58 protein-coding genes and 1 pseudogene (1 of these 59 cut by a window edge) are annotated in these 56,515 nt (G+C 60.2%); 24 read left to right on the top strand and 35 right to left on the bottom strand.

Features of this window, described 5'->3' with window-relative positions; all coding sequences use genetic code 11:
* The 6 genes in view from ACXAF5_RS20010 to ACXAF5_RS19985 are tightly spaced (at most 22 nt apart) and all read right to left on the bottom strand, a layout consistent with a single transcriptional unit that may run on beyond the window.
* Positions 1 to 931, bottom strand: the 5' portion of a protein-coding gene (locus ACXAF5_RS20010) for a M23 family metallopeptidase (protein ID WP_007803467.1). It extends 443 nt beyond the left edge of the window; only the first 931 of its 1,374 coding nucleotides appear in the window; its start codon is at positions 929 to 931; the stop codon falls past the left edge of the window.
* Entirely contained in the window at positions 928 to 1,554 is a 627-nt protein-coding gene (locus ACXAF5_RS20005) for an SCO family protein (RefSeq protein WP_007803468.1), read from the bottom strand. Before ACXAF5_RS20005 ends, ACXAF5_RS20010 begins: the two co-directional genes overlap by 4 nt.
* Positions 1,554 to 2,024 carry a copper chaperone PCu(A)C gene (locus tag ACXAF5_RS20000; protein ID WP_008327335.1) on the bottom strand — a complete coding sequence of 157 codons (471 nt, stop codon included), beginning with the start codon at positions 2,022 to 2,024 and terminating at the stop codon, positions 1,554 to 1,556. The genes ACXAF5_RS20005 and ACXAF5_RS20000 overlap by 1 nt, the downstream gene beginning before the upstream one ends.
* A gap of 22 nt (positions 2,025 to 2,046) precedes the next feature.
* A complete protein-coding gene (locus tag ACXAF5_RS19995; protein ID WP_007803472.1) occupies positions 2,047 to 2,706 on the bottom strand; it encodes a DsbA family protein in 660 nt (219 codons plus the stop codon).
* Positions 2,703 to 3,125, bottom strand: coding sequence for a disulfide bond formation protein B (locus tag ACXAF5_RS19990; protein WP_007803474.1), 423 nt, complete (start codon positions 3,123 to 3,125; stop codon positions 2,703 to 2,705). The genes ACXAF5_RS19995 and ACXAF5_RS19990 overlap by 4 nt, the downstream gene beginning before the upstream one ends.
* A 5-nt stretch (positions 3,126 to 3,130) precedes the next feature.
* Positions 3,131 to 3,697: an SCO family protein gene (locus ACXAF5_RS19985; RefSeq protein ID WP_007803475.1), complete on the bottom strand. Its 567-nt coding sequence runs from the start codon at positions 3,695 to 3,697 to the stop codon at positions 3,131 to 3,133.
* A 213-nt stretch (positions 3,698 to 3,910) separates the two neighbouring features.
* Between ACXAF5_RS19985 and ACXAF5_RS19980 the strand changes: the two genes are divergently transcribed.
* The 6 genes from ACXAF5_RS19980 to ACXAF5_RS19955 all read left to right on the top strand — a co-directional run bounded on the left by ACXAF5_RS19980 (position 3,911) and on the right by ACXAF5_RS19955 (position 7,962).
* A complete protein-coding gene (locus tag ACXAF5_RS19980) occupies positions 3,911 to 4,339 on the top strand; it encodes a MerR family transcriptional regulator (RefSeq protein ID WP_007803476.1) in 429 nt (142 codons plus the stop codon).
* A gap of 82 nt (positions 4,340 to 4,421) precedes the next feature.
* A complete protein-coding gene (locus ACXAF5_RS19975; protein WP_008327361.1) occupies positions 4,422 to 5,042 on the top strand; it encodes a cation efflux transmembrane domain-containing protein in 621 nt (206 codons plus the stop codon).
* 69 nt (positions 5,043 to 5,111) lie between these two features.
* The gene (locus tag ACXAF5_RS19970) at positions 5,112 to 5,675 is read left to right on the top strand and encodes a transglutaminase-like domain-containing protein (protein WP_007803479.1); all 564 of its coding nucleotides are present in this window, start codon (positions 5,112 to 5,114) and stop codon (positions 5,673 to 5,675) included.
* On the top strand, positions 5,665 to 6,630 hold the full coding sequence (locus ACXAF5_RS19965; protein WP_008327363.1) for a cation diffusion facilitator family transporter: 966 nt from the start codon (positions 5,665 to 5,667) through the stop codon (positions 6,628 to 6,630). Before ACXAF5_RS19970 ends, ACXAF5_RS19965 begins: the two co-directional genes overlap by 11 nt.
* Positions 6,602 to 6,913: a SpoIIAA family protein gene (locus ACXAF5_RS19960; protein WP_007803481.1), complete on the top strand. Its 312-nt coding sequence runs from the start codon at positions 6,602 to 6,604 to the stop codon at positions 6,911 to 6,913. Before ACXAF5_RS19965 ends, ACXAF5_RS19960 begins: the two co-directional genes overlap by 29 nt.
* Positions 6,914 to 7,266: 353 nt before the next feature.
* The gene (locus ACXAF5_RS19955) at positions 7,267 to 7,962 is read left to right on the top strand and encodes a hypothetical protein (RefSeq protein ID WP_173674657.1); all 696 of its coding nucleotides are present in this window, start codon (positions 7,267 to 7,269) and stop codon (positions 7,960 to 7,962) included.
* Between the two features lie 517 nt (positions 7,963 to 8,479).
* On the opposite strand, the gene ACXAF5_RS19950 is transcribed toward ACXAF5_RS19955, so the two are convergent.
* Both ACXAF5_RS19950 and ACXAF5_RS19945 read right to left on the bottom strand, forming a co-directional pair.
* Positions 8,480 to 8,737 (bottom strand): helix-turn-helix domain-containing protein, encoded by a 258-nt coding sequence (locus ACXAF5_RS19950; protein ID WP_017470289.1) that lies wholly within the window; start codon positions 8,735 to 8,737, stop codon positions 8,480 to 8,482.
* A 124-nt stretch (positions 8,738 to 8,861) separates the two neighbouring features.
* Positions 8,862 to 9,113, bottom strand: a complete 252-nt coding sequence (locus tag ACXAF5_RS19945) for a hypothetical protein (RefSeq protein WP_008327366.1) — start codon at positions 9,111 to 9,113, stop codon at positions 8,862 to 8,864.
* Positions 9,114 to 9,323: 210 nt separating this feature from the next.
* Between ACXAF5_RS19945 and ACXAF5_RS19940 the strand changes: the two genes are divergently transcribed.
* The 17 genes from ACXAF5_RS19940 (at position 9,324) to ACXAF5_RS19860 (ending at position 22,437) form a co-directional block, all read left to right on the top strand.
* A complete protein-coding gene (locus ACXAF5_RS19940) occupies positions 9,324 to 9,692 on the top strand; it encodes a hypothetical protein (RefSeq protein ID WP_008327368.1) in 369 nt (122 codons plus the stop codon).
* A gap of 43 nt (positions 9,693 to 9,735) precedes the next feature.
* Positions 9,736 to 10,350: a lytic transglycosylase domain-containing protein gene (locus ACXAF5_RS19935; protein WP_008327370.1), complete on the top strand. Its 615-nt coding sequence runs from the start codon at positions 9,736 to 9,738 to the stop codon at positions 10,348 to 10,350.
* Entirely contained in the window at positions 10,347 to 10,640 is a 294-nt protein-coding gene (locus ACXAF5_RS19930) for a TrbC/VirB2 family protein (RefSeq protein ID WP_008327371.1), read from the top strand. The genes ACXAF5_RS19935 and ACXAF5_RS19930 overlap by 4 nt, the downstream gene beginning before the upstream one ends.
* Positions 10,633 to 10,911, top strand: a complete 279-nt coding sequence (locus ACXAF5_RS19925; RefSeq protein WP_008327373.1) for a VirB3 family type IV secretion system protein — start codon at positions 10,633 to 10,635, stop codon at positions 10,909 to 10,911. Before ACXAF5_RS19930 ends, ACXAF5_RS19925 begins: the two co-directional genes overlap by 8 nt.
* The gene (locus ACXAF5_RS19920) at positions 10,901 to 13,276 is read left to right on the top strand and encodes a VirB4 family type IV secretion/conjugal transfer ATPase (RefSeq protein ID WP_474947974.1); all 2,376 of its coding nucleotides are present in this window, start codon (positions 10,901 to 10,903) and stop codon (positions 13,274 to 13,276) included. Before ACXAF5_RS19925 ends, ACXAF5_RS19920 begins: the two co-directional genes overlap by 11 nt.
* Positions 13,273 to 13,440, top strand: coding sequence for a hypothetical protein (locus ACXAF5_RS19915; RefSeq protein ID WP_008327378.1), 168 nt, complete (start codon positions 13,273 to 13,275; stop codon positions 13,438 to 13,440). The genes ACXAF5_RS19920 and ACXAF5_RS19915 overlap by 4 nt, the downstream gene beginning before the upstream one ends.
* The gene (locus ACXAF5_RS19910) at positions 13,430 to 14,584 is read left to right on the top strand and encodes a lytic transglycosylase domain-containing protein (RefSeq protein ID WP_187432410.1); all 1,155 of its coding nucleotides are present in this window, start codon (positions 13,430 to 13,432) and stop codon (positions 14,582 to 14,584) included. Before ACXAF5_RS19915 ends, ACXAF5_RS19910 begins: the two co-directional genes overlap by 11 nt.
* The gene (locus tag ACXAF5_RS19905) at positions 14,584 to 15,393 is read left to right on the top strand and encodes a type IV secretion system protein (protein ID WP_040884167.1); all 810 of its coding nucleotides are present in this window, start codon (positions 14,584 to 14,586) and stop codon (positions 15,391 to 15,393) included. The genes ACXAF5_RS19910 and ACXAF5_RS19905 overlap by 1 nt, the downstream gene beginning before the upstream one ends.
* A 15-nt stretch (positions 15,394 to 15,408) precedes the next feature.
* On the top strand, positions 15,409 to 16,062 hold the full coding sequence (locus tag ACXAF5_RS19900) for a VirB8 family type IV secretion system protein (protein ID WP_339718524.1): 654 nt from the start codon (positions 15,409 to 15,411) through the stop codon (positions 16,060 to 16,062).
* Positions 16,063 to 16,064: 2 nt separating this feature from the next.
* Complete coding sequence (locus tag ACXAF5_RS19895) at positions 16,065 to 16,760, top strand: TrbG/VirB9 family P-type conjugative transfer protein (protein ID WP_040884169.1); 696 nt, start codon at positions 16,065 to 16,067, stop codon at positions 16,758 to 16,760.
* Positions 16,757 to 18,136 (top strand): TraB/TrbI/VirB10 family type IV secretion system protein, encoded by a 1,380-nt coding sequence (locus ACXAF5_RS19890; protein WP_008327387.1) that lies wholly within the window; start codon positions 16,757 to 16,759, stop codon positions 18,134 to 18,136. Before ACXAF5_RS19895 ends, ACXAF5_RS19890 begins: the two co-directional genes overlap by 4 nt.
* Before the next feature lie 4 nt (positions 18,137 to 18,140).
* The gene (locus ACXAF5_RS19885; protein ID WP_008327389.1) at positions 18,141 to 19,127 is read left to right on the top strand and encodes an ATPase, T2SS/T4P/T4SS family; all 987 of its coding nucleotides are present in this window, start codon (positions 18,141 to 18,143) and stop codon (positions 19,125 to 19,127) included.
* On the top strand, positions 19,124 to 19,312 hold the full coding sequence (locus ACXAF5_RS19880) for a hypothetical protein (RefSeq protein WP_008327391.1): 189 nt from the start codon (positions 19,124 to 19,126) through the stop codon (positions 19,310 to 19,312). Before ACXAF5_RS19885 ends, ACXAF5_RS19880 begins: the two co-directional genes overlap by 4 nt.
* A complete protein-coding gene (locus ACXAF5_RS19875) occupies positions 19,309 to 19,713 on the top strand; it encodes a hypothetical protein (protein ID WP_008327393.1) in 405 nt (134 codons plus the stop codon). The genes ACXAF5_RS19880 and ACXAF5_RS19875 overlap by 4 nt, the downstream gene beginning before the upstream one ends.
* A gap of 6 nt (positions 19,714 to 19,719) precedes the next feature.
* Positions 19,720 to 20,799 (top strand): TrbL/VirB6 family protein, encoded by a 1,080-nt coding sequence (locus tag ACXAF5_RS19870; RefSeq protein WP_474947973.1) that lies wholly within the window; start codon positions 19,720 to 19,722, stop codon positions 20,797 to 20,799.
* Between the two features lie 130 nt (positions 20,800 to 20,929).
* Positions 20,930 to 21,286, top strand: a complete 357-nt coding sequence (locus tag ACXAF5_RS19865) for a hypothetical protein (RefSeq protein ID WP_008327401.1) — start codon at positions 20,930 to 20,932, stop codon at positions 21,284 to 21,286.
* 29 nt (positions 21,287 to 21,315) lie between these two features.
* Positions 21,316 to 22,437: a DUF3800 domain-containing protein gene (locus tag ACXAF5_RS19860; RefSeq protein WP_040884141.1), complete on the top strand. Its 1,122-nt coding sequence runs from the start codon at positions 21,316 to 21,318 to the stop codon at positions 22,435 to 22,437.
* 55 nt (positions 22,438 to 22,492) lie between these two features.
* On the opposite strand, the gene ACXAF5_RS19855 is transcribed toward ACXAF5_RS19860, so the two are convergent.
* From ACXAF5_RS19855 to ACXAF5_RS19740, 24 genes and pseudogenes are all read right to left on the bottom strand, one after another.
* Complete coding sequence (locus ACXAF5_RS19855; protein ID WP_083783314.1) at positions 22,493 to 23,995, bottom strand: argonaute/piwi family protein; 1,503 nt, start codon at positions 23,993 to 23,995, stop codon at positions 22,493 to 22,495.
* Positions 23,985 to 26,774, bottom strand: a complete 2,790-nt coding sequence (locus ACXAF5_RS19850; protein WP_050771919.1) for an SIR2 family protein — start codon at positions 26,772 to 26,774, stop codon at positions 23,985 to 23,987. Before ACXAF5_RS19850 ends, ACXAF5_RS19855 begins: the two co-directional genes overlap by 11 nt.
* Before the next feature lie 244 nt (positions 26,775 to 27,018).
* The gene (locus tag ACXAF5_RS19845) at positions 27,019 to 29,019 is read right to left on the bottom strand and encodes a type IV secretory system conjugative DNA transfer family protein (RefSeq protein WP_474947972.1); all 2,001 of its coding nucleotides are present in this window, start codon (positions 29,017 to 29,019) and stop codon (positions 27,019 to 27,021) included.
* Between the two features lie 8 nt (positions 29,020 to 29,027).
* Positions 29,028 to 31,361: a relaxase/mobilization nuclease domain-containing protein gene (locus ACXAF5_RS19840; RefSeq protein WP_474947971.1), complete on the bottom strand. Its 2,334-nt coding sequence runs from the start codon at positions 31,359 to 31,361 to the stop codon at positions 29,028 to 29,030.
* Positions 31,348 to 31,929, bottom strand: a complete 582-nt coding sequence (locus tag ACXAF5_RS19835; RefSeq protein ID WP_008327410.1) for a transposase — start codon at positions 31,927 to 31,929, stop codon at positions 31,348 to 31,350. The genes ACXAF5_RS19840 and ACXAF5_RS19835 overlap by 14 nt, the downstream gene beginning before the upstream one ends.
* Before the next feature lie 563 nt (positions 31,930 to 32,492).
* Positions 32,493 to 32,699, bottom strand: a complete 207-nt coding sequence (locus ACXAF5_RS19830; protein ID WP_008327411.1) for a hypothetical protein — start codon at positions 32,697 to 32,699, stop codon at positions 32,493 to 32,495.
* A gap of 359 nt (positions 32,700 to 33,058) precedes the next feature.
* Positions 33,059 to 33,784 carry an SH3 domain-containing protein gene (locus ACXAF5_RS19825; RefSeq protein WP_083783315.1) on the bottom strand — a complete coding sequence of 242 codons (726 nt, stop codon included), beginning with the start codon at positions 33,782 to 33,784 and terminating at the stop codon, positions 33,059 to 33,061.
* Between the two features lie 583 nt (positions 33,785 to 34,367).
* Entirely contained in the window at positions 34,368 to 35,297 is a 930-nt protein-coding gene (locus ACXAF5_RS19820) for a DUF2493 domain-containing protein (RefSeq protein ID WP_008327413.1), read from the bottom strand.
* 527 nt (positions 35,298 to 35,824) lie between these two features.
* On the bottom strand, positions 35,825 to 36,739 hold the full coding sequence (locus tag ACXAF5_RS19815; protein WP_474947970.1) for a NotI family restriction endonuclease: 915 nt from the start codon (positions 36,737 to 36,739) through the stop codon (positions 35,825 to 35,827).
* Between the two features lie 4 nt (positions 36,740 to 36,743).
* Entirely contained in the window at positions 36,744 to 37,955 is a 1,212-nt protein-coding gene (locus ACXAF5_RS19810) for a DNA cytosine methyltransferase (RefSeq protein ID WP_110553818.1), read from the bottom strand.
* A gap of 311 nt (positions 37,956 to 38,266) precedes the next feature.
* Positions 38,267 to 38,995, bottom strand: a complete 729-nt coding sequence (locus ACXAF5_RS19805; protein ID WP_474947969.1) for a DUF736 family protein — start codon at positions 38,993 to 38,995, stop codon at positions 38,267 to 38,269.
* Between the two features lie 125 nt (positions 38,996 to 39,120).
* A pseudogene (locus ACXAF5_RS19800) lies at positions 39,121 to 39,426 on the bottom strand (hypothetical protein).
* Between the two features lie 100 nt (positions 39,427 to 39,526).
* Positions 39,527 to 39,988: a DUF6915 family protein gene (locus ACXAF5_RS19795; protein WP_474947968.1), complete on the bottom strand. Its 462-nt coding sequence runs from the start codon at positions 39,986 to 39,988 to the stop codon at positions 39,527 to 39,529.
* Between the two features lies 1 nt (position 39,989).
* Positions 39,990 to 40,376 (bottom strand): DUF6878 family protein, encoded by a 387-nt coding sequence (locus ACXAF5_RS19790; RefSeq protein ID WP_474947967.1) that lies wholly within the window; start codon positions 40,374 to 40,376, stop codon positions 39,990 to 39,992.
* Positions 40,377 to 40,497: 121 nt separating this feature from the next.
* Positions 40,498 to 44,760: a strawberry notch-like NTP hydrolase domain-containing protein gene (locus ACXAF5_RS19785; protein ID WP_474947966.1), complete on the bottom strand. Its 4,263-nt coding sequence runs from the start codon at positions 44,758 to 44,760 to the stop codon at positions 40,498 to 40,500.
* Between the two features lie 106 nt (positions 44,761 to 44,866).
* Positions 44,867 to 45,142 carry a type II toxin-antitoxin system RelE/ParE family toxin gene (locus ACXAF5_RS19780; protein ID WP_065331750.1) on the bottom strand — a complete coding sequence of 92 codons (276 nt, stop codon included), beginning with the start codon at positions 45,140 to 45,142 and terminating at the stop codon, positions 44,867 to 44,869.
* The gene (locus ACXAF5_RS19775; protein ID WP_044353023.1) at positions 45,129 to 45,428 is read right to left on the bottom strand and encodes a type II toxin-antitoxin system RelB/DinJ family antitoxin; all 300 of its coding nucleotides are present in this window, start codon (positions 45,426 to 45,428) and stop codon (positions 45,129 to 45,131) included. Before ACXAF5_RS19775 ends, ACXAF5_RS19780 begins: the two co-directional genes overlap by 14 nt.
* Positions 45,429 to 45,532: 104 nt before the next feature.
* Positions 45,533 to 46,189, bottom strand: coding sequence for a DUF6927 domain-containing protein (locus tag ACXAF5_RS19770; RefSeq protein ID WP_474947965.1), 657 nt, complete (start codon positions 46,187 to 46,189; stop codon positions 45,533 to 45,535).
* The gene (locus tag ACXAF5_RS19765; protein WP_474947964.1) at positions 46,189 to 46,881 is read right to left on the bottom strand and encodes a regulator; all 693 of its coding nucleotides are present in this window, start codon (positions 46,879 to 46,881) and stop codon (positions 46,189 to 46,191) included. The genes ACXAF5_RS19770 and ACXAF5_RS19765 overlap by 1 nt, the downstream gene beginning before the upstream one ends.
* Positions 46,882 to 46,955: 74 nt before the next feature.
* Entirely contained in the window at positions 46,956 to 48,938 is a 1,983-nt protein-coding gene (locus ACXAF5_RS19760; RefSeq protein WP_474947963.1) for a ParB/RepB/Spo0J family partition protein, read from the bottom strand.
* Between the two features lie 150 nt (positions 48,939 to 49,088).
* On the bottom strand, positions 49,089 to 49,478 hold the full coding sequence (locus ACXAF5_RS19755) for a DUF3768 domain-containing protein (RefSeq protein WP_474947962.1): 390 nt from the start codon (positions 49,476 to 49,478) through the stop codon (positions 49,089 to 49,091).
* Between the two features lie 88 nt (positions 49,479 to 49,566).
* Positions 49,567 to 49,776 (bottom strand): DUF6330 family protein, encoded by a 210-nt coding sequence (locus ACXAF5_RS19750; RefSeq protein WP_474947961.1) that lies wholly within the window; start codon positions 49,774 to 49,776, stop codon positions 49,567 to 49,569.
* 23 nt (positions 49,777 to 49,799) lie between these two features.
* Complete coding sequence (locus tag ACXAF5_RS19745) at positions 49,800 to 50,738, bottom strand: ArdC family protein (protein ID WP_474947960.1); 939 nt, start codon at positions 50,736 to 50,738, stop codon at positions 49,800 to 49,802.
* A gap of 40 nt (positions 50,739 to 50,778) precedes the next feature.
* Complete coding sequence (locus ACXAF5_RS19740) at positions 50,779 to 51,264, bottom strand: hypothetical protein (RefSeq protein ID WP_474947959.1); 486 nt, start codon at positions 51,262 to 51,264, stop codon at positions 50,779 to 50,781.
* 301 nt (positions 51,265 to 51,565) lie between these two features.
* Here ACXAF5_RS19740 and ACXAF5_RS19735 point away from each other — a divergent pair, with 301 nt between their 5' ends.
* The gene (locus ACXAF5_RS19735; protein ID WP_474947958.1) at positions 51,566 to 52,768 is read left to right on the top strand and encodes a Fic family protein; all 1,203 of its coding nucleotides are present in this window, start codon (positions 51,566 to 51,568) and stop codon (positions 52,766 to 52,768) included.
* 133 nt (positions 52,769 to 52,901) lie between these two features.
* Here ACXAF5_RS19735 and repC read toward each other — a convergent pair whose 3' ends face one another.
* From repC to repA, 3 genes are all read right to left on the bottom strand, one after another.
* Complete coding sequence (gene repC, locus ACXAF5_RS19730; RefSeq protein ID WP_415922842.1) at positions 52,902 to 54,137, bottom strand: plasmid replication protein RepC; 1,236 nt, start codon at positions 54,135 to 54,137, stop codon at positions 52,902 to 52,904.
* Between the two features lie 177 nt (positions 54,138 to 54,314).
* Entirely contained in the window at positions 54,315 to 55,331 is a 1,017-nt protein-coding gene (gene repB / locus ACXAF5_RS19725) for a plasmid partitioning protein RepB (RefSeq protein ID WP_474947957.1), read from the bottom strand.
* Positions 55,328 to 56,515, bottom strand: a complete 1,188-nt coding sequence (gene repA / locus ACXAF5_RS19720) for a plasmid partitioning protein RepA (RefSeq protein ID WP_474947956.1) — start codon at positions 56,513 to 56,515, stop codon at positions 55,328 to 55,330. Before repA ends, repB begins: the two co-directional genes overlap by 4 nt.

The raw sequence follows: 56,515 nt of genomic DNA, 5'->3' as shown, positions 1-56,515 counted from the left end.
CGTAGACCGGATGGGTGCGGCGCCCGAACACAGAACTCAGCCGTGCACCTTCGACCGGTTGCGCAAACACGCGCAGGACTTCTCCGTCGACATAGATCGTCGCTTGGCCGCTGCCGTCGTTCGGCCAGACGATTTCATAGACCGAGCCATCGATATCCAGTGCGGCAAAGGCAAGCTCGGGCTGACCAATCCTCTTGTTCCCGTCTCGGGCCTCGCGCCAAAGGAGGCGCATCGTCTCGCCACCCGCAAGATCACGACGGAAATCCACGGTGCCGCCCAGCATCTGCGCCAGGTCCACCGCAAAACGGGCGGGGATGTCTGCCGTGTTCAGGGCGGCGAAAATCGAGCTCTCGATCACCGCCTCGCCGGCGAAAGTCACCAATTCGGGATCCGGGTCCAACACGCGGGCGGCAAGCTGTTCGCCGAAGACCGCCTCTATCCGGACACCGTCTTCGACGGCGAGCTCTACACGACGCGGGTTGTCGTCCGTTGTGGAAACCACCGTAATGATGTGACCCGGACGCAGACGGCGCAGATCGTATTCCGTGCCAATCGCCAAGGCGATTTCGGCGCGATCCGAAGCATCCAGCCCCGCATCGGAAAGGACCGCATCAAGCGTCTCGCCGGACGCAATCTCCCGCGACCAGGTGACCAGCGGGGGCTCGATAGATGGCAAGGAGGTATCAGCGGGGGAAACGGTCAGGAGCGGCCGGGGTCTGAACTCGAATGCGATATCCGCCTGGGCGAGTGTAGGGCGGACCGAATTGGTTTCGGTAATCCGAGGCGGCGCAAGCGGATTGGGAGTCCAGAGGGTCGCTTCAGCAATCGCAGGGGGCACCGGTTCTTTGGACAGAACGCCAGAGATGGCGATGGCGGTCACCGAAAATGCGCCTGCGACCGCAACGGCCGCCAAGACAGTTCTTATCTTCATGTTGCCCCCTCTACGTCTTCTGTCAGTGCGCGCTGGATCTTCGGCACCGCGAATTCTCTTTGCTCGTGATAGTCGATCATGGTGACGAGCTCACCCTCGGCATCGAACAGGAATACGCTTGCCGTATGGTTCATCGTATAGCCGCCGCCCTCAGTCGGGACGCGCTCAAATGAGGCACGAAACCCTTCTGCAGCGCGGGCAATTTGGTCTTCCGGCCCCGTCCAGCCACGAATGACCGGATGAAAATAGCCGACATATTCGGCCATGGCCTCGACCGTGTCCCGCTCCGGGTCGACCGTGATGAAGACCACGTTCATCTCTGATGCTTCGTCGCCCAGTTCCTCAAGCCAGCCGGAAATATCCGATAGGGTCGTCGGGCAGACGTCCGGGCAGTAGGTGAACCCGAAAAACACCATTGTGGGACGACCGATCAGGTTGCCAGGCCCTACCTCATTTTCCTCGTGGTCGGTCAGCCGGAACTCCATCGCCGATAGGGGCAGGGGCCGCTGCCCTTTTGGTTCAGGCGCACCGGGCCCGTCCACCCGCCACCAGCCCACGAAGAGCGTCAGGCCAAGAACGCCGGCACCGGCTGCGCCGTATAGAAGGAGCTGCCGACGTTGCATCAGCCCTCCGGTCCACGCGCGGCGATTCCGAGGATTGGGACCTCGACCGTCACCTTGCCGCCATCCGAGAAGGTCAGTGTCAGCGGGAAATTCTCGCCTTCGGTCATCGGCTCTTGCAGCTTCATGAGCATGGCGTGCAACCCGCCCGGCTCCAATGCCACGCTTTGGCCGGGCTCAATCGTGATCTCGCCTGCAGGCGCCATGGAACTGACGCCATCGGAGTTGGTTTTCGACTCATGGATCTCGGGCATCATTGCCAGCGGTGTCGCAAGTCCGGTCAGCGTAACGGCGTCTTCACCCGTGTTGCGCACGGTCATATAGGCGGCACCTGGCCTGTTGACGCCGATCGAGGCGCGGGACCACGCATTCTCGACCACGACATCCTCCGAACCGGCCAGTGCGGGGGCCGACAGCCCTGCAACCGTCAAAAGCACGGCCAATGCATTGGTATATCTCAACTTCTTCACCACTCGTTTCTCCTGCCTCCGCAAATCAGCTTTGGCTTGCCGCAACTTCCACTGCCACCAGCCTCTGCAATTCGGCCTCACCGAACGGATCGAGAGGCTTGCCGTTCACGAAGAACGTGGGCGTTTGGCGGACCCCGACTGTCTCGACATCGGCGCGGTCCTGGTTGAGCACCGCCACAACACCGGGGGCCAGCATCTGTGTCCGGGCAGCTTCGACATCCAGACCTCCGCTTGCTGCAATCTCAAGGATCAATCCGGGTGCCGGGGTCCCGTGAGACGCCCATCTGGGCTGCTCTCGCAAGACTGCCTCGAGCACAGGTTCAAACACGTCCTGCATGCGCGCCGCCTCGAGCACACGGATCGCTTCTACCGACGCCTCGCCGTGAAAAGGCGTATAGCGGATTACAACGCGCACCGCGTCTCCGTGCTCCGCCATGATATCCTCGACGACCGGATAGAAAGCGCGGCATGCCTCGCAGGCCGGGTCGAAGAATTCAACGATGGTTACGGGCGCATCCTCGGGCCCGAGGATCGGGGAATAGGGTCGGATCAGCGCGTCGGCCATTTCAGGGTCGATGGGATCGGACGCGGCAATCGGGTCGGGGCGGGTGGCATACCAGGCGGCACCGCCGAAACCGGCGACCCCGAGCGCGAGAACGGACAGGATGAGGCCGCGTCGTTTCATTTTTGTGTTTCCTTCAGTGAGAGAGCCGACAGCAGACCGATCATCGCGAAGGCGACGAGCGCCATCAAAGGAATCGGAATGCCGAAGACCAGTTGATTGTCGTCGGTACAGGATGGGCCGGTCGCCGTGCAGGGCTGGATACGCTCGGGGATAACGCCGACATAGAGGCCCAAGTGCCAAAGCGCGACGGCGGCACCGCCCAAAGCCAGCGCGATCCCGTAGCGACCCACGCGCCGATCCTGCCACCACAGCCCAAGCCCGAGGATGATGGCCAAGGGGAACATGAAGGCACGCTGGAACCAGCAGAGCACGCAAGGTGTCTGCCCCAGAACCTCGCCGATGAAGAGCACGGCAAGCGACGCGGTGAGCGCGATGATCCAGGCCAGGCCAAGGGCCGTCTCTCCGGAAAGTCGGGTCATGACGATCAGATCCTCTGTCTCAGATCGGCGAGGATCTCTTCGGCGGGCGTGCCGTAGGGCCAGGAGTCCGCGAAGCCTGCTTGCGTGTCGAAAAGGAAAAGATGCGACGTGTGACCCATCGTGTATCCGCCCGGCGCAGTCGCCTGCTCGATCCGCTCAAAGAATATCGGAAAGGTTTCGGATGTCGCGGCGATCTGCTCCGGTGTACCGGTCAGCCCGATGATCCCTGCGTCGAACAGGGGCACATACTCGGCAAGTGCAGTCGGCGTATCCCGCTCCGGATCAATCGTTATGAAAATCGGCTGAACCATTGCTGCCTCATCGCCCAGGCCCTCCATCACGGCCGCGACTTCGGACAGTGTTGTCGGACATACGTCGGGGCAATTGGTGAAGCCAAAGAAGACCAGCATCCAGCGCCCTGCGAAATCTTCGTCCGTTTGGACCATGCCGCGATGATCGGTCAGTTCGAAATCAGCAAGAAACGGTGGTTCACTCTCGGTGCGGGCAAGATCGGCACGGTAGTCGGACCATAGCAACAGCCAGATGAAAACGAACGCCGCCGCGCCCGCCAACACCCACAATACCTTCTGAAGACCTGAAAGCCTCACGCCGCTCCGCCCGAACCTGATTCTATATTTTGTGTGCGTTTACATCCTCTAGCTACTGTAGGTTCAAGCGTGATTGTCATCGATCGGCCAACAATCACCGATCTGTGAAACTCGGGTGAAGCTTGTGATGCGCACCGCATAAAGCTACACCCACTGTAGGTAATGTGGGGAGCGGAAATGCTGACGATTGGGACGCTGGCGAAGAAGACCGGAACAAAGGTGCAGACCATCCGGTATTACGAGCAGATCGGACTTATGCCTGAGCCCGGCAGGACCGAGGGGGGCCAACGACGCTATGGCGACGCCGAACTCGACCGCTTGTCATTCGTCCGGCACGCACGGCAACTGGGGTTCTCGTTGGACGCGATCCGTGAGCTCCTCGATCTCAGCGATCATCCGGGAAAGTCCTGCGCTGAGGCGGATGCAATAGCCCGTCGGCAACTCAAACAGGTCGAGCAACGATTGGCGCGGCTCGAGGCGCTGCGGACGGAATTGAAGCGGATGGTGCATGAGTGCAGCGGCGGACAGACTTCTGATTGCCGTGTGCTCGAGGTACTGCGCGACCATTCCGAATGCCTGACCGACCATGAAGAGATCGGCGCCTGAGCAATTTCGACGACCTTTGATCGGAACGCAAAAAGCCCGGTGTTAGTTACTCATTGGCAATTCACTAATTTGGATACCCGGCATGGCGGAGCAGAGAAACGCAACGGAAAGACGCACACTCTGGATCGTGCTGGGTCTCAACATCGGGCTGGCAGTCGCTTTCTTCGCCTCGGGCGCATTCGGCGAGTCAAGCGCGCTTATCGCCAATGGCCTCGACAATCTGTCGGACAGTTTCGTCTACGCGATCAGCCTCTTCGCGCTGTCCCGCTCCGCCAAGTGGAAGCGCGGAGCGGCGAACGTTTCGGGCGGCCTGCTGATCCTCTTCGCCCTTGGAATCCTGTATGACGCGTGGCGCCGCTACGTCGGCGGATCGGATCCTCTTGGCACGATCATGATTGTCATGGCGCTGGTAGCGGCGGCCATCAACGCACTTTGCGTCTGGCTGCTGGCACGGCTTCGCGATCCAGACGTAAACATCCGAGCGGCGAATACGTTCAGCTGGAACGACTTCGCGGCCAATCTCGGAATCGTCGTCGCAGGCGGGCTCGTAGCCTGGCTCGGAACGAATTGGCCGGACCTTGTCGTGGGCGTGATTGTCGCCGGCATCGCGGCCTGGGGTGGCGTCGGAATCCTGAGAGACGCGCATGGTGAACACCACAAGGCGGTGCACAATGACGATCAGGTAACCAAGGACTCGGCCTGAAATCGGGGCTTGAAGCTACAGTGACTGTAGCAACTACATATTCTCGTGAACGATTCGAGGAGGTATCCCGTGAACCCCGCCGACCCTCATTTGGCCAAAACCCGGCTGCTGGATTTTGACGCGACCTCAATTGCAAAACTGATCGAGGAGCGCGGCTGGGCAGACCTTCCCAGCGACGACCGAATTGGGGCCATCTACGATTTCGTCAGGAACGAGATTACCTTCGGCTACAACCGCGCCGACGACATTCCGGCGTCCGAGGTCCTCGCAGATGGCCACGGGCAGTGCAACACCAAGGGCACGCTCCTCATGGCCCTGCTGCGTGGCGTGGGAGTTCGCTGCCGACTGCACGGGTTCACAATCCACAAGGCGCTTCAGAGAGGCGTCGTTCCGGAACTCGTCTATCCCCTCGCGCCGTCCGAAATCCTCCACTCCTGGGTAGAGGTGGACTTGGGCGACGGATGGGTCAATCACCGCCAGAACTTCGGATTTGTGCGCGACTTGCTCTATCGCCACGTCATCCGTCACTGGATGAATGCCAGGGTTCGCCGCATCCGCCGCGGAATCTTGCCGCCGGTCCCCGGATTCGATCGGCCGAACCACCGCCATGAGGAGACGAACCGTGCCGCATGATCACGGCCACGCCCACATCGATCCTCAATCCGGTGATCGTCGCGTCTCCATCGCCATCTGGGCCAACGGCCTCCTGACGGTCGCGCAGATCGTCGGCGGGATCCTTTCCGGCAGCCTCGCGCTGATCGCGGATGCCCTCCACAATTTCTCGGACATGGCGTCGCTGGTGATCGCCTTCTTCGCGCGTAAGATCGCTCGCCGCCCGGCGGACAAGCGCATGACCTTCGGCTATGGGCGGGTAGAAATCGTCGCAGCGCTCATCAACTACACGACACTTATCCTGATCGGCTTCTACCTGATCTACGAGGGTGGCATGCGCATGATCGACCCACCAGAGGTACAGGGCTGGACGGTGGTGATCCTGGGCGGTGTGGCACTGGTCGTCGACACGTTGACGGCGCTGCTCACCTATTCGATGCAGAAAGGCAGCGTGAACATCCGTGCGCTCTTCCTGCACAACCTATCGGACGCTTTGGCCTCCGTGGCGGTCATCATCGGCGGCTCGCTCATCCTCCTCTACAACATGCGGTGGGTCGACCCGGCGATCACCATCGGCATCGCTCACTACATCCTCTACCTCGCATTTACCGAGATCGGCGGTCCGATTCGGACGCTGATGCTCGGCAGTCCACCGGATATCGATAATGAAACCGTCGTTCAGGCGATGCGGGGTGTGGATGGTGTCGCGGACGTTCATCACGTGCATCTGTGGCAGATGCAGGAGCACGAGGCGGCTCTGGACTGCCACGTCGTGCTGACAGCGGACGGCTGGGGTCAAATCGAAAAGATCAAGGCCGCGATCAAGGACCGGCTGAAGGACGATTTCAGCATCGGTCATTCGAGTCTGGAATTTGAGCACGAAGACCGCGCACACGAAAACGCTGACCTTTACGGTCACGGCAAACCGGAAAAAGAGGAGGAAAACCATGTTCACCGAGACACTGACAGCTCATGACGACACGATTGGCCTCGCCTGCGAGGGCAAGCTCAGCGAAAGCGACCTGAAACGGATGCACGCCCTGCTTCATGAGCGCCTGCAAGAGACAAGTAAGCCCGGCCTGGTTCTCGATCTCACGAGGTTCGAAGGCTACGATGGGCCGTCCGCTCTGCTCGAAGATCTGAAAATCGACACAGCCCATAGGAATGACTTCCGCCGCGTCGCTGTGGTGGGCGAAGGGGCTTTGTTGGAGTGGGGAACCAGGTTCGCCGACGTGCTGACCACGGCAGAACTCCGTTAGTTCGACCCGGCGGAAATGAAGGCGGCAATCGCCTGGGCAAGTGAAAGGTAGAGTAGCTTTCAATCAGATGCCTTCGCAGAAGACAGCATCTGTTCGAAACCATAAACAAAAGAACTACAGCAGTTGCGAGACCCAAGAGCAATCCGAAAGTTCTGAACATGGTCGCTCCTTTCGCAAAGGAGTAACTTTGGTACGGTGGCACTGCCCTTGCCGGGGCATTATCAAATCGTAATGTTTTAGCGGCTCAGGGCGCCAGTTGGTTAACATAAACTTCATTATGCGACTTTATACTTAGCGTTGCGATAGTATATTATTGTATGTATGCTGAACTCCTATCACGGAGGCTCCACAGCATGCGCCATTTACTCAAGAAGCTCCTCCCCTCGGTCGCAGTCGCTTTGACCGTGACAGGTTCTTCGCTGCCAATACCCGCCCGCGCGCAGACATACCCGATCGATTGCGCGATCCTCTTGTGCCTGTCTGGCGGCTGGCCTGCTTCCGTCCCTTGCGCCCGAGCCCGCGCCGAATTTATCCGGCGGATTACACCTTGGCCGGTCGAACCACCGCTGCAAATCTGGCGCTGTCCCATGGGCGCCTCCTACGAGAACGATCGGTTACAAAACAACGCTGGCGGCATCTTTGAAGCCTTGTACCGAACCGACAGCCGTCGACCGCTTCAATCCTTGCCAGTAGATAATCTCGTTCCCACCGACCTCGCCCTGCGGCTCGTTCAGGACCGCGCGGACATCGATATCAGCGGGCCAGAGTTCAATTTCGTGCGGTCCATCCGCGTCTTCGATGTACGGTATGCACGACAGCACGAGTCCGGGCGCGATGGGGATTGTAACCGAAGCGCGACCGTGGTCCTCGGCACCTACGGGACCCAAGGCGATTTCTCATGGCAGCGATCTTCGATAACTGCCCTGCCCGAGGCCCATGTGGGACTTGAACGTTGGGGCGAGCATTGCCCTGGCATTTATCACCGATCCGTCTTCGTCGATTGGCGTGACTATGACGGCAACTACGGGTTCGAGCAGGTGAACTACTGACCTGCCGCTACGTAGATTTGTCATGGAAGACGGCTTCTTTGGCTTGCACGACCGCACCGCATACGCTTCGCGGTCCACATGCTGTTTGGCGTTTAGGCAAACACCGCGGGTTCGCTCTGTTCACCCGTCGTCGCTTCTTCCGATCCTCGTCAGCGCATCGAAGTCGATTTCTTGCTTCTGTTCGTCACTTATATCCGGCCGGGTTTCCGATACCGGCTGGGGCCCTTGGACGTCCCACATCACCGCATGTGAGCCTGTCCTCCAGCGATAAACCCAACCAACAACACTGCACCCATCGGTCCCGATCAGATTGGCGATCGCGACGCCCTCACCCTTATCTTCGTTCACTGTTTACTGGCTTCCTGCACTGCGGCGCTGCGAATTGCGGCGTGGGGTTGCAGAGCGTTCACTACGACCGCGCGCCGGGCTTCTTTGATGTTGGCTAACTGGTCCTCGATGAGGAAATGATCATCAGACCGGGAAAGTGGGTTCCCGTGTTCTCAACAATTCATTGGCTTCAAATCCTGTGGTCGGGCTCCGTGGCGGCTTCAACGATCGCCAGAACCTCGAACGGGTCAAAGCCGATGGCGCGCGCCAAGACGACCAGCTCGACAACGTCGACCCGGCGCTGGCCGCTCTCAAGGCGGGCAATAAGGGACTGGTGGCATCTGAGCCTGTCTGCCAGGTCTTTCTGACCAAGGCCCGCTTTGACACGGGCGTCGACCAACGCCTGACAGAGTGCCACTTGTCCCTTGCTTCTGATTGTCTTTGCCACGCGTCACATACCTTTTGTGACGTCGCTAGCGGATGAAATCTGTTATCTAAAAAGTAGATATATGAGGGTGTTATCGGCGTCTGGTTTCCATGGGCTGCAAGTCTGATGCTCCCGAGGTTGCCCATCAATCCCCTACCAATTGCAGGAACCGGCCATATTCCTCGCTGACTTCGCGCGCTTCCTCGAAGGCGCGGGCCCGTTCACCGTCGAGGCAACGGAAGTAGCTCTGGATATCCTGAATGTAATCTTCGAAGTCGCCGCGGATGATATCCGCATAGTCCCGCGCGGCCTGCGAATCGCTTGGCAGGAAAGGACGGGATGGCGCAAAGCAGGATTCCGCCAAAACCGGCCCAGGAACGCAGATCAGAAGGGCCATAGCTTGCAATGGGAGCAGGCATGTCAACCTTGGGTTTCTCAAACCTGTTATCTCCTTGATCGCGGACACTGGCCGTGACTAGTGTTTGCGTAACCAAACTACAGCCAAAGCACGATATTACATCTTGCGGTTGATAATATACTATCGTAACTCTGGGCTTCAAGTAGGAATGCCTGGGGTCGCGCCATTGGAGAAAGCGTGAGCCGGGCCATGAACTGGGACATCGAAGCACCAAATGTGGTTACGGAAGCCAGGTTCCGCGAACTCGTGGAAAGCGGCTATAGCGCAGAAATCCTGTGCCAAGAGTCGGCACACAAGAAAGGCCCCAGCTATTACGGGGTCTGGATCATGCGTGTTGTCTCTGATGACGGGGTGGAAAAGCTCCTCGTCACCGCCCGCACGCGGACGACCTACAACGATATCAAGATCCGCGAGTTCAAGACGATCTCCGGCGTGGTGTCTTTCTTCATTGGCCTTGGTTTTGCGCATGTCGACCTGCCGCTTGAGGCGGGGACAAGCCGTACGCACAAATTTGCGCCGCCAGACAAAGCCCCATCAGACAAGGGCGCTGGCAGCTAACCTCGTCTGTCTCTGGCTGGTCGCAGCACCTGCCTCAGCGCAAATGGTCCTGGTCATGGAGAGCGACGGCTCCCTGACCCCGTCCCGCTCTCAGAGCAGCTTTGCTCGAAACTACAATGAAGGGATTGGTCAGAGTTCGGCCTCCGATGGGATCGCGATCTTCGGCGAGGTAGAGGCCGAGCAAGAGGGCGTCCAAGTCGCGGCCCTTGCCCGCCCGACTCCCCTGCCCCGCGCCGATGTCCTCTCCGGGATTCAGACCACGGCCTTGCGCTATGCCGGCCATCCCGGCCTGCGTCGCGCGGGGCTTTCCGTGACGGATTGGCTGGCTCTCTATAGGGCCAATATCGAGGTTGAGAGCGCCTACCGCCAGGATACGATTTCAAGTGCAGGTGCCATTGGCCTTGGTCAATTGATGCCAGCGACGGCGCGTAATCTGGGCGTCGACCCGCGTGATCCGCTGCAGAACCTCGACGGCTCCGCCCGCTACCTCGCGATGATGCTGGATACGTTCGGCGATCCGCGCCTTGCCCTCGCAGCATACAACGCCGGACCCGATGCGGTCCGCCAGTATGGCGGCATTCCCCCCTACCGAGAAACCCAGAACCACGTGGCCCGCGTCATGGCCGTCGTAGCCCGATTGGAAGGATCAAATTCATGAGACAGATTTCAAGCCTATTCGTCGCCTCGCTGGCGCTCTTCCTGGTCATTGCCGAACCCGCCCTTGCGCAAAGCATCGACCTCTCGCCGATCCAGAGCCTGTTGCAGGGGATCGTTGATGCGTTGACCGGCCCGCTTGGTGTTGTGATCGCGACGCTCGCCGTGCTGGGCGTCTTCCTCAGCTGGTTCTTCAACATTATCGATCTGCGCCAGGCACTCTGGGTTCTCGTCGGCATCGCAGGCGTCGCCGCTGCCCCCACCATCGTTGCCGCGGTTTTCGCCGGTGGCTGAGCGCTCGCCTCTCTTTCTCGGCCTCGTGCGCCCGCCGAAGCTTCTGGGCCTGCCGATCATGTACGCGATGGTCTGGCTCTTCGGCTCGGTTCTGCTCTTCGTATGGGTCCAGCACATCGCGGTGCTTGGCGTGGCCGCCCTGCTGTACCCGGTGCTTTGGAAGGCAGCGGATTGGGATCCACGCTTCATCGACGTGATGATGACGGCCCTGCAGGAGACACCGCCCACGCGCAACAGGTCCATCCATGGCGGGGACAGCTATGCCCCGTGATGACGCCCGTGGTGCTGCGCTCGATGCCCGCACAATGACGCCAGACTGGTATGCGCGCGAGACCCGCCTCGCGCATATGCTGCCCTATGTAAGCCTCGTCGACGACCAGACCGTGCGGACCCGGGTGAACGAACTCTTCCGCTGCATTCGGCTCGAGGGGATCAACAGCTACACGACCGACGATGCCTATCTCGACAAGGTGACGGCGCTTTTTGCCCGCATCGTCGCGCAGCTCGGGCCGGAATTCAGCTATTACGTCCACAAGGTCTCCAAGGCCATCAAACCTGATCTCGACCCGATCCGTGAGGACAGCTTCGCAGGCGAGGTGGACCGGCGCTGGCGCGCAAAACTCGAGACCAGCGGGCTGCGCGACAAGACGCTGACGCTCACCGTCATTCACCGTCCGCCCCCGAAAAGCCTCCTGCCGTTCCTGAGCCGCAGCGCGCCGGACCGACTGAAGGAGGAGACCCGCAAACGCCTGCAGCGCCTCGGTGAGGCCGTGAACGTCTTCCTCTCGGGGCTTACCGAGCTCAAGCCGCGCCTGCTGTCAGCAGGATCGGGAGAGTTGGTGGGATTTTTGGGCGCGCTGAACACGGGCACCGAGCTGCCGCTCTACCCGGCCAACACCTACGGCTTTCTGTCCTTCAACGTCGCCAATACCCGCGTGACGTTTCACGGCGACCATTTCGAGCTCTCCGAGGGCGTCGTGGGCCACCGCTACGGCAAGAGCTTCACCATCGGAGAATACTCGGAAGGCACCTCCTGCACCATGTTCGACATGCTGAACCTGCCAGTCGACATGATCGTGACGCACTCCTTCACGCCGATCAATTCGAACCTCATGGCGGGCCGCATCAAGCGGCAAAAGCGCCAGATGCAGGCGAGCCAGGACGCCGCCCTATCGCTTATGGAAGCGCTCGACATCGCCGCCGATGATCTGGAGGCCAAACGCCAGAGCTTCGGTGAGCACCACATGGTCGTGACGATCTTCTGCGAAACGCTCGAAGAGCTGCAGACGCTCAGCGCCGAGATCGTGAATGCCGCCGCGACCGAGGGCGTGAAAATGATCGGCGAGCGGGTCGCCGCAAAGGCCCATTACCTCAGCCAGCACCCCGGCAACCAGCCCAAGCGTGTCCGCGCGAGCGCCGTCACCAATCGCAACTTCGCGGATTTTGCGGCCTTCCACCGGACGCAGCTCGGCAAACCCGCAGCACTTACCCCTTGGGGCCGGGTCGTCACTTATTTGCCCACGCCGGAGCAGAGCGCCTACCGGTTTTACTACCACGAGCAGGGCAGCCCGGACAAAGAACCGACCAGCGGGCATACCCTGATCATGGGTCGGCCCGGGTCGGGCAAATCGGTGCTGTCCGCCTTTCTGATGACGCAAGCCCGTCGCGCAGGCGCGCGGATCTTCGTCTTCGATTACCGTCTTGGTATGGAGATGGCGGTCCGCGCCAATGGCGGGCGCTACGCGTCCCTGAACGCCGGTCAGCCCACGGGCCTCAACCCGCTCTGGACCGAGACCGATGCGCGCGGCACCGCCTGGCTCTCGGACTGGCTTGCCACCCTGCTCTACCGCGCCGACAAGCCGCTCACTCCTGCCCAGACCAATCGCATCCAGGAAGTCGTGCGCCAGAACGCGCAGGCCACAAACCCGGCCCTGCGGAACTGGCGGGATTTCGCATCGCTTTTTGTGTCCACCGACGATGGCGGCGATCTGCACCAGCGCCTGCTCGAATGGACCGAGGACGGCCGCTATGGCTGGATCTTCGGGCAGAGCCTCGAGGACACGTTCTCGCTCAAGGGCGATGTGGTGGGCTTCGATCTGACCGGCATTCTCGACAGCGAGGCCGACAAGGAACGGATGGCGGTCCTGTCCTATCTCTTCCGCCGGGTCGAGCGCGAAATCGAGGACCGCCGCCCCACCATCATCGTGATCGACGAGGCCTGGAAGGCCCTCGATAACGCGTATTTCGCCGAGCGGCTGTCGAACTGGCTGGTGACAGCGCGCAAACAGAACACGGTCGCGGTGATGATGACGCAATACGCAAGCCAGCTCGAGCGCACCCGGACCGGCAAGACCATCATCGAGGCGGTGCCGACGCAGATCCTGCTCCCCAATATCCGCGCGCAGCCAGCGGACTACGCCATGCTGAACCTCACGGAGAAGGAGCTCGATGTCCTTCTCAACACGGGCAGCAACAACCGCTTGGCGCTGATCCGCGACGATCAGGGCTCGATCGTCGTCGATGCCGATCTGAGCGCGCTTGGACCCAATCTCACCATCCTTGGCGGCATGGAAAAGGGCGAAGCGCTTGTCGGCGCCGATTACCGCGACCGCCCTGATTTCTGGAGGCTTTCATGACCCGTATTTTGATGTTCGTTGCCGCGCTCGGTGCGTTGGCCTCCTGTGCCCAGTACCAGGAACCGCAGGCCAATTGCTTCACCTTCCTCGCCTCCACGACAGCCATCTCGCCTGATTGCACCTTCACGCCCCTTGGCGCACCGGAGGGCGACATTGAAGTCTAGCCTGCCTCATATCCTGGCCCTTTGCCTGCTGCCCGGTCTCGCTTTGTCTCAAGGCGTGCCGACCAATGACAGTGGGCTGACCGCGCGTGACATCGTCGAGACTGGCGATCGCGAGGCTGACTTGGCCGTTCAGGCCGACAAGCTTGCCGTGCGCGAACTCATTGCCGAGATCGAACGGGAGCAGCTGGAAACCCTGCAACGCATCCTCGATGCCCAGACCAGCTTCGGCGGTCAGGGCTTGCCGGCTATGGTCTCGGGGCTGGAAAGCGGCAGCGGGGATCCGGCCCGGTCAGTCGAGGCGGTCTATGGCAATGCCGACATCGACCCCAATCCCGGCGGTGCGCAGATGTTCGGGGATGCGGCGGAAAACATCGAGCAGCTCATTATCCGCGTGGCTCAGGAGACCAGCGGCTTTGCCGGCGTTGGCCGCGCGGGCCTCTCCCCGGTCCAATGGCGCGCACTCCTACAGGCGCTGATCTGGCAGGAAAGCCGTTTCACCATCGGTGCACGCTCTCCCGTCGGCGCCTTTGGCCTCACCCAGATCATGCCCGGTACCGCCAGCGATCTGGGCATCAATCCGGAATACTATGACAGCCCTTACCTGCAGGTGCATGGCGGTGCACGCTATCTCGCGACACAGCTCAACACCTTCGACGGCAATATCATCAATGCGCTCGCGGCCTATAACGCGGGACCCGGCCGGGTTTTCGAGTATGGCGGCGTGCCACCCTTTCGCGAGACCCAGCACTACGTCCAGGTGATCCCCGAACGCTATAACCTCTATTTGACCCGTATCGGCGGGATCGAAGCGCTTGGCACGATCGACCCCGCGCTTCTGGCCAATGCCAACCTCTCGCTCACTGGGCACGGCGCGACCTTTTATGGCAGCAACTCACCCGCCGCGATCAGGCAAGCCGCCCTACGTATTGCGGATATCGTCGAACGGATTTCCGAGACCGAGGATGTGCAGGAGAGCGTTGCGCTCAACACTTATGCCCGCGCCGAACTCGTGCGTCTCGTGGCCGCCCGCATCCGGCTTCAGGCCGCCCGCACCCGCGTGCTCTCCGCCGAAGAGCTGGCCCAGGCCAGCGCCCGCATGGCCGAAGGCGCGTTCATGGATTTTACGATCAGGGAGATTGAATGATGGGACATCTGCTCTTGAGGACAGCTTTGGCCACGACACTTGGGGTTGGTCTGCATCTTGGCGCCCTATCCCCCGTCCTCGCGCAAGGCGTGCCCGTCGTCGATACCCAGAACATCGCGCAAAACATCCAGCAGCTGCGGCAGATGATCGAGGACGAGATCTTGCAAAACGAGCAGCTGACGCAGCTCCGCGAACAGCTCGGCCTTCTCACGGACCAACTCGCGGAGCTGCAAAGAACCTACGAGGCCCTCACCCGCCTCGCCGAACTGCCGGAGATCATCCGGACGGAAATGGAAGACGAGTTGAATGGTCTGCTCGACCAGGAGTTCGGCGACATCCTCGCCACGATTGAGGCGATCAAGACTGGGGATTTCTCCGGCCTGTCCGGTTCTGGCGCAGGCGAGATCGAAACACAGATGGACCGGGTGCTGGCCGATCTCGGATTTGACGATGACACCCTCTCGGAAATGGCCACCAGCGGCAATCCCGGGGCCAACCGCGTGGCGACGCAGGCCACCACCGGTGCCCTTGTCTCGGCCGCCGCCCAGAACAGCTATGAGGATGCCGGCCAATCGCTCGAGCGGGTGGACCGCCTTGTCGGGCTCATCGACGACATGGATGAGCTGAAGGAAAGCGTCGATCTCAACACCCGCGTCACGGCGGAACTGGCCATCGCGCTGGTCGCCATGTGGCAGCTCGAAGCGGTGCAGACCGTGGGCGACGGCACAGGCGGCGTGATCGATGCCGCCACCATCGCCGAAGAGCAGCGCTTCATGGACTTTACGCTGCCGGACCTGCGCGCAGACTGATTTGAGGCATGACGCGTGGCGAGTGAACAGGAAATCATCGAAGAAGAGCTGGTCTATGGTGCTCTGCGCCGTGAACGCCTCTGGCAGCGCCTTGGGCTCATCGGGCTCATCTTCGGCATTCTCGGATGCCTGAGCGCGGCGGCTGTCGCGATCCTCGATGTCGATCCGCCGCCTGTGGTCGTGCCCTATGATCCCGCCACCGGCTTTGCCCTGCCCGAGGCTTCGGTGGGCGCGACGTCTGTCACAGCCAACCAGGCTATCATCGAGGCAGAAGTCTTCCGCTATGTGACCGACCGGGAGGTCTACAACCAGCTCGACAACGACCTGCGCATACGCAGCGTTCTGCGCCGCTCGGACGGGGCCGCCGAGAGCGGGCTGCGCCAAATCTGGAACAGCGCCAACGAGAATTACCCGCCGACCGTCTATGGCCCCAATGCCCGGCTCGACGTGGAAATCCTCAGCATCAACCGGATCGGCACCAACCGCGCCACGGTCCGCCTGCGCAAGCGCCTGACGTCTATCAATGGCGTTCAGACAGGCCTCTTCACTGCCACGCTTCTCTTCGAGTTCCGCCCCGAGACCCGCCGCTCCATCGATGAGGTCTGGACCAACCCCTTCGGCTTCACGGTCCTCGAATATTCCGTCCGCTCCGACAGATTGGAGAATTGAATTTGTTCCCTGCTCGACTTTTCATATTGCTGATTGCCCTGTTGCCCGGCCTTGCTTTCGCCGAAGCCATCCCGCGTGGCGGGCCCAATGACAATCGGGTGCGGCTGGCAACATATCAAGAAGGTCAGGTCTACCGCCTCAGCGTGTCGCTCACCCATGTGACCACGGTCGAGTTCGGGGAAGGCGAGAGCATCCGCTCGATCATCGCAGGCGACACGGAGGGCTTCGAGATCGACGGCGTGCCGGGCGGCCAAGCCTTCGCGATCAAGCCCGTCGCGCGCGGGGTGCATACCAATGTGACCGTCTATACCAACCGCCGCAGCTACTACTTCAACGTCCAGGAGACCCGCAGCCCGACCTTCTACGTGGTCCAGTTCCGCTACCCCGAAGACAATGCACGGCCCGCGCGGGCCATCGCGGCACAAGCGCCGAACTACAACTACGGGGCCAGCGCGCGGACCGAGTTCACCCCCACCCGTGTCTGGGATGACGGGACGTTTACGTATTTCGAATTCCCGCGGAACGCGCCGGTGCCCGCGATCTTCCGCTACGGCAATGGCCGAGAACGGACGGTCAACACGCAAGCCACCGAGGACGGCGTGATCCGGGTTTCCGGGGTGAACAGGCAATGGGTGCTGCGGATCGGAGACGAGGTGGTCTGTATCGAGGCCACACCACCTGCGGGAGTGGGATCATGAGCGATACCGAAAACGCGGACCTTGAGAAACGTCTCGCCGCCCTTGAGCAGGGCAAAGGCGCGAGCTCACCCCCTGCCCCGCGACGCTCGCCGCTGCTGGCTTTGGTCGTTGTCCTCGTGATCGGTGCCGGCGGTGCATTGCTCTATCTCCTGTCCCAACCCGAAGAAGAGGAGGCCCTGCCCACGGCCACGCCGGACGTATTTCAAAACGAAGGCGACGGGTTTGGCGCCATCGAAACCCTCCCCCCACCCGAGCCCGAGGTGGTGTTGGCAGCACCCGAACCGGTGGAACCCAACGCCGAGCTTCTGGCGCAGCTCGCCGCCCTTCAGGCCCAGATCGAGGAGTTGCGCAATGCGCCCGAACCCGTCGTCGAGGAAGATACCGCTGCCGCCGAAGCCATCGATGCGCTGACAACCCAAATCGCGGCGCTGCAAGCCGCGTCAGAGGCCGCGCAACAGCAATTTCGCGATGAGCTCACGGCGCGTGATCGCGAACTTGAGCAACTCCGCATGGACCTCGAACTTGCGCAGCTTGAGGCCAACCGGCCCCTTCCCGCGCCCATCGGCCCCACCGAGGACGAATTGCGCGCGCGGGAAGAAGAGCGGCTCCGCCGCGAGGAGGAAGCAAGACGGCTCGCGGAACTTGAACGCCGCGCGGCTGAAGAACGGGCGTTTCAAGAGCGCCGCATCACCTCGCCCACCATCGCCTTTGCCGGCACCTCCGGTGCAAATGAGACGCCTCTGACCGAACGCACCTTCGGCGAAGTGACAGATTTCGTACTGAACGGCGCGCTGCCCACTTCGGTGACGCAAGCTGAGGTCATCGCCAATCCGTCCAACACCATCAACCAGGGCACGATGATCCAGGCCGTCATGGAAACCGCTCTCGACAGTTCCCTGCCCGGCCAGACGCGTGCTGTTGTTTCCGAAGACGTGTTCAGTTTCGATGGCTCCCGCCTCCTGATCCCGCGCGGGTCCCGTCTCATCGGGCGGTATCGTTCTGGCGTCGATATCGCGCAGCGCCGGGTCACCATCGCCTGGGACCGGATCATCCTGCCTGACAATCAAACCATCCAGATCAGCTCCTTCGGGGGCGATGAACTGGGTCGTTCGGGTGTGACCGGCTTTGTCGACACGCGCTTTGATGAACGCTTTGGCTCGGCGGCGTTGATTTCTCTGATCTCCGCAGCGCCAAGCGCCGCTGCGGCAAATGTGCAGGACGAAACCGCCGCGGACGTGCTCGAAGACGTAGGCGATGATCTTGCCGATGCCACGGATAGTGTGATTGGCGACTACCTCTCAATCGGTCCCGTCATTTATGTCGACCAGGGGGCTCGCGTGACGGTGATGGTCGACCGCGATCTGGAGATATTCTGAGCCCATGTCGCTGAGCTATCTCCAAACCTCGCTTGATCGGATCGACGCTGCCGCCCGCGACGATGTCATCGAGATCTGCATCAATCCCGACGGCAGCTGCTGGGGCGAATTCCAGGGCGATCATTTCATGCGAAAGCTGGACCGGGCGTTGACCGCAACCGAAGTGAAAGACCTCGGCAACCAGATCGCCTCCTCCGCCAATACCACGATGAGCAAGGACCGCCCCATCGTCTCGGTCTCGATCACATACAAAGGGCGCCCGATCCGCGCACAGGTCATCACCCCGCCTGCCGTGATCTCGGCGATGTCGATAAGCTTGCGGTTCTTCTCAAGCCTGCCGCTCGACGGGATCGCGCTTGATTTCCTCTATGGCAAGGAGCGCAAGCTCGAAGAACTCCGCCTCGAGAAGACCCGGGAACTGCGTGAAGTGGTGGCCGCGGGCGTGATCGACGATGCGCTGGCCTTTTGCGTCGACAACAAGCTCAACATGATCGTCTCGGGCGGCACCTCCACCGGCAAGACCGTCGCCGCGCGGAAGATCCTCTCTCATGTGCCTGCAGAAGAACGTATCGTCACCATCGAAGAAGCCGCCGAACTTCTGCCGACCCAGCCCAATGCCGTGACCCTCATCGCCAATCGCGACGCGGAGTTCCAGACAGCCGACGTGCTGCTCACCGCAACGTTGCGCATGCGCCCGGATCGCATCATCCTCGGCGAGGTGCGCGGCAAGGAGGCTATGACCTTTCTGGAAGCCATCAACACCGGTCATGGCGGGTCCATGACCACGCTTCACGCAGAAACACCGCAGCTCGCCGTACAGCGTCTGGCCATCGCAGCGCTCAAGACCGAGATCCCGATGACCTATGCCGACATGATCCAATACATCGAAAATTCCATAGACGTGATCATTCAGGCCGGTCGACACGACGGCAGGCGCGGCATCACCGAATTCTACCTCCCCGGAACAACCGAGATCGGAGCTTACCCATGAGGACCTTTGAATATGACATCCTGTTTTTCCAGGTGAAGAAGCAAAAGGACTACGACGCGATGCGAAGCGCCTTGAATGAGCGCGGCGCGGAGGGGTGGGAAGTCATTACAGCTGAAGCCGGTGACTACGGCTATACCACGTTCTTGAAGCGCGAGACCGCTGATACGAAGGCAGCATCAGAATGATGCGAGCCGCTGCAATCGGAAGCCTGCTCGTCGCTCTCAGCGCAACCGCTGGCGTCGCTGAACGGAACCTGACCCCAACGCGCGATAACCCGCCAGATGTCTGTCCCGACCAGCCCCCAGAGCCACAGTGGATCCAGGACATCGATGTGCGCGGTTCCCACAAACGGCTCCTGATCCAACAGATTTATCGGGCACAGAGCATGCAACGCATCGTTGAAGCCCAAAGCTGCGAATGCCCCACGCGGTATCCGTCTTGGGAGGCTGCTGAAGGTGTCTTCGTCGAGCAATTCGCCGCATCTGAATACTGGGACATCGTGGAAGCGACGTCAGAATACCGACGGCAGGCTAATGAGCTTCGGCGCGAAGCCATCCCAATCTGCGAAGCTGCTGGAAACTGGTAGAGCTCCATGAGTGTCGTCACTTACTTCGTGGAAACGGCTGAAGGCTATCTCAATACCGCTGCTGAGACGCAATTTGGTGCGGTCGCCGCAACAGTCGGAACGATGCTGGTACTCGGCACCACGCTCGTTGTCATTCTGGTTTTCATCAACACGATCTACCAGTATCGCGCCATGAACGGGCGCACGGCCTTCTGGCTCGCCGTGAAAGTCGGGCTGATAGGCGCATTTGCAACCAACTGGGTGCAGTTCAACATCCTTGCTGCGGCGATCCTGAACGGGATCGACAGCATTGCCGGGTCGCTCGTGGCCTCAGTCGGCGGTGGTTCACCCGGCCCATCCGGCACCTTCGCAGAGGAGTTCGATGACCTGATTGCGGCGCTCGGGGACTATTTGAATGCCGCGGGGTCTGAACTGAACTGGATGGCCGGTGCCCTGTTGGACACCCTTGGGGTTTTGCTGCTCTCGATCCTCGGTGGCTTGGCGGCGTTCATCGTCGTAGCATCCAGGCTCATGATCGCTCTTCTGATCGGGATCGCGCCGGTCATGATATTCCTGACCCTGTTCGAAGTGACCAAGGATTATTTCGCGCGCTGGCTTTCGGCGCTGATTTCCTTTGCGATGTACCCGATCGTCGTCGCCGGCGTGTTCGCGACCATCACGGGTGTCTCGCGTGCGCTACTTGCTGAGTTGGGCGACCCGGAAGGCGCCTCCAACATCGGCGCGCTCATTCCGTTCTTCATGATGGTGCTGATGGCAAAGGGGTTCATCATCGCAACGCCCTTCCTGGTTCGGACGATCTCCGGCAACATCATGATGCCAGCACTATCGGCTGGGTTCGGGGGAAGCTATGCCTTCGCCAGAGGGCTTGCAGGTAGCCAACAGGTTTACAACCGATACGCCATCGGAGGTGCTACGGGGGCGGAGTATGCAGCGCTGCGTGCGCGCCAATTCTTCGGAGTGCAGGCCTTGCCAAGCCGACCCAATACTGCCGGAGGGCCAACCGCTGCTCCGCCCGGCGACGGGATCGGCACAGGAGCCCGAATGCTCGCGCAGCTTTCAAGGTTGGGTCGCCTCGGCAGGCGGTGACGGCCCAATCCGGTCTTTCGGCCCTACCAGTTTGGCTGCGTTGCCGCACACTCGAAGCCGATATCCACCGATGCCCCTTTCTTCATCTCGCTGGCATGCCTATCTCAAATTGAGACTATTGGAGGAATGAATGGCCTTAACAATGAATATGGACTCGGCAAAGGCCGAACTCTTACTCCGTGCAGCTCTATTAGATGATGCAAGTAACGTTGCCGAGCGACTTGCTGCTCTCAGCGCTGAAATCAGTGTCGACGATGATGGTGAAGCCTGGATATCCCTTGATATGGACCTTTGGCCGGAGGGCAAGGACTCACCCGAAGCTGAAGCCATTGGAAAAATGCTGTGGTTAGAAATCGAGTGGTCGTCGACATCCGGAACATTTCCTTTCGCTTGGCCTGGCCTTGGCGAACACGTCGACAAGACCAAAGACTACTTCAGAATGGTGCTTGATGCCTACGGTGGTCAAAAACCCACCGATAACGCTTAGGTGGGCTAAAATAGAAGGACGCCGATCAATTGTACTGCTATGTCGACGAAAGTGGAAATACTGGCAACAACCTGTTCGATACGGCCCAGCCAGTACTCTACTATGGGCTGCTCACCTCGAAAACAAACCTCGACGTTACTGCTGAGCCACTTCTCAAGGCACTGCGTGCTAGATTGGGTGTGGACCGATTGCATGCAAACGAACTGGGCGTTGCTCGACTGTCCGAAATAGCCACCGATCTTGGGCGTTTCGCATTGAAGCGTGACATCCGCTTCTCCCTATACAAGGTTGCAAAGCCAGACCATGCAATCATCACATTTTTTGACCAGGTTTTCGACGCGGGGCTAAACGAAGCTGTTCCATGGCCTCACTACTGGACCCCTCTACGATACATCCTCACATTCAAGGTGGCCCATCTCTTCGATGAGGAGACCGCAAAAGCTGCGTGGGCTGCTAGGCAAGAAACAAACCCAGCGAGGGCGGCAGAAGCGCTTCAAAAAATCTGCTCGAAGCTGCTTGAACGTATCCCAAGTTTGCCAGACACGCGTTCTCAAGAACTGGTCTCGGGAGCCCTGAAGTGGGCGGCCGCCAACCCGTATGAGATCAGCTATGGATCAGGCAACAAGGACAGCGCTCTACAGATTTCACCGAACCTAGTCGGTTTCCAACAAGTCCTGCAATACATCGCGATCCAAGCACGCAAGCAATCGAGGACCGTCCGAAGCATTGTGGTAGATCGTCAGACGCAATTTAACAAGGCACAGGCGGAGCTTTCAGATATCTATCGAAGACTTAGGGGTCACAAGCAAAGCATGGGCCCTGGCATGCCAGAAATGGACATGACGAATATGCCAGACATCCCTCCGAGGTTTTCTCCTGGCGATGAAAGTTCAGGCCTTGAATTGGTCGACGTAGTCCTCTGGGTTGCTAAACGCAACGAAGACGGTAAGCCAGTTTCTCCGGAACTTGCACAAATGTTCAATGCCTTCGCGAAGAGAGGAAGCACTGACGAGGTATCTCTTGCAGGCCTGGATCGACGATGGAGATTTCTCGTCGATCTTCCTGAGCCTGAAGGCCCGATGCCGGACGAATTGGCTGCCAAATTTGAGGAGTGGGAAAATGATCGAAAGAAAGCTGTGAGTGATTGTTGACACAGTTTTCATGGCGAAGGGTGAGGCGCGTTCAAGCTATGTAAGGTTCCGCGCGCTAAACAAAGTAGCGAAAAGATGTCTCTTCTGGATCCTCGTCACCAAACTCCGTCAAAATTCCTCCGACCCGTCTGGCAAACGACAACGTTATGGGATGCCTACCCTTCAAATCTGCCGTATTCCAATTCATACGCGTGAGGTTCAACGCGTCTCGTGCAGCAATTTCTAGGTTCTCCGATGTCACACCGCGTATCTCAACCGGCTGCGGAATATGCGGTCCGGGATAGGTCCCAACCTCCGGAATCAGCCCCGTTGTGTACAGAAACGTGCGAGTGTCATTGACTGAAAAAACAGTCCCAACTTTTGGCGGATAAGTTCCAAATCTGAATAGCCGCAAGGGACTGGGTGTCAGCGTAATCAGGCTAACGATTGGTATGTCGGCAAGAGCTTGTTGGAAGCCTTCACGCTCGTCGTCGTCGAAATCGCTTGTCTTGTGGACGACAACCCGTAGTGGCGCCGCACCCGTTCGAAGACGATACTCGGAAATAATCCGTTCTCCTAAGTCGAAAGCTTGTTCATAGGACAAGTGTACATTCAGCGCTTGTCCAGGTTCGACCGGAACTCCGCCTCCCCTAATCGCGAAACCTTCGCCGTCGCTTGAGAAGGCATGCGCGAGACTTGAGCGCACGATGTGAGATTTTGCCCTTTCAACGTGATGGAATGTAACCCCCACAAAACACGTTTGCGGACCTTCCGGCCTGAGTCGCCATGGCACCCCCCCAGACTTGTAGTACAAGCCCACGCTGAAGTTCCAAGCCCGGGTCGCAGGATCTTCGCTCTCGTTCGTTTCGTGAAGTAGTTTTCGTGTAACGATTTGAATCGGTAAGCGATACTTAAGAGCTTTGGCTTTAAGTGCGTTGTGTAGATCCCTTTTGATGAGATCGTCAGGCCCTTCTTCAACAGTTTCAAGTAAATCCAACAAGTCGAGTTGGCGAGACTTTTGCCTCTTTGCAAAACTCTTTGCGACGGCTTTGGCTTCGTCAGAGAGCTCCTTAGTCACGTTTCCTGCCCTTTCTCGCACGTCGGGAGGAATGCAGACCAAAACTATATCGGGGCGATTGATTTCGCGCGATGCAAGCTGTTTCAAGGCATCATCATATAGCCCCAAGACCTTAGTGAACCGTACCAGCGGCTCATCCGATCTTATCGCGTCAGCTATTAGATCCCGGCCTTCGGTACCGATCCTTATGGTCATCAAATCAGAAGTAACGATTTTCTTCCGAAAGACTGAGGAGAACCCGTCGAATGAGCGGCGAAGCTTGCTACCTTCGCGCAGGGCACCGATGCCATCTTCGCACCGGTCCAGCCATGCAACGGCACTATCAATTAGCTCGCCAGGTCCGACCAACCCAACCGATATTTTGTCCGGTCTTGCGCTTCCAAAACGCATATCGAAAGGCCCAGCTGATAGCAGTCCTTCCTTAAGATCAGACCCGCTAGCTGCACCGCCAAACTCCAATACGGGGGAAGGTAACTCTGATACAGACAAATCAATCGTCATCTTCATTACCCTCCGAAGATTCGGTTTGGTCTGCCAGTTCGTCATCTATCAGCGATGATAACTGATCAAGTTCCTCTGCCAGCTCTTGGAAATCATCAAACTCACCAACATCGTCTTCACCGAATGCGAACGCACTCTCCTGGTAAGAAGCCGTAGGAAGCCGCGCATGCATGCTGATCGTCGGCGCAAAGTCTTCTACCGTTGCGCCACCTGAGGGCCTTAGTGCAAACAGCTCGCTATTGCCTTCAGCAATCATAGACATCCAAAATGTTGCATCATTGTGAGCGTTGGCATTGAAGTCTTTCGCAGCTCGCTTGGTCGAAAGAGTGTTTGTCTTCTCGCGATTTATGAATTGTCCGTAGCCGTTCCTTGTGAAGGCATAACCGGATGTTAGAGCCAACGCCCAATCGGTGCCAAAGTCCATGAGCCTGAATTCCAGCGCTTTATGCTCGTACCAAAGGATGCTCTGATCTTCGCTCTTTCGCCTCGGACGAACTACGGTTCGCGTCGCCTTTTTAAGCCGTGCACGGTAAGTGATTTTTCGTTCTTCTTCGTCGTCCGTGCGAGTGTAGTAAGCCCGCTTATGTCGATGGTCGTAATAGAGTCCAATATTGCAAATGTGACCGACCACGAAGTCGTTAAGAAGTTTCACAAAGACGTTTCGACCGCCCTCATCGGCAACGAGTTCATCTAGCGAGATCGCCTCAATGTCGCCTGGATCAAAGGGGGTAAGATTTTTCTCAGAGAGGGACGCCAAATCGTAGAGTGTATAGAAGCGGCCATCAAAGACGTGCCCGGGTGGGCACGGCATATCGGCCTTTTTCGCGCTTTCGATGACACGCCAGGCGGCAGACTGAGTACAGCCCGCGTGCCAGATCATCTCTGGCAGATGTGAAAACGGAAGCAAGTTGGAGGCAAATCGAACGACGTCGCTCGATGCCGGAACCGCTGTTTTTGTAATATTGTCTATGGCTTCAGGGCGCGCTTCAATAACGACTTGGAAAGCCCCATTATCGGCAATTGTATCAAAGCTTGCAGTTCCGTTGTTGGCAACGGTTTCGCGCCAAAGATCAGAGAGACCTGATCCCGTATGATCCATCGCGCCACCACCATAGAAAAGGTCAGCGATGACTGGGTTACGGTAACCCTTTAGGTTGCGTCCGCCGTTCTTAATGAAGCTGTCGATCGATTGTTCACCAAGTTTTGTTGCTACTTCTGGGACCAACCCCCCAGGGCTTGTTGCGACAATTCTGTTGGGCGTGACAGAGACTTTTACTGTCTCAGGTTTGCTGTAGTCACGGTGAGCAAGCGAATTTACCACCATCTCTTTGATCGCCAATGGCGAGTATGATCGGACCTGCCTTGAGGTCTCTTCCTTCAATCGAAAATCGTTGTTCACCTTAGACAGAACGTCCAATAGAGCGTCCAGCTGCGCCCAAAGCGACCCTGAAACGGAAGACGTCATTGTTGCCGTGTCTTCACCTTCGCTCGTAAAGTCGACGTCATCACCAAAGCAATCTATCAGCCATTCTCGCGGCCCGCTGGCTTCAAATTCAATGGTGGCAGAAGGAACGTGCCGTTCAACCGATTTACCAAAAAGCAGAACACCGGCCAAAGTCGGTTCTCCGCCATCCGGTGTTGATCTAATGAGATTGAAGGCTTCGGCAGTTTCCAAAGTCCACCCTTCTTCATAGGAATCGGGCGTCCACTGCTTCAGGAACTCACTGTATGCCTTTAGTCTCGTGAACATGAAGACCATGTCCAAATCATCCAAGCTCGCACCGTTACATGGAGACATGTCATTTAAGGGTACGAGCGTACTAGAGGAGGATGTAGGAACTGCTGGGCGAACACCTTCCTCCCTCAAATGGCCCCAAAGCTCTTTCGAGAAGAGCTGATCAAAACCTTGAATTGGAACGGTGGTGAAGTTGCCTCCGAGGCTGCTAGCCAACTCTTTGACTTTCGGAGCCAAAGCATCAGCACCGTCCGCTGAGCGAGTACACCAGTAGATCCCATGCGGAAAAGAGTGCGCCGAGGAAATTTGGCTCAGAAACAGGTTATCCATTACAGACTGTTCATTGCCACGATATCCAACCACAATGATCGGATGATCCATGAGCATCGGCTGAATTCGATCGACAATCTGAGGGTCGAGCGTTCGAACTTCTTCGTCAAGGTTCTTGTCAGTATAGTGGTCAACCGACCCGTGAAGGTATATTAGTTGAGGGTCCCTCGGCGAAGACGAGAACATAACCAGGTCTGAAGCCGTCTTAATGGACGTAATCTGGTGTGGTCGGCCGACCATGTTCTTTGCCTTTTGTAGGCACTCATCAAAGTTGGTCGTAAGGATCGTCGTTACCCATCGTTGGTGGAGTATTTCGGCTAGGCCTAGATAGCCTTCACGAGGGTCAACAGCTGGATTAATCAACGCCTTGAAGAACTGACGGCGATCTTCTGAGACGTTCAGCAGGTGCTTGACAGCAGATGGGTAAAGGTCCGCCAGGTTCTTGTCCTGATCGAACCAGTGTTGCTTAAGCAACCATGGCCAGTAACTTGCCCGTGTCACCGTTGGGTCATCTATCGACCGATCATTTTCAAGACACCATTTGAATTTGACCATAAGCTCAACTGCAGTACCCGCCGCTGGAACACCGGACGTCACAGAGGCACCAGCACCGATCAATATGATTGGCTCTGGTTTTGAGCGGAGCAGCGTTCGGAGCCTGCCTGCTGTAGTAATGGGTATCGATCCTTTGGGATCGTTTCCAACAATGGACATCTAGAAGAATCTTTCGACCTTGTCTCGACGACCTCCATTATATAGCGAATGCGGTTGGAAATCACACCAGATGTGGGAAAATTTGTTCGGAGAAAATAATTGTCGGGAATTTAGCAAGATTCGTTTTTCTCCGAAGTAACGAATGCGCAATCAATGTCCGCTTTGCCGAATTCCGTGAGATTTGCTGACCCCGCAGCGAACTTCCGGTTTCCGCCCGCTCGACCGACATACGATCCTCGCTACCCTATCCGGCAACCAGCTTTTGACCAACATCCTCTCGCAACATCGCTTCCATGTCGTCCAAGCCATCGACGGCGGAGCGCATTTGCGCCTCACCCACGGCACTCGCTGCCTCGGCATCCGTGACTTGGCCCCCAAAATCCATCTCCATCTGTCGTTGTTCCTCGGCGATAACGGCTTGAACGACCGGCGCGGTCTTCTTTGGAACAATGTCAGATTGCCCTGACGATTGACCATCAGCAGCCTGGCGTGCGGCCTCAACGTCGGCCTCGGATCCGCCCGACCCGTCCGGTGGCGGTGTCATCGGCATGGCGCGCATGCTCAGCGGCAGCGTGCCCTGCGACCCACCTCCCCCCGGTTCCGGGAACGGCAACTCGCCCGTCTGCGCCGCGTGGATCGCCTTGAACAACCGGTCGTCAAAATATTGGATCCGTTTTGCGCGGACCGGCATTTGCGCGTCGATGACCATGACAATCTCGTCGAGAGGCAGGCGGCGCGCTTCATCTTCGGGAAGCAGGGAGCTTTCTTCGGTCCGGGTAGATTGGCTGCGCCCTTCAAAGGGGTTCTTGCCGATGGACTGGGATCGCGTGATGACGGTCTTCGTGGTCTTGCCAACCGCCTTGCTCAGTTCCTCGACGGTCTTCTCATCGGACGGCGTCAGGTAGAGCTTCACGCCGGCATTGCCCTGCAGCGCGCGGCGGGTGTTCTCGCCGTAGATTTCATCAAGGGCGGGGATGGTTTGGGTGACCACAGCCAGGTGACCACGATAGGTGCGCAAGGTCTCGATGCTCTCGACTACGATGGGCATCTTGCCGAGGCGATTGAACTCATCGAGCATGATCATCACCGGCCAGGGCTCGTCCGGTCCGGGGTCCTTTTCCTGCATGGCCGAGAGGAGATCGGAGAAGAACAGGCGGATCAGCGGCGCGAGGGGCTTCACCATCAGCGGCTGGACCACGAGATAGACCGAAAAGGGCTTTTTTCGGATCGTGCGGAAATCAAAGTCCGACACCGCCGTCGCCTCATCGATCGCCGGATTCTGCCATTGGTCGAGCCCCGAAGTCATCAGGAGCGAGACATAAGAGGTCAACGTATCATTGTTGGTCGAGGCGAGCCGCGTGAAGATCAGTTTGGCCGCCCTGTTATCCACCTCGTGACCCCGCGCGAAATACTCCTTCTGCTTGTTCCCGCCCGAAGCCGCGATGCGGTAGATCTCGCCCAAGGTCGGACGCTTGCGCTGGAACGCCAGCAGGCCTGCTGCCACAAAGAGATCAATCCCGCCCTTGAGGAGGCCCTGCACCCGGTCGTTGTCGCTCTGCAGGAAGAGCGTCGCGAGAAGCTGCAATTCCATCTGCTGGCGCGCGGGATCTTTCAGCTCGAAGATGCGCAGGAGCGGGTTGTAGCGATGCGTGCGCTTGCCCTCCCAATCGGTGGGGGCAAAGCGGTAAACCTTGTCACCTTGGGCGGCGCGGTGCCGGGCCGTAGCCTCGAAACACTCGCCCTTCACATCGAGCGTCACGGCGGAGCCTTGCCAGGTCAGCAGGTTCGGAATGACGAAGCCCGTCGTCTTGCCGCGCCCGGTGGGGGCCACAATCAGCGCGTGCGGGAAGACTTTCGAGCAAATGTATTTCGCGCTGGATTTTGGAGAACCCAGCTTGCCGAGGATGAACCCTGTCCCGGGCGCCCCGAAAAAACCATTGGCCTTCATCTCGCGCGCAGACTGCCAATGCGTCTGGCCAAAGCGTGTCAGAGCGGACCCCGAGAGGGCGAGGCTCAGCATCATGCCGGCGGCGGCGAAGCTGCCGATGATCAGATGGATGAGCTGGGCATCCTCGGGGCGGCGATCGACGATCGCCAGATAGTTCTGCGCGATATAGGCAAAGTCGATCTCGGCCCCGAAGCCGAGATCCTTGTAGGTCAGCACCGCCGAGGCGATGGTATAGCCCATGGCGGCCGTCACCAGTGTGACGAGCAGCACCCCGGTTGCGATCCGCGCTTTTCCCATGGAGGCGCTCAATGGACCTGGCCCCGCTCGGTTTCGCCATCCACGTCTGTGGCGCGGTGCTTTTCGTATTCGGCGTCGGCAAGTTCATCGACCACCTGGCGCAAGGCCTCGGTGTTGGCCGTCGCGGCATCAGATTGCAGATAGACCTTGGCGACATAGAGCCGGTCGAGACGGTCCTCGAGAACCTTGTCCAACAAATTTGCATCGCCGGATGTGAGCCGCACGAGTTGGCGGTCATCCAGCACCCGCGCAATCTCCTCGCGGAAGGCGTCCCGCTCCGCCTCGGTCTCGAAGGGCGCGGACAGCTCCCCTGCCCGTTCATGGTCGAGGACACGCGCAATCTCGTCTGCGAGGCGGTCGGCACGGTCAGACCGCATCGGCGTTCCATCGCGGGTGGCTAGACGTTCGTCACGCGTGCCAACCCCAAGCCCCTCGCGCAACTCGTTGTCGCGGCGAACCTGATTGATGGCCTCCGTGTCGCGTATCTCGACGACGGCCGCATAGGTCGCGCCGAGCCCGCGGGCGAGGTGGGACGGCATGTCCGGATAGCGCGCGCGCAAGTCATCCGTGACGGCATCTGCAACGGGCGTACGGAGGTCGCGTCCCTCCATGATGCGGTCGACTTCGCGGGTGATCGCACTGGCGCGGGCGGCATCGGTAATGGTCTCCTTGTAAGGCTCAGACCGGTCGATCACATCGCCCGGACGTGCGAGCAACTCCGGATGTGCCTCGAGATACGCGCGCTGCTCCGCTTCGATCCGGCGCTCCGCCCGCGAGACAACCTCCCAATCCCGCTCTTCGATCTGCTGCGATGTCAGACCCTCGGCGCGCATCTCCTGACGGATTGTCCCTTCCATCGCCCGGACCGCGTCCTCCTGATAGTGGAACCGCTCGTTGACCGGTTCGGCTTCAACGACACCATCCCGGCGCAGCACGTTTTCCCGTTCCAGAAGCGTGCCGAGTTCGACATGCACGTCATTCAGGATGTCACGCGCCTGTTCCAGATCGGCGCGGCGTTCGAGGTTCAGATCGCGCGCCTCCGCCACCTTGGAGAGATCATTGGCGATCCATTGATGCTCGAGCGCTGCATTTGAGGCGCCCGTCTCGATCCGGGCTACGACTTCCGATGTGCTGATCCCCGTGCCCCGCAGCGCGGTATCAATGCGCGATCTCAGGTCGGGCGTGGCCAAACGCTCGCGCTGGCTGGCGTCGATATTGGCTTCGGAATAGATCCCGCCCTCCGAGGGGGTCTCTGACAGCGCGGATGATCGCAAACCGAGCGGCTGCATGTGCTGGACCTGCGTCTGGATCTCGATGAGGCGTTTTTCCAGCACCGGACGTTCCGCGTCAGACTTCTCTGCGATCATGCCCTGCACCCGCGCGAGCTTCTCCGCATAGAGGCTTCTCAGATCCTCGAAACTCTGATCCTCGGCCATATACACATCTCCTGTTCGGTCCACCTGCCCGCCCCGCGCCAGCACCTCGCCCGCGCGGAACAGCGCCGCGGCAATATCCTCGCGGGCCTCCCTCGAGGCTTCGGCGGCCAGGGAATGGTAGACGGTTCTGGTGTTGGCGATCTCCGCCAGCGTCCGCGTCAGGTCCTGCCCAACGCGTTCGCGCTCGCGGGGCGCGCGCCCCTCTTCTTTCGCCGCATAGACCTCGCTGGTCCGGGCGGGGTAATGCACGACACCGCGATCCACCCGGCGCGTGGCTTCCAGGCGCACGCCGTACTTCTCCGCCTCCTCGACCATGGCGAGGCGGAAGTCGTCATAGTTGAAGCGATGATTGCGCCCCAGAAAAAAGAACTCGCCTTCCTGCGAGCGGCGGTTCAGCACCAGATGCGCATGCGGGTGATCGCGGTCCTCATGCACCGCGATGATGTAGTCGAAATGCCCCTCGTCGGTCTGGAAGAACCGCTCGGCCACATCCGTCGCGATGTCGCGCACATCCTCGCCCCGCGTGCCGATGGGGAAGGACATGAGCATATGGGTCGTCTGGCCCAGCTTGGGCTTGAAACCCGCATCCCACCGCTTGGCAAAGCGCTCGGTCAGGTCCTTGATGTCACCCGCCTCGAGCTTCGCTTTGCCATCCAGGAACCCGCTACTGTCCACGATATGTGTGGACTTGGTGGTAAGGTAATCGAGCTGGTTTGCGAGCTGCGATTTGGTATGCGTGCCCCCGCCCCGGATCGCCTTGAAGACCGCTGGCCGATGTCCTGCTGCCGCGCGCATGAGCTGGGTCTGCTTGGCCACATGCAGCCCTTGCATCGAGCCCCGGACGCGGCTCCAGCCATCCCGGAAGACCTCGCCCGTGACAGCATGGACAGCATCATTCTGCCGCATGGGCAAACTCCCTCAGCGCGGCCGTGGCCTCGAGCTGCATCGCGTCCCGACGGCGCCGAAGGAGCAGGTCGATCTCATCAGCGGAATCCAGGATGAACCGCGCCAGCCCGCGCATCTGGGCAAGGCGCAATTCCGTGAACTCCGGGCCAGCGCCCTGTCCCTGCCGGTTGGCCCGCGTCATCTGCTTGGCGATCTGCCCGACCCCATTCCCGACCTCGTGCAGCGAAGCGCGGTAGCGCGCCATCTCTGCTGCCATCTGCGCGTCCGGAACGAACACCCCGCCCGCCGCCTGAATGAGCCGCCGCAGCCCCTCGGCCCGGCTCTCGATCCCCGCCTTCGCCAACACCTCATCGAGCGCCTCAAGCTCCGCAGCTGTGACCTTCACACTGACCGCTGAGACCGGGATCGCGGCATCCGTCTGGCGCTCTGCATCGGCTTTCAGGACGTAGCGCACGGCCCGCGATGTGACCTCGAAACGCTCAGCCAGCTCAGACGTCGACACACCCTCCGCAGCCTCGCGGACGATCTGCATTTTCTCGATCTCTGTCAGGCGTTTTGTTCGGGACATGCGGAAGAAAGACCCCCTATTTCCTGCCACCTTCCACCAAGGCTGCCCCTACCTTACGATATTATACTAAGCTGTCAATTATATACTTACGTTGCATTCAGTCTCAGGCAGCCTTGGTGTCCGCTTCACGCCGCGGCCCGCAGGGACGCGGCTCTGCCGCCCTCACCACCGGGCGACCCACCTGTCCTAGGGGTCCCGTCCGCCAGCCCCGCCCGAGGGTCTGGCCGAACACCACGTGTTCGGACGGAACCGCGGGCGGGCGCAAACCCCACCGACAGGGCGGACAGGCAGGGTCAAGGAGGGCCAGATTTGGGCCCCCAAATCTCTGCCGCAAAAACCGGGCGGCCCTGGCCGATAGGTTTTTGTGGATGGCCCCCTTGAGGCTGACTGGCCGGTCTGTCGCGGCCTGATCCTTCCGGTCAGCGATCTTCCTTTGATTGCGCCGCGACCGGCAGCAAGGCGAGGTCGCTGGCGGCAATCACCGCAGCCAGAGGCGGCATCCCTGGAACAGGGATCGGGCCGCCCCAAGATCGTCCTGGGGCGGCCCATCCTCGTGAGAGGATTTAGTCCTGGGGATCTTTCGCGCTCGGCGGGAACATCACCAGTTCCGTGACCGCGACCGGGAAGTCGAGCTTGAGGCTGAAGAACTCCGAGCCGTCCCCGTTGCGGGTGTTGCGGAACATGGCACCCACGCGCTGAAAACGGGTGCGCTCCTGGCCATCGGGGTCGGTGAACTTGACGGGGACGGTGGCGACGTAGTGGTTGGTCATTTGGGTTACTCCTTGTTGCGATGAGGATCACCCGGCACGGGGGCAAGAGGCCCGGTCGCAAGCGCAAATGCGGAGGGTCCGCGGCCCCGCCGTGGAAGCCGTATTTGTGCTTGCCGAAGCGTGAGCTGAGGGCACGAACGGGCCGACCCCGTGCGATCCACATCAATGAGCAAAAAGGAGTGAGCCGAATTTGTGCCACCACTTTGAAGCTGCCATCGAACCCGTCGATCGTGACCGAAGATGGCCGGGCTCGTTCTGATCCAATGCATCTGGATAACGATCCGTCACGCTCGCGATGCGGCGGGTCAGCGTTCCGCCGCGCGCCAAGGTCCGTCGTCTGGGTCGGTTGGGTGTGTCTGCTATCGGCACCAGGGTTGAGGGCGTGGGGGACAGCTGGTGCGCCCACATCGGTACGGCACTGCCAGACCTTCAGCAATGAGCGTGCTGCCGACGTCCCGACCGTCAACGAACAACGAGCCGCAGAACCGCCCAAAGTTGCACTGATCCGTACCCTCTGTCCCGGGCCGGCAGGAACAGGCCACGCGCTCAAATTCAATTGATGTCGCAGCCCGGACTAATTGACCTAGACGCGCAGTTGCGCGCTCCCCGACCTCACGCTCGGCAGTGCAGGCGGGCCTCCATGTCTCAGGCGCGTTAAATCCAACGAGACGCACGTTCGCTGTCAGGCCTCGAACATCAATCGTATCACCGTCAATGATCCGCACATCGCTGGCGCGAAGCGACCGGTCCTGTGAGGCGGGTCGCTCTGTTGGCGGCACGACCAGTGACAGGAAATTGCTCGCCATCCAGCCCGTACCAAAGTTGGATCGAATTTGTGTCCACTGCCCTTCTTCGCGAAGCTTTTCGACGCGGGTCCCCTCGCTCAAGACCCCCATCACGGCATTCGAAGTAGACGGCCCAGCACGTTGATTGACACGTGTCCCAGTCACATAGACGTAAGCGGCGTCGGCAGTTTGCGATGAGGGAACGGCTAACGGACTGTAGGGTGTGGATCGCGTGTTCGATGATTCAAACAGTGATCCAACCAATGCGAAGAATCCGACAGCGATCACCAACGGCACCATTATTTGGCGTTGAGTCTTGCGCACGGCACGCCGAGGTGCAGTGATCGCGCGGGTCACGGAGACCGGACGGGGTCTTGCCTTACCGGTTCTAGTACTTCGCTTCGGTGCTGGTTGAGAAGTTCCGTGGTCGGTCGCTGCCCTTTTCTGTGCCGGATTTTCCCGTTCCAGTTTCAGGACTTTGTGCAGGCTCGCATACTGCGCTTTGCTCAGGCGCGTCTGAGTCCCATACCGATGAAACCGTTCAGCCATGTTTGTTAGAAAAGACATCTCCCAATCGTTTGCCTGCCCGGATCGCAAGCGCGCATCAATGCGTGTTTGAATCTCTTTGGTGCGTTCCGGAGAAAAAGGCATCTAGGAAAAACCTGGGCGGGTATTGATTTACGCAACAAATGTCTTCTGCCGCACGGCCACAATAAGCTGTAATTGCATAGAAATACCATCCAGCCATTCCCGAAACCAGATTGGCCGGATTGCGATCACCAAGCCTGTCGATGCACCGAGCTGGAGTTCACTGCGACACCGCCTATGTTCACACACTTCTGGGAAAACGATGAAAGGGCCGCCCGAAGGTGACCCTCTCAACTTACATCTCCGCAGTCTTCTTCGCCGGGTCCGCAACCCGCATGACCGTCAGGCCTTTCGCTTCCGCCTTCTGCCCGAGGTTCAGCGCGACTCCGTTGCCTCCAAAGAGCACAACCCCCGTCGCCGCGAACTTGTCGTCCAGCATCTCATCGTTACACTTGAACGGTGCCGCCCGCCCGTGTGCGGACCAGCGCGGATCGAAGCGCGCTTGTGCGACCCCGCGTGCCCGGGCCCACCGAGCCGCAATCATCTCCGCCCCATGCTTGCCACCCTTGTGGCAGAGGAAGATCTCCTGGTTGCGGTTCTGCCGGATCCGTTCGCGAACCTTGTCGAGCGTGTTGAAGATCACATCGACATCGGTCCAGTCGGTGGCGCCTGAGACGATCAGGGGCACGCCCTCGACTTTCGACTTCTCAGCAGTCTCGCGGTCGTGCTGCTCCAGGAGCTGCCTTGCCTCGAAGACAGCACCTGTCTCTTGCGCCCGGACGCTTGCGCGCGACCCGGCTGCCGGGATGAAAGCGTGGCCCGTCTCGATCTCGTAGCATTCCGCCGCCGCCTCGCTCATCACCTCGATGGCGCTGACGATCTCGCGCAGCTGCAGGAAGCGCGCCTGCGCCTCTTCGAGCGCGGTCTCGGCGATCTCCGATCCGTCGTGGGATTTTGCCAGCGCGCCGATCTTGTCGGCGGTGCGGTCGATCTCCTTGCCAAGTGCCACCTTGCGCCGCTGCAGTATCGACGCCAACCCATGGGCCAGCGGTTCGATTTCTGCTTCGAGCCCGGTCCCGCGCAACTGACCAAGCAGAGCCTCGAAGCTCTCGCGGATGACGCGGTCGGTCAGGATGTGATCTTCCGGGATCGGCAGCTGCGCGTCCTTCTCGGTCAGCCCGAAAAGCTCGATGGTCTCGTAGGTGTTTGCGGTGTCGTAAGCCATGTCTGGTCTCCAGTAGTCGGTTGTGGAGCCACCACGTGAGTGTGGGGGCATGGCCGAATGTCTGGTTTCCGAATCTGCCCGGGTCAGGGACGGCGCAGCCGCCGGCTTGCCGGGCGCAAGAGTTTTCCGTGTGCAACACCGGACACATGCGCGCCCTCACGCACAGGACCGCCCCACGCCATAGCCCCGGCCCTCGCCGAAAAGTTTTGCGATCCTTGACGCGGACTGATTTGGGGGCCATCCGGAGGATATGCTTCCGCGCTCATGTGTGTGTGTTTTGACGGTAGGTTTGCCCGCCCCGAGCAGGCAAACGGCTCGACCGGACGCGGAAGACGGATGGAGCGGCGGGATCGTTTTGCCCCGCAAAACAGACCAGAGCGCAATCCGGCGGAGCGGCCGGGGAGGGACGTGCTCGCGAGGCGGGCAAACCGGGGGCCTGGGTGCGACGCCGCGGTGAGGCCGCATGGCCGAATGCGCGACGGACCGAAGGGCCGTTCATGATCCGCAAACGTCCAAGCGGAGGTCCGCTATTCAGATTCGATACCTAGCGCACGTCGGATTGCATCCCGATAAACGTTCTCAATTGGCAAGGTCACATTGTTGAATGCTTCCTGCACTTTATAGACGGTGGTCGAGTGGTTGAGCGTGTTCTTCAGAGGAACCAACGTCTCGTCAGAAGGCTCAGACGAAAAATCATAGTCATAAACGGCAAAGGTGATTGACGCGGGTTGCAAGGCATATCGAACTAACCCTTCCTGTCCGCCCAAGCGCTCCATGATGCGCCTAAAGACAGGTTCAGGACAAACAAAGAACAATCCACTCTTGCACAACTCTTCGCGTTGTAGAATCTGGCCTTTGTATATGAGTTGTGGAAGGATGCGCTTGGCGACATTCTCCCAATTTAACCCGGCGGTTGTTTTTTCAACCAACCCGTCTTGCTTCAGTGCATCGTAGCCTGGGCGATAGGTACCCGTCGTATCAATCGTTTGCACCTCAACGGCCACGAACTCAACCAAATCTCCCTCTTCGCTGATTTTCGCAAGAACCCAGTCGACGAAGTAACCGCCCTTTTTCGATTTTTGTGGCAGGCGAAGTTCGCCCCCCCATCCTTTACCAAAAACGGCGATGCAAGGTTTTCGATTATCGATTGAGTAATTTACGGCATCCCGCCCCGCGACCAATTTCAAATTTGGTCCAAAGACTCGATCGGCTATGTCCGATAGTATTCGGTAGTCATCCGCGTAAAGCCGGATCGGGCAACAGATAACGGGTTCGCTGGTAATGGGCTTAATGGCGCAAACGCCCGACACAACTCCGTCATTGAAACTCTTCTGACAGGTTTCTCCACTGATCGGGCAAACTTCAGTATCAGCGGCATGCTTCGCTAAGTCGGACCTATCATCCGCACGATACCCAAAGAACTCAAATATTGTCGCCGCCATGCTTCTAAGAGACCTTCTTGGCGTGCTTGCGCAGGTCCTCCAAGACGCCTCGAATCGATCGCCCTATTGCTGCGGCCAATAGCGATGGGACGGCATTCCCGACCTGTTCGTACTGTTCCACTCGAGAACCGACGAAACGGTAGCTATCTGGAAAAGTCTGAATTCGAGCCGCTTCTCTGACGGTAAAGCATCGATCCTGTTCGTAGTGAAAGTACGCTCCCCAATGTGGATCGCACTTCGTCAGAATTGTAGATGCAAGGCCATCTGGTGCAACTCGACCGTAACGCTTGGTGTGATCAGAACGACGCGCGCGCCGCATGCCTCTTGGCAATAAATCTTCCGGGATGTCCGTCCAATTGCCGCCCGGAGGGATGAAAGACATTCGCTTGATATTTATCTCGCCCAGCCGGGGCGCCTCATGATTAAGCACACAGTCGCTGCCATTGCGCATCGCCACCTGAAAATCGTTTTGAGGCCCGCTCCGATAGTTCTTGCGCTCTTTGCCGGTTTCTCCATTTGCCAGCGCAGGCAGGTCATCAATCGCATCACGAACGCTAACAAAAGAAGGGAGCTCCAAGTTCGTAGGAAGAGCGACGATGTTTTTACCCTCGAAATTAGAGGTGAAGTTTACCCGGAGAGGTGCGTTACGAACAGGTTCTGGGAAGGCTCGCAAGGGATCGGCTTGATCACCTCGAATCCCGATGATGACCGTCCGCCAACGCGTTTGCGGCACACCAAAATGAGGCGCATAGAGGATCTTCACATCGGCGCTGTATCCATGGTGACCCAACGCCAAGAGGATCGCCTGCAAGGTGCCTCCTCCCTCGAAGGAAACAAGCCCAGGGACATTCTCAATCAAAACCGCCTTCGGCTCAAACTCATCAACAAAGCGCAAAAACTCTAGAAAGAGGCTGTTCCGATCATCGTCCGCTGAACGCTTCGGCGCATTGATTGAGAAACCCTGACAAGGCGGACCACCTGCTACAAGATCCAATTCACCCTTCTTGAGGCCCAAGCGACGACGAACATCGGAAGCGTCAACTAGTCGGATGTCTCGCGACTCAACGATGGCTTCCGGATGGTTCAAGGCATACGTTTCAGCGTGGCGCGCAACGATTTCATTGGCATACAATGACTTAAAGCCAGAAACCCGAAGTCCCTCAGACAGCCCACCGGCGCCCGAAAACAAGTCGATTGATGTGTACTGCTCGCCCAAAAGACCGCTCCTCGTTTTTTTCGAAGCTCTAACACTTCCTTGGATATCATGAAAGAATCTAGAATGTCTTCACTGTTTGTTCTATTTTTGATGGCATCGGCCTCGCTCAAACTGACGACCTCGGCGAAGTCTACGAGACTGCCGGAAATCGGCGGCAGGCAATCATCTGGAACCTCATTTCGATCACCCATAGCTTCCTGAAGCACTGCTTGGTTCATCGGTGCAGCTTCTGAGCACAACCAAACAAGTGAAGGGGAACCGCGTTACCACGGTTCCCCTGTCAATTCAGCATATTCCGTCTCAAACGCTAATCACGCGACCAGCGAGAGCCCAGCACCCGCGTCCTGCGCCTGCTCACTGCTGTCGATGAACGGGATGATCGAGAAGGTCTGACCACCGCGCTGTTCTTCGTTCTGCACGGCGTTGACGCGCAGGTCGCCATCAGGCGTGTTGATCAGAAGCGACAGGTAGTCATTGCCCGTGCGGCTGCTTTTGGCCATCCAGGCCGAGCCGACGCGGATCGGTGTGCCCCGGGGAGAGCTGACCTCGATCCGGTAGTCGGGGTGGGTCTCCTCGGACTTGTAGCTGTTCTCGATCAGCATAAATTCCAGATCGAACATCATGTTGGCGATGTAGCCGGTGAAGGCGTTGTCAGCGTCCATGGCGGTGAGTTCGCCCGAGATCGAGCCGGATTTCATCAGACCGTTCGAGACCAGCGGGATGATCTCGAACGCGCCGCTTTGGGCGGCGCGCGCTTCCTTCGTCTGCACGGCATTGACGCGGAACGGGCCCAAACCGACATCGATCTGCATCGAGATGTAGGGATTGCCGCTGGTCGTGCCGGTCTCGTTCCAGGCCGTGCCGATGCGCACCTTGCGGCCAGACTTGTTGACCGCGGTTACGTCGTAATCCGGGCTGCGTTCGGACATCTTGGCCCGTGCCTCGAGCTGGATGGCGACATCGAAGCGCGTCGAATGGATCATGCCGGTGTACTCGGCGGCTGCGGTCTCGACATTGCGGGTAAGGGTTCCTGCGAACATGGGATGGTTCCTTTTGAGATTGGCCGGTGCCCGACGTTCTTGCCAGCGCATCCGGGATTGCTTTCACGACCCCTCCTGGGATCACAAACCAGAAAGCCTGCTTTCCTTTCAGCCCCGCCCGCGGGTCAGAGCTGTCGGCCGAGTGGGAATGCCCCTGCGCCTCCGGGTGCCACGCCCCTCCCCTGCCCCTGTCATCTTGATTGGCGGGCGGGGTTTTCCTCGTGGTCCTCCGCCGGGCCCGCGATGAAGAACTCCGCTTCCTTTCCGTTCAACCGGTGCCCGCTTCGGTCGGTCAGACCGATGCAGCTGCCGTTCGGCAGAAAGCTGATCAGGTACTGACCGAGCCGGTCCTTGTGGACAACGTAGCCGGTATTGGCCCAGTGCACGGTCTGGCCGGCATCGACGGCGGCCTTGATGTCATCGAGTGTCATGCGAACCTCCTTACGAAGAATGGTGGGGAAACGACGCAGGAAGCCCGGTCGTCCAACCGGGCTTCCATGCAGCATTTGTTTGGCCAACGGCCGAGACCTGTCAGGCACCTTGCGTGGCTTGCGTCGCGCGCCCCGCCATCCAATCCTTCAGACCAAGAACCGTTCTTCCGGCGGTAACCTCGGAGGCCCAGGCGGCCCTTGGGTCGCCGCAGGGCTCATCGCCGGAATGCCGGTCGATGTGGCCATTGGCCATCCATGGCTCGGGCTGGATCCGCCGCAGCCAGTCCGCCATGCTCGGGATACGGCCCTGGCAGTCTTCGCGGACATGCTGCTCGCCGATCCAGCGCACGGGAATGTCCCGACCCGCGCTATTGGTCAGGGTCAAGCCGAAGACACGCTCCGCTTCGAACAGGCCTTGGGCATGGTGACGCAAGGCGCGGTGCGTGAAGAGCGCGAGGTGCTCTTTCGAGGCGTCAAACCAATCGTGCACAGCCTGATAGTCGGACGGCACCCCGCCGAATTTCCGGGCAGAGCTTTCAGCATGATGAAGCGGATGGGCCATCTCAAAGACCCTCAACATAGCTGTGTGCGCATTCGACATAGCGGTCCGCGTGATCGAGGGTGATACTGTCGGCTGCAATGTCCCAAGTCAGCGTGCCATAGCCGCCCTCGTTGTTCTCGAACCCCGGGTGATGGTGATAGGCGAGCGACCAGGCGAAATCGCCAACCTCTGTGGCAAGCGCCTCCGGCAGTTGGACCTCCGAAGGCTGCACCGTCACATCCTCGACATTGCCGGAGTCGCCATAGCCTTCGTATTCGGCAGTGATCTCGCTGATGCTGAGCGCACGCAATTGCGCGATCAGCTCCGCTCGGGTCGCCTTCAGCGCGGTTTCGCGCTCCGCGCGCCACTGAGCCGCCATTGCGGCATAGTCCATTTGGGGATTGGTCATGGGTCTGTCCTCTTGTCTGCAATTGGGGGGCCGGGCGAGGCATTGGCCCGCGCGCGCCCGGAACGCGCAAACCGGTCAAATCCCGATCTGCGACGCCCCACCCAAAGCCTGCTTTGGCTTTTCAGGCGGCTTGGTCTGCCTTGATGGCAGGCCTCTGCCCCACGATCCGGGCCAGAATGTTCCCCGTGTCGATCCCTTTCCCATGCGGCAGGAACACCCGTAGCTGGAATGCGATGATCTCGGTGAAGCAGCCGAGGGCCTTGAGGCCTTCGATCATGCCCCGATCCGCACCAGAGAGCTCGAGGCGCATCTCGCCCGCGACCCGGCGACGGGTCAGGGTCAGACCCCGGCCCAGATCGACCGGCGCGGTGGTGCCGAGAGCGGCAGTCAGCATCTCTTGCGGCGTTTGCGGGTTGGAGACAAGGAAGCGGGCGCGGAGCGCGGCCGCCCCTTCTTCGCTCAACGTGCGCCCGATCATGGCCGTCGCCCCGTCAGGCGTGACCCTATAGATGCGTTCATTCGTGGTCGGAATGTCCTTCCAGATCGGCAACAGCAGCCCGGTCAGCAGGTAGAGCTTGGTCGTAGTGGTTTTCGGCAGGGACGCGGCCTCTTCATCCCAAAGCCGTGAAAACTCAGGCTTGCCGATCTCTTCCCAGGCGGAGGACTCGAACCGCGTCTCCTCCAGATAGCTCGACCCGTTTGGCCGCACCGCCTTGCGCATCAGCGTGACGATGTCCTCGTCATACATCTGCATGGGGCGCGCCGAAATGAGCCCGGCGCGACCGGAAGCGCGGTTGACCATCGGCAGCTTGTCGGGATTGCGCGACAGGGCGCCATCCGCTGACAGCACACGGACCGGGTCGGTGACCTCCAGCCCGATGATCCGCGTGATCGCACCTGATTTCGGGCAGGTCCAGAGATCCTCGGTCGAGACCTGTTCGATCTTTTCGCCGCGCAGGGTTTCCACACCGAGATCGAGCGTGCCCGCCGCGCGCGCCCGTTCAGTCTGATCGGCAATCCGGCGCATGAACTCGGCAAAGAGCGCGTTCTGCATGTGGATGGGAAGGGCAAGCACCCGATTGAGAAACCGCTGGATCGGGGGAAGCTCCTCAAGGAGCACCCCATCCTTGTCGATCAGCCGCAAGGCCGTCCAGTCGGTGAAGCTCTCGTAGCTCATCGCCTCGGCCCGCCCGGCGGCAAGATCGGCGAAATACCCACGCAGGGCCGCCCGGGCGATCGGGCTTTCGAGATTGTCCTCCTCGCGGAACATGCCTTGTGAGCCGGTCTCGCGCTGACCCTTGGTCAGGGCCCCCAGCTGGTCGAGGCGTTTCGCGATCGTCGAGGTGAAGCGCTTCTCGCCATGCACATCGGAGGTGCAGACCCGGAAGAAGGGCGCGCTGACCTGGGCTGAGCGATGCGTGCGGCCGAGCCCCTGGATGGCCGCATCGGCGCGCCAGCCGGGCTCCAGCAGATAGTGCCGCCGCCGTTTCTGGTTCTTCGCCGTTTGCGCCGCATGGTAGGACCGGCCCGTGCCGCCTGCATCGGAGAAGATCAGAATATCCTTCTCGCCGTCCATGAAGGCTTGGGTCTCGGACGAATTGCTGCTGGCGCTGCGCTTTTCGATGAAGAGTTGACCATCCTCGGCCTTGAGGGGCCGGATGGACCGCCCCGTGACTTCAGCCACGGCCTCGTTGCCAAAGGCCCAGAGGATCTGGTCCAGCGCCGAGGGGATTGGCGCCAGTGTCATCAACTCCATCATGGCCGCGTCACGCAAAGCGAGCGCCTCGCGCGAGACGACCAGCGCGCCGGTCTCGTCCCGCAAAGGTTCCACCACCATATTGCCGTCGATCTCGACCAGCTTTTGCGCGTGGATCGGGAAGGCTTGTTCGAGATAGCCCAGGACGTAGTCGCGCGGCGTTAGCGCGCCCTCGACCAGCTCGTCCTCCGGGTCCATCGTCTCAAGCCGACGTTTCAGCAGGCTCTCGCCAGTCGAGACCACCTGGATGACGCAAGCCTTGCCCGCCGCCAGATCGTCCTCAATCGCGCGGATGATGGTCGGCGCCTTCATGCCCATCAGGAGATGGTTGAAGAAGCGCTGCTTCGTGCTTTCGAAGCGGGACTTGGCCGAGGCGCGTGCGGCCGAGGCATTGGTCTCGACCGAGGCGTCGTTGACGCCAGTCGCCGTCAGTGCCGCTTCGAGATTGTGGTGAATCGTCCGAAATGCGCCCGCATAGGCATCGTAGATCTCGATCTGGGCCGGGGTGAGCGCATGTTCCAGCACATCGTATTCCACGCCATCGAAGCTGAGGGCGCGGGCCGTGTAGAGCCCGAGCGTCTTGAGATCGCGCGCAACCACCTCCATGGCGGCGACACCGCCAGCTTCCATCGCCGACACAAAGCTCTCGCGGCTTGGGAAGGGGTATTCGGGGCCCTGCCCCCAGAGCCCAAGCCGCGCGGCATAGGCGAGGTTGTGCACGCACGTGGCACCCGTGGCCGAGATGTAGAAGACGCGGGCGCGGGGTGCTGCCAGTTGCAACCGCAGGCCAGCAAGGCCCTGCTGGGAGGGTTTGACCCCCCTGCCCTGCTCGGACCCCGCCGCATTCTGCATGGCATGGGCCTCATCAAAAGCCAGCACGCCGTCGAACCCCTCGCCCATCCAGTCGAGGATCTGGCTCAGCCGCGTGGTGCCGCATTTGCCCGCGGACCGCAGCGTGGCGTAGGTGACAAAGAGGATGCCGTCGCCCATCGGGACGGGCTGGTCCGGTTTCCATTTGGAGAGCGGCTGGATGTCGGCTGGCGAGCCGCCGAGATCGGTCCAGTCGCGGATGGCGTCCTCGATGAGCGTGGCGGATTTGGAGACCCAGATCGCCTTCCTGCGCCCGGAAAGCCAGTTCACGAGAATGAGCCCTGCGCATTCGCGGCCCTTGCCGCAACCGGTGCCGTCGCCGAGGAAATAGCCAAGGCGATAGGCACGTGCATCCGGGTCATCATCGGCGCGCGTCAGCTTGGTCTGGTCGTCATCGATGGTAAACCGACCGGGCAGATCACGCCCATGGGCATCATGCGCCATGATGATGGTCTCGAGCTGCGCCTCGGAGAGATGTCCCTCCTCGATCAACCCTGCGGGCAAGCGCAAGTCATCACTGCCCGTGTTTGAGGGCATGGGCGGGGCAACCGAGGCCATGGCGATGCTCTCGACCAGCGGCGTGGGATGTTCCTGCGCACCCGCGATCTCGATCCGCTGTGGGCGATAGCGCGCATAGATGTCCGAGATCGGCGTGTTGTCGCGCGGGGTCTGAAGGCTCGTGCAGCTGAGCGGACGGACGGCATTGGGCCGTGGATTAGAGGCGGCGAGAGGCGCAGCGGCGGTCTTCCGCGGGGCAGATGAGGGAACAGTCGGCCGCCCGCAAGGGATCGCCGCCGCCTGTTGTACGGGGCGCACCTCGGGCCGGGTTGCGGCAACGGCGTCGACAAAAGGAAGGGCTTCCTCCAGGTCCCTGACGCTGGCGCGGATCATCTCGCCGTCCTCCTGCACCTTGTCGAAGACCATCAGCTGGGTTTCCACAGAGGTGCCGAGCTTGCGATAGACCTGTCCCGGCATCGTGAGGGCCAAGCGCGGCGTCAGGAGACCGCAAGCGCGGGACCAATGCGCAGCATCGCGTTCGGGCGAGAATCCCGGCGGCATGATCGCCACCAGCCGCCCGCCATGCGCGAGACGCTTTGCAGCCGCAATGAGATGTTTGGCGGCGATGTGCTTGTCGCGGGAGCGATCGACCGAGGAGGCGAAGGGCGGGTTCATCACCACGACGTCGGGCAGAACCGGCGTCTGCAGCAGATCGTCGATATGCTCGCCGTCATGGCCTGTCACCTCGCCGCCAAAGACCGCGCGCAAGAGGCGCTGGCGAAAAGGGTCGATTTCATTGAGAGAAAGCGTGGCACCGGCCCGGGCAGCAAAACCGGCCAAAGCACCGGTGCCAGCCGAGGGCTCCAGCACGGTCTCGCCCTTGCGAATGGCTGCCGCCCGCACGGCCAAGGCGGCAAATGGCAGTGGCGTGGAAAACTGCTGCAACCGGATCTGCTGCTCGGAGCGGCGGGTTTCCGTCAGCAGCCGTGAGGCACGCAGTTTTGCGGCGAAGTAATCATCCTCACTGTTATCGCCACGTAGCAGCGCCTGCACAGCCGCCGCCTGCATCAGGTCATAGGCCTTCCGCCAGTCCCAGGCGCCACCAGCATCGCTGCCATGAAACGTCTCGCGCATTATGCGCGCGAGCGCTGAGCTGCGCAGGGGTTGGTGGTCAATCTCTGTGCCAATCTGCGCCAGTGCAGAGGTGAGATCAGCGTCGGAGATTGAGAGAGCCGGGTTTGCCAGTTTGGGCTTGGACATGGGGAATTCCTTTGGATCAGGGTCTGAGTTCCAAAGGAGAAAAAGCCCGCTCTACACTTTGAAGGCGTAGAGCGGGCAATTTCTTAGCGGGGGGCCTGCACCCCCATCATGGCCACTGCTGCGCAGCATGAAGAACGCGTAAAATGGTCACCATCTCAAGGCTTTCAGCATAAACCACGATGTAGTTCGGCCGAACAACCATCTCCCTAGTCCCGTCCACACGGCCCGCGCGGTACATCTGAGGGCGTTCTGGAAGGAGGGACGTCTTGTGTTCAATCTCGTCTTTGAGAACTTGGGCGGCATCCGGGTTGTCGTCAGAGATGTAGTCAATGATTGCCAGCAAGTCGGCGATGGCCGTTGCTTTCCATTCAAGATTTGGCAAGGCGCTTCCCGTCAATCAATGCCTGAGCGTCTTGCATCGCCTTGGCATGGGGCGTTGTGGGCCTTGGATCGTCTAGCGCTTCCTGTACCTTCGCCCGGAACCAGGCGTCATAGGCATCCGGATCAGCGGTCAATCCGGCAGGCAAGCCGCCTTCTGCGGCCACGCGGGTCAGAAGAATACGCACCGCGTCGGAGAGCGTCAGACCGACGCCCGCAAGTGCGTCCGAAGCCTGTGCTTTCAGCTGATCGTCAACACGGACATGAAGCATGGATGTTTGGGCAGGCATGGATGGTCCTCCAGTTGATGGGAGTGATGTATCTCATTTGAGATACGATTTCAAGTCGGCAGTATGTGCGCGCGTGGTCCCGTGGTGTTGTCTCAGCGGGAAACTCAGCCACCCTGCCCCGCGAGATACTCCGCCAACACGGGACTGGCCGCGCCCTTCGCGGAGCTGAGGAGCTCCGAACCAGCAAGCGAGGCCTTCGAGAGCCGTACGAGCCCGCCGGTTTCCTCGATCCGGTAGCAGCGGCGTTTTTGCCGCCCGCGCCTGTAGTGGGTCGCGGTGACGATCTGGCAGGTGCTGCCATCGGTGAGCGTCACAGGGGTGGCGAGCTTGATCTTGTCGCCTTCCTCGTAATCCGGGATCGACGCCCAGTCCCGGCAGCGCTGGCGCCAGGCATGGGCGTAGCTGTCCGGGTCTTTCAGGTTGGAGAGAAGCTCGATCAGCCCAAGGGGAGCACGAGACTCGTTCGGGCCAGCGCTTTCCTCCATGTCCTTGTAACCCCAGCAGCCGTCATCGTACCGGGTGAGGAAGACAGCCCCGAAAGTGATGGAGCCGTCAGGATCGGTCACATAGGTCGCGTCTTCGACAGCGGTTCCGTCGAGATTGGTGACCCTTGCCGCCGCATACCAGGTGGAGCCGACCTTGCAGGCTTTGACCAGTTCGGTTTTGCGCGTGTCGCTCTCAAAGGTGCAGAGGCGTGTGATCTCCGCTTTCTCATCCGCGTAGGTTTTGACGCGGCGGTCGGTGTAGAAGAGCCAACCCATTACGCCGCCCTCCGGTCATCGACTTCCATCAGCGCATCGAGCGGCACGCGGTAGGGCTGCATGGCGTCGAAATCCTCGCATCGTTTATGGGAATGAGGTGAAGCACCAATACCCTGCCGCGCTGCGCGCTCTCGGGACATTGGTGCTGCATCATCTTCTTCGAATTCCCAAAACGCCGAATTGCCGCAGTTCTGAACGATCGCGAAGGTGTCGCAGGCATCCTTGAGGATGACCCGGAAGGTGCCGCCAAGGCCTGAGGGCACCTCGTAGGTCCCGCCGATCAGATAGTCTGACGCCCGGCGCACGAAGACGCGGATGCTGTGGCCATCGGTGGCGAGCCGGATCGCCCCCTGCCCCCGGTCGATGAGCACCTGCACATCGTCGAGGATGTCGGTGTAGAACTGGCCGGTCAGATCGCGGAACGTCATGCGCCGCTGCGCCATCCAGTCTGTGTCCCGAAACGGGTTCATGCCGTCGGCGAAGGCGAAGGAGGGATCGGCCTGCTCGGTCGTGACGATGCGGGTGGTCGTGCCATCGATACCGTTCGAGCGCAGATGCACGCCATTGCCGACGATGAGGATGAGCGCCGGCCTGTCCACGGGCCCGTTCCAGTTGGGCAGGAAGGTTTTGCAGGCGCGCGCATGGGCGATCTGCGCCGCAACTGCGGACGCAGAGAATTTGAGAATAGCCATGGGGATGTCTTTCCGTTGGGTATGAGAAGATAGACCCGCGCAGGCGAAAGGGCTTGCGCGGGTCGCGTTAGGACTCAAGCCGCTTGCGCGATCTCGCTGTCAGGCTCCGGGGTTTCCGCAGTTGGCTCCGCGTCATCAAGAGCGACACCGTTGGTCTGCATCATCGGCGGGCACCAGGCGGCCACAGCAGCGCGCTGCGCGTCCGTGAGCGTGGCGAAGGGCTCGGCGAAGAGCTTGTCGCAGAAGGCGACGATCTCCTTCTTGCTCGACGAGGCCAGCGTCACCGCCTCCTGGGCCAGGCCCAAATCCTCGCCGAGGATCTTCAGGAGCCAGGCCTTCTTGAAGCGGTTGAAGAGCGCCGCGTTCGGCGTCCAATGCGCGCGAATGTCGGGCATGATCTCGATCTCGAACTCATGCATCAGGCTGTCGCGCTGCCGATCCCGCGCGAAGCAGGACTGCGTCGTGCTGGCAGTGGCATAGGCCACGAGCTTGGCCTTCTCGCCGGCCTCCAGCGCGCGAAACGCCGCGAACTGATCGGCGGGCGAACGGTTGTCATCGAGCCAGGAGAGGTCCAGCGCATCATGCGCCGCCGCCACCTGCTCAAGCGAGGTCTCGTCGATCTCGTCCATCTTGGCGTGGCTGCGGTATTCCTTGCGGGCGTCGACCTTGATCGCCTGCGTGACGCTCATACCGCTGCTCAGCACGTCGCTCACCAGCTTGAAGAGCGTCAGATCGAGCGTGGCCTCCGGATGCAGCGCCATCGCGGAACCAAGCGCCATGGCCCGCTCGGTCTTGAGGTCCTCAGCCAGCGAGGCCGGGTAGCTGATTTCGCCAGCGTCGGGGGCTTCCTCCCCGGTGGCGTTGGTCGAGGAACTGCGCGCGCCCTTCTCTTTCACGGTGTCCTCCGGGCGGACAAGACCAACATGGAGCGTGATCTGCCCGTTCGACCAGGACGCAATCACGCCCGCACGGGCGAGGTCCTCGGCGCTGTAGGCCTCCTGCAGATCGCGGGCTTCGTCTTCCAGAGCGTCCACGCGCTCGTAAAGGGCATTGTAGGCATCGTCATCGAGCCCCTCATCTTCCATCTCGAGCTGAAGCTGCTCAAGCTCGGCGGTGATTTCGTCGATGCGCTTCTGGGCAGCCTCATCGGGCTCGATCGGGCCGGGATAGACGCGGCCGTAATCGGCCATTGTCACGTAATCATAGCGGACCATCGCATCGGCCCAAGCAAAGCCCAGCTTTATGCGGGCCTCTTCGGCGGCGGCCCCGAGCTTCTCTAGCAGGATGGTTTCGACCAGCGCCGCATCCTCGAGCACCGAATGCTCCTCCAGCAGATCGGCCGCGATCGCTCCGCCCCGGGCCTCATAGTCCTCGCGCACGAAGGCCCCGATATCGTCGCTGACCTGGACGCCGCGGGACTTGAGCGCCTGACGGACGGTATAGGCCTGAAGGTAGCCGTCTTCCTTGGTGAGCGCCTCATAGACCTCGCGCTGCGCCTCCTGGCTCGGATGCTCGGCGAAGGCCTTCATCGTGTCGAGCGTGATCGTCTTGGCCCTGGCCGCGGCGCGGATATCGGGGTGGATCAGGCCATAGCGCAACCGGCCTTTCACGGCCGCCACCGTGGTGCCGAAGGTCTTGGCGATCGTCTCGGGCGTCTGGGCGTCGACTTCCATCATCCGGGCGAAGGCCTCGAACTCGTCGATTGCGTTCATCGGCGCCTGAGTGATGTTTTCGGCGAGCGACAGGGCTGTGGTCACGTCGCAATCGTCCGGCACAAGGCGGCAGTCGACCTTGGTCTTCGCGGTGAACCCCTTGGCGGCCTTGTCTGCGGCCAGCTCCTTCAGCGCGGCATGGCGACGGCCACCGGCAAGCACGGCGTATTTCCCGTCGAGCTTCTGGACGAGGAGCGGCTGGAGCAGGCCCAGCACAGCGATGCTGGCCTGCAGATGCGCGATGTTCTCGGGATCGTAGGTTTCCGGCGCGTTACTGCGCACATTGGCGGGATGCGGGACCAGATCGCCGATCGCGACGGTGAGGGGGGCAAAGCTTGTGGTCATGGGATGTCCTTTTTGATGGGTATGGTGCGGCCCGCGCTCGCGCGCGACCAATCCCCGGCTTCGGGGATCAAATCGACAGAAGGCCCGCTTTGCCTTTTGAGGGGCATCGGGCCTTCATCGTCTGGGCTGTCAGGAGGGGTGTCCCCTCCCCTACCAGTCGCGCGCCAGCATGATGGTCAGCACGCGCATGGTCGTGGCCGGGTTGTCCGGGGCCTCGGCACCGTAGCGAAAATCCGAAGCCGCTTCATAGAGATCGATTTTCCAGAACACGGTCTCGCCCCGGATCTCGACCGCCCCAAAATCGTGCCAGCCTTCAGGGTCATTCTCAGGCTCGAACGTGGCAAACTCGCCAGTTGCCTTCACCGCCTCGGCCATGAAGCCGTCGCCAGCCTCCATGAGCGAGCGGGTGACATGCATCCGGCCCGGTATGGGCTGCGCGGGCGGCACTCCAAGGCACGCGAGCTTGCGAAACGCGTCGTTCTGCACCGCGATCACGGTCGGATCCGGACGGTCTGGCTGGGGTTGAACATTCATGGACATGAGGATCTCCTTTGAGAGGTTTGAAACACCCTTCTCAAAGCCCGCTTTTTCTTTTCCGCTTGGCGGATGAATCGAGGCCGAAGGCGCCCTACCCGAACAGCCCCTTAGGTCTGTAATTCTGGTTGGGGATGGTTTCGATCCAGCCGCCCTGTTCCTTGATGGTCTCGAGCGCTGCTGAGAGCGGATAAGCGCCCTCGGACGGGCTCCACCAATAGGCACCGCGTTTGAAGGAGATGATCTTGCGGCGGCCACCTTCAAAACAGGCCACCCGCAGCGTCTTGGGTTCCTTGCGTGACATGGGCGTCTCCGTTCTCCCTGTGGTCAGGCGGCCTCGTTGCTGCGCCCTGCCCTACCCGCCTCCGACCGTGCGATCAGGTAGTCGCAGGCGCGCTGCGCGTCCGCGGCGTGCTTGAAGATCGCACCCTTGTCCGACCGAAGAACGCGCAACCAATTGTGGAGGTAGGCGGCATTCATCTCGAGCGTATGGGCCGTGAAGCCGAGCGTTTGCCCCAGGAACACCGAGGTCAATTCCGCGACGATCTCCTCGCGCGCGTAAGAGGTGTTGCCGAACTTCGAGAACCCGAAATCGCGGTTCAGCCGATGCGGGGCTTTCGTGGCATGGGCCAGCTCATGCGCCCAGACCCCGTAGAAGTTCCGCGGGTTCTCGAACCGCGCAATCGACGGCATGAAGACCTTGTCCACGGGCGGCAGGTAGTAGGCTTCCGTGCCGGTAAAGACGGTCGTGATGTCGATGGCGTCGAAAAACGCCTGCATGTGCGGGATGGGCTCGGACGGAGGATGCTCGGGCACGGGCTCCGGGTCGGGGTAGAAACTGTCGGGCAGGCCATCGATCTGGCAGGCATTGAACACGCGGTAGGATTTCTGGAAGCGGAAGATGCGGGCCTCCTCGGAGCGATCATCCCTCTCCCCGTGGTCATCCTCGCCGCCGGCGTCTTTCCGGCTTTGGCCGTAATAGACGACGACAGAGGACTTCTCGCCCTTGCGCACCTTCGCGTCCAAAGCATTGGCCTGCGGCAGCGTCATCCAGAAGGCAGAGCTGTGGCCCGCCATCACGGTGCGCATGGTCAGCAGGAAGTTGTTCACCCCTTGGTAGGGCTCACCGCCCACGCGCAGGGGGCGAGAGCTGCCTCCTGCGGTCCAGGGCTTGCGCCACGGCAGCACGCCGCGTTCGATGATGCGGATGATTTCGTTCGTGATGACCTCGGAGGCATCAAATTTGGGCGTGCGGGATCGGGCCATGGCTGGCCTCCTTTCGAGTGTTGGTGAGAGGGAATGGTGATCAGGCTGACAGACGGGGCCGTGGATTGTTGGTGATCCGCGCGCCGAGCTTTTCGACCATGTCGATGTAGGTGGTCAGCGAGACAGCCCGGCCAGGACCGCAAGGGTCAGGGTCGACCGATCCGTCTCGTGTCACACGAGGCAGGTTCGCGAAGGCGATGCCATCGGTGACGGGTCGGATATCGATGAACGGCGTGCCTCGTGCGACCGCTAGAGCGGCCAAGGGAAAGCGCTCGATCGGCGCGAAGGTCGACACGGTGGTCCAACCGAGATGGAGGAATGTCCCACCCTCCCCGCAGATCACATGCGCGTTTGGCAATGACGCCGCCTGCCTGAGATAGCCGAGATCGCGGAGAACGGCTTTCCGCTCGAGCTTCCGTGCCAGCCCTGTCTGACCGGCTCGGCGCAACTCTCTATGCCGCCACCAAGAGGCAGCGGTCGCGCGCAACACGCGCAAGACACCTGTTTGCATGGGAATGCCCTTCATCCGGAAAAACAGACCGGAACCCGGCCCGGACCCATCTGAGGGACCCCAAAGGCCCTCATCCGTCAGTCACAAAACCCGAAGGACACTTTCACTTTTCCCGGGTACGGACCCTGTTCTTTTCAATAGCCAACGGGTGCTCACCAAACGGCTCAATACCGGGCCGTGTCCAGAAACCCTTGATTTGGAACAGCAAATTCAGATCGGCAGGCAAGATCGGCAACGCATATCGGCAAAACCTTGCCTCTAAACCCAAAATGTGTATATTTTTCAATTGCTTTGCAAGCATAGAAGATCGGCAAAAATGCTGGAAACACCCGCCAGAATCGAACCCTGCTTCTTCGAGGAGCATATTCCTACAGAATTGGCAGACCTTTCGGTCGACATCCAGAGGGAAGCCACCAGGCTGGGACAAGGGTTGCATCCTGACAGCGCAGCCGAGCTTGCCGATCTCGTCCGCGTGATGAACTGCTACTACTCCAACCTGATCGAAGGACACAACACACGCCCCCGCGACATCGAAAGGGCGCTGGCTGGCGCCGAGCTTGAAGAGGAAACCCGTCCCCTCGCCCTTGAGGCTCGGGCGCACGTCATCGTTCAACGGGCCATCGACGAGATGCATCGCAAGGGCACCCTGCCCCGCCCCACATCTGTCGAATTCCTGACTTGGGTCCATAAGAGCTTCTACGACGAGATGCCTGACGAGTTTCGGGTCATCGAACATCCCGACGGCACACAAGAGCCCATCGTTCCAGGACGCATGCGCCAAGATGACGATCGGGAAGTTGCGGTCGGGCGTCACCTACCTCCTTCATCGTCGCGCGTTGCGGCGTTCATGGATCATTTTGACAAACGGTTTCAAATTGCGGCGCGGTCTTCGAGCGGACGGATCATCGCGATCGCGTCGGCACATCACCGGCTGAACTACATCCACCCTTTCCCGGACGGCAACGGGCGTGTCAGCAGGCTGATGTCTCATGCTATGGCCCTCACTGCCGGGATCGGCGGCCAAGGGCTCTGGTCCGTATCGCGTGGGCTGGCCCGCGGGCTGACGGATCGGGGCGAGTACAAACGGATGATGGATCTCGCGGATAGTCCTCGAAGAGGAGATCGGGACGGGCGCGGCAATCTTTCAGAGGCGGCATTGAAAACGTTCAGCGAATGGTTCCTGAAAGTGACGCTCGACCAGATCACGTTCTCTGCAAAGCTGTTCGACCTCAGCGGACTGGACCAGCGCTATCGTCGTCTTGTTGCGGATACCATCGATGACAAACGGGCACCCGAATTGATTTCGGCCGTTCTTCGGCATGGTGCTTTGGATCGGGGCGATGCCCAGGTCGTGCTCAAGACTTCCGAGCGCACGGCACGCAATACGCTCCGCCAACTCACCGCCGCCGGATACCTGACCTCTGCGTCCCCGAAGACGCCGGTGCGGTTGGCTTTCCCATTGGACTACCGGGAACGTCTTTTCCCTAACCTGTTTGGCGATGGTGACCTGCCTGAGTGACGGGTAAGGAAGACATACTGCTATCGGCTGGATCGCCAGCTGTTCGGACTCCGGCCATGCAGGCAGAAAGTTCACAGCTGTGAACTTGGCGGACAAGGAAGAAACCTCAGCCCGGTTCACAACTGTGAACTCCTCATGCAGCATCCCGACGCATCAGCGCCATGATCATCGGCCCGCAAGAGAATTCCCCGATAGCCGCCTTGGCTGACAAGGATCTCAAATACCCACCCGGGGATCGGATATCCCCGAACCGTTCAAGCATCGCAACAACGACGACAGACGCTTCTTCGGGACCCATGTAGCGTTTGGCCTCATCCCAAGCGGACGGAGAGATTCCCATCATGGGCCTGACGATATCAGCGACCCTGACCAAGTCGTGCCAATGGCGCACAGGCTGTTCAACATATGATTTGAATTCCTGGCAAGATGCGAGGACAAGTCCAAGAGGGATATTCGGCATGAGTTGGTCTTCAGGTTCTTGGGGCGGATCTCCTTCATCCTCACGACGATCTACACGTACTCCAGCGTCTGCTCGTTCAAGCGCATTGCCCGGATCCCGCGCTTTTTCTAAGCGAGGTTCAAAATCATAAAGGTCTTTATTTGAATTCTGATGGTGCTGCTCAGAAATAGCATCATTGGTGCTCATATATTCTGTATTGCCATCCCCAAGAAGGTCTCGCGCCTGGTCCAAAGCCGCACCCAAAGCCTTTTCGATCTGTTTGAGATCGGCCATCTCGAGCTTTCTACGAAGATCTCTGGCTGTCAGGACGGCAAGGTCGGAGAATTGATCCCAAAGGCCCAAATCCGGGCGCAGCGAGCTGCCGTACTCTGCCAGACCTGCCAAGTCGCGCCGCATTAAGCTTACGGTGGCGCGGAGGCGCTTGTAACGTTCCTCTGCAGCCCGAACGGCTTCGGCGGCCTCGCAGACCTCCTGAAAGCGCAACACGAGCGGCGAGAGATCGAACCCGAACGCAACCTTTTCGTCCCCATAGCGGCGCGCATAGCGCTTGCCGTTGGGGCTGTCGCGGCGGACGACGAAACCGGTCTGTACGAGGTTGGAGAGGTGCCGCCGCATTGTGGAGCAGGGCATGCCGTTCAAGCGTTCGCAAATCGCCTTGTTGGACGGATGTACGATCAACTCGCTGTCATTCCCTCCGAGGATCGTCGCTTGGTGAAAACTGACCAGTGCTTGAAGCACTGTCAGATCCCGATCGGACAAGCCGAACGCGACTCGAGCGGCAGCGAGCTCCCTCAAGACCTCCCACTTGTTAGCGCCGGTCGGGGGCAGGTCTTCCTGGATCGCTGCCTGATGTTTCAGGATGGCAGCATCTATCGTTCGCCGGAACGGCGTTACAGGCGTGTAGTCCATTTTATCATTCACGAAGACAAAAATATCCCGGTCCGCGAATCACTTTGGACTTGCGGAAAACGGCTCCGGACACTACCTTGAAGGTGCTAGAAACAAGTTAGGGTCTCGTGGAGTGGTCGCTTTGCGGGACCTTTTCTTTTGCCTTTTCGTGCCTCCTTCGTTGGTTTCTGCTCTTCCTCAGTCTTCCGAACGCTGCTTCCAACGCTCGTGAAGTTCTTCAATCATGTCATGTACTTGCGTCTCAAACCAATCGGCGAAATCTCCGCCCACCAACTCGACCGAAAGGCCCTTGGCGGTGCGTTTCACCGTACCGCCACGCTTGCCACCGATCTTCAACGGGACGCTGGAGGGCCGGGCAGGGGAGGGCGGCTTGGCTGGCTTGACCGCCTTCGTCACGAGCTTGGTCACCGCTTCGAACGCCTGGACGGACGGGTCATCGGCGGGTCTGGCGTTATCCACAACCGCGGAGCCCTCGGCCCTAACGTGTGCTTCTTTCGCGATCCGGATTAGGTCCTCCCGGTCCAGACCATTCTCGTCGATGGCCCGACCAAGGGATTCCCACCGGGGCCGGCCAATGCCATGCGCGGCACCGATGGCGCGCACCAGATCCGGCCCGACCATGTCCACGATCGCGATCGCCATGGATATGGAAGACTTCGTGACGGTAAGAATTTCTGCAACCTGAGATTGATTTCCAAAGCCGGAAGACACAAGTTCCTGCGCGAACAGGGCCTTTTCAATAAAGGACAAATCACGCCGAGCCATGTTCTCGGAAATCTGGGCACGTAGGGCGCTGTCGTCGTCCAGGTTGGCGACCAGCGCGCGTACCTTGGTGACCTTGTCTGACTGACGGATCGCCTCCAGCCGCCTGCGCCCATAGACTAGGAGGTATCGGTCGGCATCGCCTGGCGCACGGCGCACGAGGATCGGGACGGTCTGACCGTTCGCCTCGATCGCATCGCGCAGGTCCAGCACATCGGCCGGGTCGAGCCTGTCAGCCATGCGCCCGTCCTCGATGCTCGCCGGGTCCAGTTCCCAGACGTGATGGGCATCTACCGCGTCGCGGGCGGAGCGAAGGGCGCGGTTTGAGGTCATCATCGGTGTCACTGCATTAGCCTGCGGGGCAGGGGAGGGCGCCCCGGCTGCCGCGAGACTGTCCAGCATGGACATGCGCTTCTTCTTGCCGCTGGTCATGTGCGCCCCCAGGTTTTCTGGATCAGCTCGGCGATCTCGTCATTCAGCGTGTTCAGGCTCTCGATCGCGCGGTCATAGGTGGAACGGGTGAACGCACTGCGTTCCACTTCGTAGAGCGTCTGCTTGGTCAGGCCAGCATCGGAGATTGCAGTGGACTTCAACATCGGCGAATTCAGAACGGCTTCCCCGTACATCGTTCGCAGGAATGCCACGATCCGGTTCTGCGGCGCGTCCTGCGGCTCGTAGCGGGTCAATACGTAGCGCATCCAGTCATGAGACATGTCGGCGCCGCTTTCCGCGATCACGTCCATAAGGTCGGCGGTCATGCGCAGGAATTGCGACATGGACATCACATCGAGCATTTCGGGGTGAATCGTCACCAATACACCGGTCGCCGCGGAAAGTGCGGACATCGTCAGGAACCCCAGCTGCGGTGGGCAGTCGATGACAACGACGTCGTAGTCCTCATCCACCTGAGCCAGCGCTTCCTTCACGCGGAAGAAGAACAACCCGGCATTGCCCTGCGCCAAGGCACGAGGGGTATCGTGCTCAAACTCCATCAGTTCGAGATTACCGGGGATGAGGTCGAGATTGGGGATATAGGTCTTGCGGATGACTTGCCGGATTGGCTCCGGGTCTTCATAGCGGATCGCATCGTAGAGCGTTCCGCCATCTTCGAGATCCAATTCCGGCTGCACGCCGTGCAGCGCGGTGAAGGAAGCTTGTGGGTCAAGATCAATGCCCAGCACACGATATCCGCGCAGGGCAAGCCGTTGGGCGAGATGGGCAGAGGTTGTTGTTTTTCCGGACCCGCCCTTGAAATTCATCACGCCGATGACCTGAAGATGATCACCTTCTCGTCGTCCGGGAACGTAATCACCTGGCTTGCGAGCGGTTTTTTCAAGGAGCACACGCAGCGCCTGGATATCCTGCGCCGAGTAAAGACGACGGTTGCCGGCGGTCAGCTCGGGAGAAGGCCCTTTGCCATCTAGGTTGAGTTTGCGAAGGTAGGAGTCGTTGACGCCGATCAGCGCCGCAGCCTCACCAGAGGTGAATTTGCGCATGGTCTTCTCGGCATCGGGTGGAAACAAGCTCTCACGTTGCGAATGCAACTGGTTGGCCAGCCATTCCGAATGCTGGCGGATCACAGCGTTGAGATCCTCATGAACAAAGGTATTATCCAT

This window comes from Epibacterium sp. ABV4_022 (assembly GCF_056159345.1).
The sequence above is the reverse complement of the archived record's forward strand: the minus strand, read 5'-3'. Positions and strand labels throughout refer to the sequence as shown.

Coding starts and splice junctions, on each gene's coding strand:
- ACXAF5_RS19975 (WP_008327361.1), top strand. CDS start 4,422: ATGGCGGAGCAGAGAAACGCAACGGAAAGACGCACACTCTGGATCGTG.
- ACXAF5_RS19795 (WP_474947968.1), bottom strand. CDS start 39,988: ATGGCCCATCCGCTTCATCATGCTGAAAGCTCTGCCCGGAAATTCGGC.
- ACXAF5_RS19905 (WP_040884167.1), top strand. CDS start 14,584: ATGGGACATCTGCTCTTGAGGACAGCTTTGGCCACGACACTTGGGGTT.
- ACXAF5_RS19980 (WP_007803476.1), top strand. CDS start 3,911: ATGCTGACGATTGGGACGCTGGCGAAGAAGACCGGAACAAAGGTGCAG.
- ACXAF5_RS19755 (WP_474947962.1), bottom strand. CDS start 49,478: ATGTCCATGAATGTTCAACCCCAGCCAGACCGTCCGGATCCGACCGTG.
- ACXAF5_RS19845 (WP_474947972.1), bottom strand. CDS start 29,019: ATGGGAAAAGCGCGGATCGCAACCGGGGTGCTGCTCGTCACACTGGTG.
- ACXAF5_RS19820 (WP_008327413.1), bottom strand. CDS start 35,297: ATGGCTTACGACACCGCAAACACCTACGAGACCATCGAGCTTTTCGGG.
- ACXAF5_RS19825 (WP_083783315.1), bottom strand. CDS start 33,784: ATGGTGCCGTTGGTGATCGCTGTCGGATTCTTCGCATTGGTTGGATCA.
- ACXAF5_RS19990 (WP_007803474.1), bottom strand. CDS start 3,125: ATGACCCGACTTTCCGGAGAGACGGCCCTTGGCCTGGCCTGGATCATC.
- ACXAF5_RS19885 (WP_008327389.1), top strand. CDS start 18,141: ATGTCGCTGAGCTATCTCCAAACCTCGCTTGATCGGATCGACGCTGCC.
- ACXAF5_RS19930 (WP_008327371.1), top strand. CDS start 10,347: ATGAGACAGATTTCAAGCCTATTCGTCGCCTCGCTGGCGCTCTTCCTG.
- ACXAF5_RS19890 (WP_008327387.1), top strand. CDS start 16,757: ATGAGCGATACCGAAAACGCGGACCTTGAGAAACGTCTCGCCGCCCTT.
- ACXAF5_RS19855 (WP_083783314.1), bottom strand. CDS start 23,995: ATGACGATTGATTTGTCTGTATCAGAGTTACCTTCCCCCGTATTGGAG.
- ACXAF5_RS19775 (WP_044353023.1), bottom strand. CDS start 45,428: ATGCCTGCCCAAACATCCATGCTTCATGTCCGTGTTGACGATCAGCTG.
- ACXAF5_RS19835 (WP_008327410.1), bottom strand. CDS start 31,929: ATGTCCCGAACAAAACGCCTGACAGAGATCGAGAAAATGCAGATCGTC.
- ACXAF5_RS19935 (WP_008327370.1), top strand. CDS start 9,736: ATGGTCCTGGTCATGGAGAGCGACGGCTCCCTGACCCCGTCCCGCTCT.
- ACXAF5_RS19745 (WP_474947960.1), bottom strand. CDS start 50,738: ATGGCCCGATCCCGCACGCCCAAATTTGATGCCTCCGAGGTCATCACG.
- ACXAF5_RS19830 (WP_008327411.1), bottom strand. CDS start 32,699: ATGACCAACCACTACGTCGCCACCGTCCCCGTCAAGTTCACCGACCCC.
- ACXAF5_RS19805 (WP_474947969.1), bottom strand. CDS start 38,995: ATGTTCGCAGGAACCCTTACCCGCAATGTCGAGACCGCAGCCGCCGAG.
- ACXAF5_RS19765 (WP_474947964.1), bottom strand. CDS start 46,881: ATGGCTATTCTCAAATTCTCTGCGTCCGCAGTTGCGGCGCAGATCGCC.
- repB (WP_474947957.1), bottom strand. CDS start 55,331: ATGACCAGCGGCAAGAAGAAGCGCATGTCCATGCTGGACAGTCTCGCG.
- ACXAF5_RS19875 (WP_008327393.1), top strand. CDS start 19,309: ATGATGCGAGCCGCTGCAATCGGAAGCCTGCTCGTCGCTCTCAGCGCA.
- ACXAF5_RS19995 (WP_007803472.1), bottom strand. CDS start 2,706: ATGAAACGACGCGGCCTCATCCTGTCCGTTCTCGCGCTCGGGGTCGCC.
- ACXAF5_RS19880 (WP_008327391.1), top strand. CDS start 19,124: ATGAGGACCTTTGAATATGACATCCTGTTTTTCCAGGTGAAGAAGCAA.
- ACXAF5_RS19960 (WP_007803481.1), top strand. CDS start 6,602: ATGTTCACCGAGACACTGACAGCTCATGACGACACGATTGGCCTCGCC.
- ACXAF5_RS19790 (WP_474947967.1), bottom strand. CDS start 40,376: ATGACCAATCCCCAAATGGACTATGCCGCAATGGCGGCTCAGTGGCGC.
- ACXAF5_RS19945 (WP_008327366.1), bottom strand. CDS start 9,113: ATGGCCCTTCTGATCTGCGTTCCTGGGCCGGTTTTGGCGGAATCCTGC.
- ACXAF5_RS19760 (WP_474947963.1), bottom strand. CDS start 48,938: ATGACCACAAGCTTTGCCCCCCTCACCGTCGCGATCGGCGATCTGGTC.
- ACXAF5_RS19920 (WP_474947974.1), top strand. CDS start 10,901: ATGCCCCGTGATGACGCCCGTGGTGCTGCGCTCGATGCCCGCACAATG.
- ACXAF5_RS19750 (WP_474947961.1), bottom strand. CDS start 49,776: ATGTCACGCAAGGAACCCAAGACGCTGCGGGTGGCCTGTTTTGAAGGT.
- ACXAF5_RS19870 (WP_474947973.1), top strand. CDS start 19,720: ATGAGTGTCGTCACTTACTTCGTGGAAACGGCTGAAGGCTATCTCAAT.
- ACXAF5_RS19770 (WP_474947965.1), bottom strand. CDS start 46,189: ATGGGTTGGCTCTTCTACACCGACCGCCGCGTCAAAACCTACGCGGAT.
- ACXAF5_RS19840 (WP_474947971.1), bottom strand. CDS start 31,361: ATGCGGCAGAATGATGCTGTCCATGCTGTCACGGGCGAGGTCTTCCGG.
- ACXAF5_RS20005 (WP_007803468.1), bottom strand. CDS start 1,554: ATGCAACGTCGGCAGCTCCTTCTATACGGCGCAGCCGGTGCCGGCGTT.
- ACXAF5_RS19815 (WP_474947970.1), bottom strand. CDS start 36,739: ATGGCGGCGACAATATTTGAGTTCTTTGGGTATCGTGCGGATGATAGG.
- repC (WP_415922842.1), bottom strand. CDS start 54,137: ATGGACTACACGCCTGTAACGCCGTTCCGGCGAACGATAGATGCTGCC.
- ACXAF5_RS19915 (WP_008327378.1), top strand. CDS start 13,273: ATGACCCGTATTTTGATGTTCGTTGCCGCGCTCGGTGCGTTGGCCTCC.
- ACXAF5_RS19955 (WP_173674657.1), top strand. CDS start 7,267: ATGCGCCATTTACTCAAGAAGCTCCTCCCCTCGGTCGCAGTCGCTTTG.
- ACXAF5_RS19735 (WP_474947958.1), top strand. CDS start 51,566: ATGCTGGAAACACCCGCCAGAATCGAACCCTGCTTCTTCGAGGAGCAT.
- ACXAF5_RS19850 (WP_050771919.1), bottom strand. CDS start 26,774: ATGTCCATTGTTGGAAACGATCCCAAAGGATCGATACCCATTACTACA.
- ACXAF5_RS19785 (WP_474947966.1), bottom strand. CDS start 44,760: ATGTCCAAGCCCAAACTGGCAAACCCGGCTCTCTCAATCTCCGACGCT.
- ACXAF5_RS19740 (WP_474947959.1), bottom strand. CDS start 51,264: ATGAAGGGCATTCCCATGCAAACAGGTGTCTTGCGCGTGTTGCGCGCG.
- ACXAF5_RS19865 (WP_008327401.1), top strand. CDS start 20,930: ATGGCCTTAACAATGAATATGGACTCGGCAAAGGCCGAACTCTTACTC.
- ACXAF5_RS19940 (WP_008327368.1), top strand. CDS start 9,324: ATGAACTGGGACATCGAAGCACCAAATGTGGTTACGGAAGCCAGGTTC.
- repA (WP_474947956.1), bottom strand. CDS start 56,515: ATGGATAATACCTTTGTTCATGAGGATCTCAACGCTGTGATCCGCCAG.